This window comes from Lichenicoccus roseus, assembly GCF_005844085.1.
In the GTDB taxonomy this organism is placed as follows: domain Bacteria; phylum Pseudomonadota; class Alphaproteobacteria; order Acetobacterales; family Acetobacteraceae; genus Lichenicoccus; species Lichenicoccus roseus.
Window position 1 is genome coordinate 1 of sequence record NZ_VCDI01000010.1, and the last position, 56,160, is coordinate 56,160.

A 56,160-nucleotide genomic window follows, 5' to 3' on the forward strand; every position below is an offset into this window, starting at 1 on the left:
CTTTTCGCCAGACCGCCGCGGTGAGCGGGGATTTAGGCCCGTTACCCCACACGGTCAACACGGAAAATGAACCGGCGTGGTTTTCGCCGTGGTCGCGGCCGCCTCCGTGACCCCTCAGCCGGCGGTGGCGTAGCTCCGGAACCAGTCGACGAAACGCGGAATGCCGTCCTGCAGCCGGGTGCTGGGTCGCCATCCGGTCAACGTCTCGACGGCGTCCACCGAGGCCCAGGTTGCCTCGATATCGGTGGCCGGTCGCGGAATCCGGCGGACACGCGCGACGCGGCCGAGCGCCTGCTCCAGCAGGGACACCAGCAGCGCCACCGGCTCCGGCCGGTCGTTGCCGAGGTTGAAGGTCCGCCCCGGGGCGTCGCCCCCGGCCGGCGGATGGTCAAGTACGCGCAACACACCGTCCACCACGTCATCGACGTAGGTGAAGTCGCGCGCGAGCCCCTCCCCCTCGTAGAGGGTGATCTCGGTCCCATCGAGAATCGCCTTCGCGAAGGTGTAGTACGCCATGTCCGGGCGCCCCCACGGGCCATACACGGTGAAGAAGCGCAGACCTGTTTGCGGCAGGCCGAACAGATGCCCGTACGCGTGCGAGATCAGCTCGGCCGAACGCTTGGTTGCCGCATAGAGCGAGCCCGGGCGATCGACCCGCTCGCTCTCTCGAAACGGCAAGTGCTCGTTGAGCCCGTACACCGAGGATGAGGAGGCATAGACGAGGTGGTCGAGGCGACGCAGCCGCCGGGCCGCTTCCAGCAGCGTGACCTGTCCAAGCACGTTGGCCTGCACATAGGCATACGGATCGACCAGCGAGTGACGCACTCCGGCCTGGGCCGCCAGATGGACGATCCCGGCAATGTCGGCCTCGCGGTCCAGCAGGCCTGCAAGCGCCTCGCGATCGGTAAGGTCCAGCCGCTCGAAACGAAACCGGTCGTGCGCGCACAGCCGCTCGAGCCGCGCCTGCTTGAGGCGCACATCGTAATACGGGTCGAGATTATCCAGCCCGACGACACGCTCGCCACGGTCGATCAGGGCCTTGGTCACATGCGCGCCGACGAAGCCGGCACAGCCGGTTACCAGGATCGCCATCACGCTGCCGCCTTGATCGTTACGGCCGGCAGGCTACCCACTACGAGGCCAGGCCGGAAGCCGCGAACGCCACGCAACGACGCCCGTGCGATCGCGTTCTGCGACGGCAACCTCACAAGGACGCCGCTCATGGCCGCCGACGACAAGCCCAAGCTGGTAAAGCCCCGCCTGCATCCGACCCGCAACAACATCGAATCCAACGCCCGCAACGTCTCCATCTCGCTGCTGAACCATCGCCTTGCCGACGGTCTCGACCTGGCGCTGATCACCAAGCAGGCACACTGGAACCTGAAGGGACCGCAGTTCATCGGCGTCCACGAGATGCTGGATGGCTTCCGCACCGACCAGGATGACTGGAACGACAAGATGGCGGAGCGGATCACCGCACTCGGTGGCACGGCCTACGGCACCACGCAGGACATCACCCGGAACAGCAAGCTCGAGGCGTATCCGACGGATATCTACCGGATTGCCGATCACCTCGCGGCGTTGATCGACCGCTACGCCGCCTTCGGCAACACGATCCGCGAAAGCATCGACGAGACCGACGAGGCCGGCGACGCCGATACTGCCGACCTTTTCACCGAGGTCTCCCGCGGCATCGACAAGCAGCTCTGGTTCCTGGAAGCGCATGTCCAGGAGCCGACCGGCGAGATCCGTGACGGCGACGGCAAGGGCGCGCGGTAACAAGCCCTCTACGACGTTCGGTCAGCCTTTCGAGGCCTGGCCGAACGCCTTGTTCTCGATCCGGTCGCCGACCCGGATACCCAGTTTGGCGGTAATGCCGCCCTGTAGTTCGACCGTCGCGAGCACCGGACCGTTGCTCGAGATCTGTGCCAGGCTTTCCGGCACCGTGTTCTCGGCGATGGTCCGGATCGTGCCATCTGGATTGACGAACACCATGTCTTCCGGGACAGGGCAGTTCTCCATCCACATGGCACTCGGTTGCGGCGCCGGCCAGATGAACAGCATGCCGCCGTTCGGCGGGATCGAGGTCCGGTACATCAGCCCGACCTGCTGCTCGCGCGGCGTGCGCGCCAGCTCGACGGAGAAATCGTGGCGCGCGCCGCCGCGCGAGATGATGGTCAGCGGCTGCTTCTGCAGTTCCGGCTGCGCCTGGCGCGGTTCGCTGGTGTCGGCATCCTGCGCGTGTGCCCGAGCCTCGACAGCGGCAAGAATGCCAAGCAACAGAAAGGTCAACAAGCCAGCCCGTCGCATCGATCAGCGTCCCCCGGTCGTCATCACGGCAAGCCCCATTAGTTCCGCAGCTTGTATCTCTAATGCCTGGGCGGCGCAGTCCAGCACCGCCTCGCGCACAGGACCCTCGCGCGGTGCATCGCGCAAGGTGGTCAGCCAGTGCAGCGGCGGATTGCGCCCTGCCGCGCGCGGATAATGCAGCGCACCCAAGACCGACTCCGCGGCCGGCGTCGCCATCCCATGACTGTCTATCCGGTTCAGTGCCGCCCAGACGCAGGCCCAGCAGCGACCGACGCTGTAGGGATTATAGCCGCCGCCGCCGCTGACGATCAGCGGAATGCCGAGCCCCTCCGCGAGGTCGAGCAGCCGGGTGGCGATCCCGACATGCGCGTTGTTGGACAACGCCAGCCGTGAGAGCGGATCCTCCTCGAGGGCGTCGGCGCCGCATTGCAGGAAGATCGCCTGGGGCCGATGCGCCTGCACCAGGGGCAGGATTGCCCGATCGAACAGCGTCCGCATCTCGGTGTCGTTGAGCCCCGCCGGGACCGGGAAATTGCGCGCCGCACCTCCCGCCCGGTCGCCGGCAAGACCGCTGCCACGCAGCTCTCCACCATCAGCGATGCGTCGCAGCGGCCAGCGCATTGCCTCGTGAATGCTCAGGGTGAGCACATCGTCGTCATCGTCGAAGGCGTCCTGCACGCCGTCGCCATGATGGGCGTCGATGTCGACGTAGGCGATCCGGCGCAGGCCAAGTTCCTGCCAGACCATCAGCGCCAGGACCACGTCGTTCAGGTAGCAGAAGCCCGACGCGCGGTCCGGACGGCCATGATGGGTGCCGCCACCGAGGCAGTGCGCGACCCCGGTCTCGCCGGTCCCGGTCAGGCGCGCGGCAAGCATGAGGCCGCCGGCTCCGGTCATCGAACGGCGGTACATTTCCGGATAGACCGGATTGTCGCCGACGCCGATGCGGTAGCGGGCCTGCGTCTCCGGGCTGACCGCCTGGTCGCGCTCGGCCTGGAACAAGGCCTCGACATAGTCCGCCCGGTGATAACGCAGCACCTGACCGCGCTCGGCAATCGGGGCCGTACGGTAGTGCGCCTCGTCCAGCCAGCCCATCGCCCGGATCAGGTCGAGGGCGACACTCACCCGTGGCACCGCCAGCGGATGCCGGGGCCCGAACGAGGAGTGCCGGTAGATCTCGCTGCCGATCAGGATTGGCGGAACTGCATGAAGCATCGCCAGGCCGAAGCGCTCAGCGCAGGAACGGGTTGCTCCGTCGTTCATCACCGATGCGCGTCGCTGGACCATGGCCGGGGAATACCCTGACCTCGTCGCCCAGGGGGAACAGCGTGTCGCGGATCGACCGGACCAGCAGCGGGCCGTCGCCCTGCGGCAGGTCGGTGCGCCCGACCGAGCCAGCGAACAGGGTATCGCCGGCGATCAGCACCCCTCCGTCGCGGTCGAAGAAGGCGACGTGACCGGGCGTATGGCCGGGAACGAACAGCACCTCGAGCCTGCGGCCGGCAAGGTCGAGGGTATCGCCGCCCGTCAGCCAGCGGTCCGGGAACGCATCGTGCAGACCGTCTACACCGTAGGCCGCCGCCTGCCGGCTGATGTTGGAGAGCAGGAACTCGTCCCGGCGGTCCGGACCGACGACCTGAACCGGCTGGCCGTCTGGGGTCGGCGGCAGCGCGCGACGCAATGCCTCGACGCCGCCGGCATGGTCCAGGTGCCCATGCGTCAGCAGGATTGCCTCCACGGCGACGCCGAGCGCGCCGAGCCTGTCGACGATGCGCTCGACATCGCCGCCGGGATCGATCACCACGCCACGCCGGGTTGCGGGATCGAAAAGGATCGAGCAGTTCTGCTGGAACGGCGTCACCGGGAGGATATCGAGACCCTCCGGCAGCGTGTGGCCGGCGGGGTCGGGCGACGGGTTCGATGCCATGACAGGTCGATCTCTTTAAGAAGCCTGCATGCTAGCTTAGATCATCGGCCGCGGTGGTCGAGGCCCGGGGTATCGGCGTGCCCGGCCGCAGGGAGAAAATCGACCCATGCACATCACGGGAGAGCGGCAGGTGCCGGCGCCGCGCGAGCGGGTCTGGAAAGCGCTGCTGGACGCAGGCGTGCTGCAGGATTGCGTACCGGGTCTCGCCGTCGCGGCGGACGGCGACAACCTTGTTCTTTCAGGACGCGGTGCCGGGCTCGGCGACCGGGTATTGCGTGCGCAGCGCACCATCAATCAGCCATTCGATGCCCTGGGATGGCGCCTCGATCCGGGTGCCGCGGCCAGCCAGATGCTGCTGATCCGGCTCGCCGAGCAGGGCGTGTACACGCGCCTGAGCTACGAGATCTCGCTGGCCGAACCGGACGACGCCGATCCGTCGGCGACGGCGGGCATTCGCGAGCAGAACCTGCAGGCCCGGGTCCAGCAGGCCCTCGACCGCTTCGTGCAGCAGGCAGCCGGGCCTGCCGAGATCGGCGCCGGCGGGATTGCAAGCGCGGTGCAGGCGGCTACCGAGCCAGGCACGCAGCCGACCTCCCGCATGACCGCCGAGGCTACGGCGAGTACCGAGGCGGCGAGTGCGGCCTGGGCGGCGATCGCCAACCCTGCGGCCATCGGCGGCGTTCTGTTCGTCCTGGTGCTGCTCTTCATGGTGGGGGTGTTCTGATGTCTTCCGGGATAGAGCCTGCCTTCGCCGCCGGAACCAGGGCGGCTTCGGCCGCAGCCCCGGATGACGCGCTGGCCTATGCGATGCGCTGGCATGCCGGCGGCGATGCGGTGGCGCTTGCGACGGTGACCGAGACCTGGGGCAGCGCGCCCTGCCCGGTCGGCAGCATGATGGCGGTCTCCGGCAGCGGCCGGATCGAGGGATCGGTGAGCGGCGGCTGCGTCGAGGCGGCGGTGGTGCAGGCCGCGCAGGACGCCATCGCAGACGGCGCGCCGCGCCGGCTTTCGTTCGCGGTCAGCGACGGCAGCGCCTGGTCGGTCGGCCTGGCATGCGGCGGAACCATCAAGGTGTTCGTGGAAGCACTGCAGCTGGCATGACTCCGGCTCTGCTCGGTGCGCTGATCGAGGCCCGCGCGCATCGGCGCCCGGCGGTGCTGGCCACGCGGCTCGCCGATGGAAGCCAGCATCTGCTGGTCGAGCCGGTTGGCCGGGGCATGGTCGAGATGGATCCGCGGCTGCTGGACGCGGCGCGAACCGCGGTCCGCACCGATCGGAGCGGGACCGTCATGCTGGCTGACGAGGAGTGGTTCCTGCAGGTGCATCTGCCGGCGCCACGCCTGCTTCTGGTCGGTGCGGTGCATGTGGCGCAGGCGCTGGCGCCATTGGCCGGAGCGGTCGGCCTGGCGGTCTCGGTCATCGATCCGCGCCAGGGTTTCGCCACCGAGGAGCGCTTTCCCGGCATCCCGCTGCTGCGGTCATGGCCGGACGAGGCGCTGGCGACGCTCGGTATCGACAGCCGTACCGCGGTGGTGACGCTCAGCCACGAGGCGCGGCTCGACGACCCGGCGCTGGATGCGGCGCTGGCGAGCGAGGCCTTCTATGTCGGCGCGCTGGGCTCGCGAAAGACGCAGGCGGCGCGTCGGGAACGGCTGCGCGCGATGGGCCACGGGGAGGCTGCGATCGCTCGCCTGCATGGACCGGTAGGCCTCGCCATCGGCGCCGTCGGCCCGCAGGAGATCGCGCTGTCTATCGTGTCGGAGCTGGTCGCGGTGCGGCGCGGGGCGGCTCTCGGCACGCGGTTGCCGGCACCCTGACCGGCGATCTGCCGACAGCGGCTATCGTGCTCGCAGCCGGACATGGCCGCCGGGCATCCAACGACGGTGGCGTCAACAAGCTGCTCGCCCGCAACCGTGACGGCCGCCGGATGATCGACTGCAGCGTGCGGGCGGTGCTGGACAGCCGGGCGGACACGGTGGTCGTGGTGCTCGGCCACCAGGCCGCGGCCGTCGGCAGCGCGCTCGACGAGGCACGACTGCAGGCCGGCGACCGGCTTCGCATCGTCCTGTGCGAGGACCACGCCGAAGGCATGGCGGCCAGCCTGCGCACCGGCATCGCCACGATCAGAGAGACATCCGCGGCGGCGGTCGCGGTCTGCCTCGGCGACATGCCGCTGCTGCGTCCACAGACCCTGGACCGGATGATCACGGCGCTGGCCGATGCGCCGGCTGCGGTGGCGCTGGCGCCGCGCCATGAGGGCAGGCGCGGCAATCCGGTACTGTGGCGGCGGGTGCTGTTTGCGTCCCTGCTCGGCCTGACCGGCGACCAGGGCGCCCGGTCGCTGCTGCGGAAGCATGCCGCCCGGCTGATCGAACTGGACGTCGACGATGCCGGCGTGCTGGAGGATTTCGACACCGCCGGAAGGCTGGAGCTGTTCGCGTCACTGGTGTGATCCGCGTTGACCACGACCGGCCCCTCTGATCAGACAGCAGCGGGCACCTCCACGGGGCCGACAAGGGAGTTCACGACATGAGCAAGATCCTACGCACCGGGCCGAACGCCATCCTTTCGAAGGTGGTCGAGTATCACGGCTTCATCTTCACGCAGGGCGTGGTCGCACGCGACCTGTCCGGCGACGTCGCGGCGCAGACACGCGATATCCTGGCGCAGCTCGACGAGATGCTCGAGACGCATGGCACCGACAACACGCGACTGCTGCAGGCCTTGATCTGGCTCAAGGACATCGGCGACCGCGACGTGCTCAATGAGATCTGGTCGGCATGGCTGCCGCAGGATGGCGCTCCCGCCCGCGCCTGCGTGCAGGCAGTGCTCGCCGACCCGCGCATCCTGGTGGAGATCATGCTGACGACCACGAAATGAAGCCGGTCGGAACGTAGCCGACTTGTTGCAACAACCGTTGCAAACCTGCAACAGCCGCGCGCATCTTTTCGATGTCGGCGACGCCGCGGCTGGAATCGTCGCGGCGTCCTCGGCTATTCGTTGCAATTGCATGAGCACAACGGGCGAGACAGGAACATAGTCCTTGAATCCCGCCTGTTGAGACGAGTTTTCTGTTTATTTCGACCGAAGCCGGGACGGACAGGCTTCTTCGTCTTGTCAGGGTTGCATCGCCCTTGCTAGCTGCCCTTCACGGGACAGTGAGGCTAGGGTGGAAATGCGGCAGTCTGTGCGGCAGATCGGGTTCACGGGGATGCTTGGCTTGATGGTCGCCGTGACCGCCGCCTCCTGCTTCGGTACCTCGGCGTTGGCGCACGCGCGCCACCATCATGGCGGTGGCCGGCATTATGCCGGCGCAACGCCGCACGTGATCCAGTGTGTCGCCTTCGTGCAGGCAGCCTCCGATATCGCCCTGCACGGCAACGCGGTGAACTGGTGGGAGAAGGCCAAGGGCGTCTATGCCCGCGGCACCGCGCCGGAAGTCGGTAGCGTGCTGAACTTCCGCGCCATCAGCCGCATGAGGCTGGGCCATGTCGCGCTGGTCACCAGCATCGTCGACAGCCGGACGATCCAGATCGACCAGTCGCACTGGAACGCCAACGGCATCAGCCGGGACGTGTCGGTGATCGACGTGTCGCCGAGCAACGACTGGAGCGCGGTGCGCGTCGAGATCGGCCATCGCGGGACATTCGGCAGCATCTACCCGACCTTCGGCTTCATCTATCCGCGGCCCGACAGCAGCGGCGAGATCATCACCGCGCGCAGCGACACGCCGACGCGCGTGGCGTCCGCCTTCCGCCCCGTCACGCACGCCTCTGGCACCGAAGTGGCCGAAGCGCCCGCGCTCACGCCGGAATTCTCCACTACCAGCCTGCTCGGCGACGACGCTCCCAACCGCAGCCTGCGCTGAGCCTGGCCGGGCCTCACGGTCGCCCCGCCCGGTGGTAGGGATGGCCTGCGGCAATCGCGCGGGCACGGTAGAGCTGCTCCGCCAGCATGGCCCGGGCCAGCATGTGCGGCCAGGTCAGGGTGCCCAGCGACAGGGTGCGGTCGGCGCGCCTGATGACCTCTTCATCCAGCCCCTCGGCACCGCCGATGACGAAGCAGACCGGGCGTGACAGGCCGAGCCATGACTCCAGCAACGTCGCCAGCCTGAGGCTGTCCGGCTGCTCGCCGGCCTGGTCGAGCGCCACCACCCAGGCATCGGCCGGCAGGCTGCCCAGCAGGGCCTTCGCCTCGCGTCGCTTGATCTCGGCCGGGGCGCCATGGCCGTCGGCCAGCTCGGTCAGGTCCAGCGCCGGACGCAGCCGCTTCGCATAGCGCTCGAACAGCTCCTGCTCCGGCCCCTTGCGCGCCCGCCCGATCGCGATCAGCCGCATGCGGCAGCGAACCCGCGTCGGGCCGCGCGGTCAGACCTGGGTCACCTCGCCCGGATCGCCGTCGCGCTCGTCCAGGTCGGCGCCCCACATGCGCTCCAGCGCATACAATGCGCGGGCCTCGCGCTTGAACAGATGCACTATGATGTCGCCGGCATCGATCAGCACCCAGTCCGACCCGCCGGCGCCCTCGATCAGCACCCGCTTCAACCCGGCCTCGCCCAGCTTTTCCTCGAGATGCGTTGCCATCGCGCTGATCTGACGATCGGCGAGCCCGGTCGCGATCACCATGCGATCGGCGAAGGCGGCGCGGCCGGTCAGGTTGAGCACCACGATCTCCTCTGCCTTGTCGGCCTCGAGGCTCTCGGTGATGATCCCGGTCCAGCGATCAAGCAGCTCCGGCTCGGCCGGGGCGGTGCGCGCGACATGACGCTTCGGTCCGGCCGCGGCCGCCTTCTTGCGCGGCGTGCCGGGCGCGCGCGCCGCCTCCGCAAGCGCAGTCAGGGTCGGGGCGGCCGCTCTCGGACGCGGCTTGCTGTCGGCACCGGTGGCGCGGGACGGTTTGCCGGGATCGGCGGGGGGCTTCCTGGCGATGATGGACTCTCCTGTCGCCCGGCAAGTGCAGGCTGGGTCGGCGGTGTGGCCGAAGCATGATCGCACTCGACCATGTCCGGTGGTGAGAAGGCGGGCGCTCAGGCAGTCGCCCGGCTGCGACCGACGGCGGCGCGCAGGGCCGTTGCCGATATATCGTTCTGCGGTGCCGGCAGGAAGATCCAGCTTGGCGCCGAACACGCCGGCAGCATGACCGCTTCCCTCGCCGGCCGCCTCGCGTGTCGCCAGCGCAACGCCGCCTGTCCCGCCAACGCGCGCTGGTTGTACGATGGCCGCGGCAGCACGGCAAACGGCACCGAGCGTCCTAGGCGCGTCCAGCGCCGCCAGCGCGGCAGTTCTGCGAAGACGTCGGCACCCATCAGCCATACGAACTGCACCAGCGGGAACCGCCGGCGCAGCTTGCGCAGGGTGTCGACGGTGTAGCGCGTGCCCAGGTGCCGCTCGATGTCGGTGGCGACGATGCGCCGGTCCCGGGTGAGCGCCTGCGCGCCGGCCAGCCGGCGATCGAGCGGCGCCATGCCGGTCACCGGCTTGAGCGGATTGCCGGGCGAGACCAGCAGCCAGACCTGGTCCAGCCGCAGCTGCCGCAGGGCGCGCTGTGCCAGCTGCAGGTGCCCCGCATGGGCCGGGTTGAACGACCCGCCGAGCAGGCCGACGCGCATGCGCCGCTTGTCGCCGCCGGGCGGCAGCCGGACTGCTGGCGGCAGCGTGCGGGATGGCATCGGGAATGTGTGCCGGTCTGCCGGGATGGCCAGCGTGATCCGGTCAGTCCGGCCTGGTCTGGCCGGTGCCGATCACCTCGGTGCGGAAGCTGGTGAGCTGTTCCAGCCCAACCGGCCCGCGCGCATGCAGCCGGCCGGTGGCGACCCCGATCTCGGCGCCGAAGCCGAACTCGCCGCCGTCGCAGAACTGCGTCGATGCGTTCCACATCACCACGGCGCTGTCGGTACCGTCCAGGAACCGGCGCGCAACCGCCGCGTCCTCGGCGACGATCGCCTCGGTGTGGGAACTCGAGTGCCTGGCGATATGGGCGAGCGCTCCCTCCACGCCATCGACCACCGCGACCGATAGCACCGCATCCAGCCACTCGGTATCGAAGCTGTCCGCATCCGCCGGCGGCAGGTCTGGCACGATGACGCGCGCCGCCGCATCGGCCCGGAAGCCGCAACCGAGGGCACGCAGGCCGTCGATCAGGCCAGGCAACTGGGCGTCGGCGATGCTGCGGTCGATCAGCAGCGTCTCGGTGGCGCCGCAGATGCCGGTGCGGCGCATCTTGGCGTTGGCCAGGATGGCGAGCGCCATGGCGGGATCGGCGGAGCCGTCGACATAGGTGTGGCAAAGGCCTTCGGCGTGCGACAGCACCGGCACCCGCGCCTCGCGCTGCACCCGCTCGACCAGCGATCTGCCACCGCGCGGAATGATCAGGTCGATCAGCCCGGCGGCCGACAGCATGGCGGCGACGTGGCGGCGATCGGCGTCCGGCGCCATCTGCACCGCCGCCGCCGGCAGGCCCGCCGCGCGCAGCCCGTCCTGCATCGCATCCTGGATGGCGCGCGCGCTGTGCAGGCTCTCGGAGCCGCCACGCAGAAGAACCGCGTTGCCCGATTTCAGGCACAGGCCGGCGGCGTCGGCGCCGACATTCGGACGGCTCTCGTAGATCATGCCGATGACGCCGATCGGGGTGGCCACCCGCCGCAGGCGCAGGCCGTTGGGACGGTCCCATTCGGCCAGCACCCGTCCGACCGGGTCCGGCAGGTCGGCAACGGTCTCGAGGCCCGCGGCCATCGCCTCGATGCGCTGTGGCGTCAACGTCAGCCGGTCGCGGAATGCGCTTCCGGCGCTGGAGGCGTCGAGATCGCGGAGGTTGGCTGCAAGGATCGCCTCGGCGGACGCCCGCAGGCTGGCGGCGGCCGCCCGCAGCGCCGCATCACGCATCGTGCGGCCGGATTGCGCCAGCACACGGGCGGCCTGTCGCGCGCCACGCGCCAGCTCGTGCATCGGCTCCTGCTCGTCAGCCGCCTGTTGCAACGCTGCGCTCATCCGGTCCCTCTCGCCAATCCGGCTCAGCCATGCCCCTCAGCCTTGCAGCGCAAGGGTCTTGATCCTGACCAGTCCTGCGAGATCGCCTACATTGCGAAGCTTGTCCACCTCGCGCGAACGGAGGCGGATGCCGAACTGCTGCTCGGTGGCGAGAATGATGCTCACCATCCGGATCGAGTTCCACCCCGACACCGTCTCGGCGGAAGTCTCCGGGCGCAGCACCAGGCTGTCATCGCCGAACACCTCGTGGAACACCGCGGTCAGGCCGGCCTGGATGTCGGCGTCGGTCATGCTCATGCTCCTTCGACGATTGCGATGGCGGCGTCCGGCACCGCAAAGTCGCGCAGATCCAGCATCGCGCGGTGGCCGCCATCCGCCGCCGGCGTGCCGACGGTAAAGCCGAGCCGGCCATACAGGGTCGAGACCATGGCATTGCGTCCGCTCGGGATGTAGTCGCCCGCCAGCACCTGCGCACCGGACGCCTTCGCCTGCGCGACGATCACGGCGAGCGTCGCCTGCTCGACATTCCGGCCGAGCACCCGGCACGACATCAGCCAGTTCTCGACCACGGCCACACCGTCCCCCTGCAGCCGGCAGATCGCCACCGCGATGATGCCGCACTCGCCGTGCCGGTCGGCGAGCCGGAACTGCAGTCCGAATGCGTGCGGATCGTCGATCAGCGCCTGGATCCCGGAAGTCGTCGTGCGCCGGGTGGTCAGGTTGAACTGGTTGGTCTTGTTGACGAGTTGCACGATCCGCTGCAGCCCGACCGGCTCGAAGCGGCGCCAGGTCAGCGTCATGCCGAGCGAGGCCAGGTAGGCCGGCACGTCGGCGGCGGCGCCCGCCTCGGCGATGCGCGCGCGATCGGCCGAATACTGCGCAACGCGCGCGCGATCCTCCGCGGTCACCGAGACGGTCTCGAAATACCCCGCATCGGCCAGCACCCCCGGCATCAGGGCGGGCTCGTCGTCCGGCACCTCCGGCACTGCGACGTCGGGCAGCGCCGCCCGCACCAGGTCGCGCTCGAAGGCGCTGTCGTCGAGCAGCACCAGGCTGTCGACACCGATGTTCAACGTGGTCGCGATACGCTGCAGGTTGGTCGCCTTGTCGTCCCAGTTGGCGACGAAGGCGGCGATGTCCGAGCGCCGCAGCAGCATCTCGGGATGATGGTCGAAAACCGCACGCGCGACCGTCTCGTCGTTCTTCGAGCAGACTGCCAGGATCACGCCGCGCTCGGCCAGCGCCTTGGCGTAGCACTGCACGGCGAGATGCGCTTCGCCGGCGGCCGAACCATGGCCGAGCTCGATCCCCTCGATGCCGTCATCGCCGGCCACGCCGCCCCACAGCGTGTTGTCGAGATCGAGCACCAGGCACTTGGCGGAACGTCCCTGCAGGGCGGCCAGCAGGCGTCCGACCAGATCGCCGTAGACCGGCGTCGCCACCGGGGAGATTTCCTGCCTGGTGCGATGCCACAGCGCCGGGTCGTGCCACTCGCCGATCCCGTCGCGCGCCGCCGCCTCGTCGATCGCCAGCACCTGCACGCCGTCCGCATCGGCCGCCTCGCGCAGCGCCGCATTCAGCCGCACGATCATGGCTGCCTTCGATCCCGCCATGCGCTGCTCGTTGTTGCCGGCCACGCCGGGCAGCACCGGCAGGATCGCCTGCTGGATCACCTGCGCGCCGAGATCCGCCGCCAGGCGCCAGCACGACCGCATGGTCGCGACGATCGCCTGCAGGGCCTGGCGCGCCGAGGCGGCATCCGCGCCGGCGGCGAGGCCGGCGGTCACGTGCCGTGCATCGAGCGCCAGCAGGACCGTGTCGGGCCCGAATCGATGCAGGGCCGAGTTTACGTCGCCCAGTTCCTGCAGATACTGGCCATACTCGCCCTCATGGATGCTGACATGGATGTTGCGACGCAGTCCGGCGACACGGATCGATGCCGGCAGATGCGCGGTCGTCGAGGATCCGAGCAAGGCAAGCCGCACCTGACGGCTCGGAGAGGGTTGCGGCGGCGCCTGGAACGCGGCCTGCAGCACCACGTCGAGGCGGTCGGTGCGGAGGAAGTCGAGCCGCAGCCTGGCAAGCGCCACCAATGCCGTCCAGCATTCCGGTCCGGGGATGCCGGCCGCGGCGTCCTGCAGATGTTTCAGGCGCATGTTGAATTCGCCGGCTTGCGGAAGCCAGGCGAGGCTGGGCTTCGGCATGAAAGCCTCCGCGGCATCGGCCGCCACCGGTGAGGAACACCGTTTCGGCTCCGTTGCGCAACCTTGTCGGCGGCATCGCCTTCGTGCTGCTGGTCAGCGCCGCCGCCATCGCTGCCTACATGCTGCATGGCTGGTCGTTCAGCGACGCGCTCTATTTCACCATCCTGACGGTGTTCACGGTCGGCTACGGCGAGGTCCGGCCGATCGACACCGAGCAACTGCGCTTCGTCACCATGAGCCTTATCGTGCTCGGCTGCTCGGGCACCATCTTCGTCACCGGCGCGCTGGTGCAGTTCATTACCTTCAATCAGATCAACGAGATTCTCGGAGGGCGGCGGATGAAATCGCAGATCGACGAGCTGCGCGGCCATGTCATCGTCTGCGGTTTCGGACGGATCGGCAGCATGCTGGCGAACGAGCTCAAGGCAGGCGGTCAGCGCCTGGTGATCCTGGAGCGCAGCGAGGCCCGCCATGCGCAGGCACAGGCGCAGGGCCATCTCAGCCTGGTCGGCGACGCGACCGAGGAGGAGACGCTGCGGCTGGCGGGGATCGATCGCGCGCATGCGCTGGCGACCGTGCTGCCCGACGATGCGGCCAACGTGTTCATCACCCTCACCGCGCGCAGCCTGAACGCCAGCCTGGTGATCATCGCGCGCGGCGAGGCGCCGGCCACCGAGAGCAAGCTGCTGCAGGCCGGCGCCAACCGGGTGGTGCTGCCTACCGCGATCGGTGCCGAGCGCATCGCCGAGATCATCATGTTTCCGACCCTGAGCAAGTCGATCCGCAATTCGGAGCGCGAGGCGTCAGCCAGCCTGCGCAAGCTCGGGCTGGAACTGGAGATGGTGATCGCCGAGCCCGGCAGCGCGTTCGCGGGCCTCACGGTGGCGGAGATCGAGCAGCAGGCCGCGCACGGCTTCCTGGTGCTGGCGGTGCAGGCGCCAGGCTCGGAGCCGGTGGACGAGTTGCGACCCCAGGTGCGGGTGCGGCCCGGCAGCGGCGTGACCGTCGTCGTGCGCAGCGGCCACGAGGTGGTCCTCGGCGGCTTCCGCGCCTCGGCCGGGCAGCTGGCGCAGGCCGGGCAGGCGCTGCCGGAACCACGCTGAGAGCGCCGCCCCGAAACGGCCGCTGGCGGCGGCTCAACCTGGGCCGGTAGGTGATTTCTAGGCGGTCCAGTCCAGCAATGGCGGATCGAACACCATGCGGTCTCGGCCACGATGTTTTGCCTCGTACAGCGCGGCATCCGCCCGGCGGATCATCGAGGTGACGTCGTCTCCCTCGCGCAGCCAGGTCATGCCGATGCTGCAGGTGAGCGAGATGGCGCCGTTCTCGATCGGGCAAGGCTCCTTGAACACCTCCTTGCGCAGGACCTGCACGCGGCCGAAGGCGCCCACCCGCAGGCCGGGCAGCACCACCAGCAGTTCCTCGCCGCCGTAGCGGCCGGCGAAATCGGTCTCGCGTATGCCGACCGCCAGGCGGTGTCCGATCTCCTTGAGCACGGCATCGCCGGACAGGTGGCCGTAGCGGTCGTTGACCTGCTTAAAATGGTCCAGGTCGATCAGCGCGATGGCGAGCGGCGAGGCGGTGGTTGCCGCATGCGTCACCGCCTGCCGCAGCCGCTCCAGGCAGGCGACGCGATTGAGCAGCCCGGTGAGGCCGTCATAGGTCGCCTGGTTGAACAGGATCAGCCTCGCCTGCTCGATCTCGCGGGTGCGCTCGGCGACCACCGCCTCCAGGTGGCGCTGCCGGGCGAGCAGGTAGCTGACCCGCAGGCGCCACAGCACAGCCAGGGTCAGCAGGGCAAGCAGCATCGTCGACAGGTAGAACGGCCAGCTCCGCCACCATGGCGCGCGAACCCGGAAATGCAGGGCTACCGGTTCGGAACTCAGGCCATGCAGCGGATCGACGGCGGCGATCTCGAAGGTCAGCTCCCCAGGTGGCAGGTCCGGATAACGGGCCTCGTGCGTGCTGGTCTCGACCCAGCCGGCATCGACCCCTTCCAGCCGGTAGCGGAAGCGGAGCGAGCGCGAATAGCGGTAGTCCAGCGTCGAGAAGTTGATCACCAGCGGCGCGCGCGACCAGTTCAGCCGGATGGCCTGTGCCGTGTCCGACTGGTTTATGGCCACGGGCGGGCTGACCACGCGATTGCCGATGGTCGCCTGCGTGATCACCGGATGCAGCACCATCGGCCGGAACAGGTCCCTGCTGTCGATGAGGTGCGACAGGCCGGCCGCGGTGCCGAACCATTGCGAGCCGTCGCGATCGGTCATCGTCGCCATCTCGGCGATGTCGTTGGAGGCCAGCCCGTCATCGGTGTCGATGTGGCGCCAGTGCACACCGTCGGTGACGTCGAGCCCGTGATCGGTGCCGATCCAGATCCGTCCTGCGGCATCGCGGGCCAGCAGTTCGACATCAAGCCCGGCCACGTGCTGCCGCGGCAGTGTGTCGGTGCCGATGACGCTGTTGCCCGCGAGATGCAGGCGGGTCACGCCGGTGAGGAAGCTGCCAAGCCAGAGCAACCCGTCGGGGCCGAAGGCCATGCAGCGGACCTGGTAGCCGCCGTCCGACTGCGTCGTCATGACGACGTGCCAGGATCCGTCCGCGTCGCGATGCTGCAGCGCCTGGTCGGTCAGGGTCCACAGCGTTCCGGCGCTGTCGAACACCAGCGAGAATACCCGTCCGACCGGATGGGCGGCCTGGGAGAAGACCGGCGGTCCCGGCACGTCGGGCTGCGGGATCGACAGCACGCCCTCCGCGGTGCCGATCCAGAGCATGCCGTCCGGGCCCATCGCCATGGTGCGGATCTGCGGCAGCCTGGCATAGACCTCGCTCCGGCCGGTGGCGGTATCCCGGCGCAGCAGGGTGCCGGAGATGAAGCCCACGAACAGGTTGCCGCGTGCCGACCGGGCGAGCGCATAGGCACGGCCGGGGTAGCGCTGTTCCGGGACCGGGCCGGTGGGTGGGACGGCGGCGGCCGTGGCCGGAGCGGAGGTGGCAGGAACGCCTGCGACGGCGTCCGGGCTCGCTGCGGCGATCGCCTGCTGCTGGTTCCTTGCTTTCTCGACCAGGGTGCGCTCGTTCAGCGCGTCCACCGACAGGTCGTTGGCGACCCACAGCGTGCCGGCACCGTCACGCGCCATGTTCCAGACCAGGTCGTCCTCGAGGCCCTGCTCGCGGGTCCAGTTCTCGAACATGCCGAAGCCGAGCGCCTGCGCCAGGCCGCGGCCGTGACTGCCCGCCCACAGCGATCCCTCGCGGTCGATGAGCATGCTGATCGGGGCGCCGTACAGCATGCCCTCGTGGTGGCCATAGATCAGCCAGCGTCCATGCTCGTGCACCAGCAGGCCGGTGGCGCTCTGGGTGATCACGCGCTGCGCGGAGTCCTGCACGAGTTGCAACCTGCCGGCATCGGTCGTGAATCGGCCTGCCCCGCCGGGGACATCGGTGATCTCGAAGCGGCTGGAGCCCGGGCGCAGGCTGGCGATACGCAACGGGCTGCGCAGCCACAGGGTCCCCTGGCGGTCGCGCAGCAGACCGGTCCACTGGTCCGGCGGCAGGCCAAGCTGGTCGCCGGTCAGCGTCAGGGCGCCGTTCTGCAGCCGGCAGACGGTCACGCCGCATTGCAGCCAGACCGCGCCCTGGTCGACATAGACCGACTTGAACCCGGCCGCGATGGCGGCCTGCAGCACCGACTGGCTGGCTCCTGCCGGCTGGGTGGCCAGAAACGGCTGCACCGTGACGGTGTCGTCCGCATTGCCCCTGGCCCGCAGCAGCTTGCCGTTGCGGACCAGCAGCACGTCGTCGCCCAGCACCGCCAGATGGTGGTAGATGTCGTCGCTGGTCGAGAGGTCCAGCCCCGCCGACACGAACCTGCCGCCGTGCGACATGTAGAGCCGGTCCGCGAACAGCACCCAGATGCGGCCATCCGGCATCGCCTGGATGTCGGTGACGGTGCCGACATCCGGCAGTCCGACCTCGTGGCCAAGCTGGGTGAAGCGGCTGCCATCGTACTGGAACAGTCCGTTCTCGGTGCCGGCATAGATGAAGCCGGCCTGATCCTGGGCAAGGGCATTGATGCCGAGGTTCGACAGTCCGCTGTCCTCGTCGTACAGCCGGAAGCCGAGATGCTGGGCGGCCGCGGATTGCGACGAGAACAGGGCCATCAGCAACGCGAAACAGATCGCGACCCACCGTGCGCGGGTGGTGGTTCCAACTCGTTCCCGGTCGCTTACAAGACCCATCGGCGGTTACGGCTCATCCATCGCCCTCGGGTCCGTCTTGTAGCGTAAAATCGGCGGGATTTGGTAAATTACATGGCCACTTCGCGGCGGGATGGCCTTCATTGCGAAACTGCAACACTCTGGCCATGCAACGAAAATCGGTAGCCGGGCGGCCAGGCCGGGTCCTGCCGCGTCGGCCTGGAGGACGACGGGCTAGACGTTGAACCTGAATAGCAGCACGTCGCCATCCTGAACCAGGTACTCGCGGCCTTCGACGCGCATGCGGCCGGCTTCCTTGGAGCCATGCTCGCCGCGATATCGGATGTAGTCGTCGTAGGCGATCGTCTCGCAGGCAATGAAGCCGCGCTCGAAATCGTTATGGATCACCGCCGCCGCCTGGGGCGCGCGGGTGCCGACGGTGATGGTCCAGGCCCGGGTCTCCTTCGGTCCGCAGGTGAAATAGGTGGTCAGCCCGAGCAGCCGGTAGCCGGCGGCGATCACCCGGTCCAGGCCGCTGTCGGACAATCCCAGCCCCTCCAGGAACTCGCGCCGGTCGGCCTCCGGCAGCTGGCTGACCTCTGCCTCGATCGCCGCCGAGACGATCACGATCCCGGCCCCTTCCGCCTGCGCCTTCGCCGCGACTTGGGCAGCGAAGTGGTTTCCGGTGGCAGCGGATGCCTCCTCGACGTTGCACACGTAGAGCACCGGCTTCGACGTCATCAGCTGCAGCCGCCGGACGGCTTCCTCCTGACCCGCCGGAATTGCGGTCCGCGCCGGCCGTCCCTCGCGCAGCGCTGCCAGCAGCGGCTCCATCAGCACCACCTGCGCAGCCGCCTCGCGGTCGGTGCGCGCGCGCTTCTGCGCCGGCAGCAGGCGCTTCTCCAGGCTGTCCAGGTCGGCGAGCATCAGCTCGGTCTCGACCGTCTCGGCGTCGCGCACCGGGTCGATCGAACCCTCGACGTGCGTCACGTCGTCATCCTCGAAGCAGCGCAGCACGTGGACGATGGCGTCCACCTCGCGGATGTTGGCCAGGAACTGGTTGCCCAGCCCCTCCCCGCGCGAGGCGCCGCGCACCAGGCCGGCGATGTCGACGAATTCGAGGCTGGTCGGCACGATCTTCTGCGACTTCGCGATCGCGGCGAGGGCGGCCAGGCGCGGGTCGGGGACCGCGACCCGCCCGACATTCGGCTCGATGGTGCAGAACGGGTAGTTCGCCGCCTGCGCCGCGGCGGTCGCCGTGAGTGCATTGAACAGGGTGGACTTGCCGACGTTCGGCAGCCCGACGATGCCGCAATTGAAACCCATCAGCCGTTCCTCTCCGGGCTTGCGCCCTGCATCGCCATCCTGGTCATGAAGGCCTCCGGCTCGCCCGCCGCCAGCAGCCCGGCATTGGCCGCCAGATCGTCCAGCATCGGCTGCAGCCAGCCCTGGTCGACTTTCGCGAAGTCGCCGAGCACGTGACCCAGCACACGCTCCTTGCTGCCCGGATGACCGATCCCGAGACGTACCCGCCAATAGGCCTGGCTGCCCAGCATCCGGTCCATGCTGCGCAGCCCGTTATGCCCGGCAGCGCCGCCGCCGAGCTTCACCCGCAGTTTGCCCGGCACCAGGTCGAGCTCGTCATGGAAGGCGGTGATCGAGCCCGGCTCCAGCTTGTAGAACGAGGCCGCCGCCTGCACCGAGGCGCCACTCTCGTTCATGTAGGTCAGCGGCTTGAGCGCCAGGATCCTGGCGCCGCCGATGCTGCCTTCCGCGAACTCGCCCTTGAAGCGCCGTCGCCACGGCGAGAAGCCGTGCCGGCTGGCAATCCGGTCGAGCGCCATGAAGCCGACATTGTGGCGCTGGCGGAGCATGTCGGGCTCGGGGTTGCCGAGCCCGACCCAGAGCAGCACGGGGTCCTGCCCGATCCTGCCCTATCGCCGGCCTACTTCTTCGCGGCAGGCTTCGCCGGAGCCTTCGCCGCAGCAGCCACGCCGCCCTTGGCAGGCGCCGCGCCCTTTGCCGGAGCTGCCCCCTTGGCCGGCGCCGCACCCTTCGCCGGAGCCGCACCCTTGGCGGGCACCGCCACCGGAGCCGCCGCGGCGGCATCGGCCTCGGGCTCCTCGACCACCGTCGGCGCCGCCACCGTCGCGATCACGAAGTCACGGTCGGCGATCACCGGGATGACGTCGCCGGCGTTCTTGATGTCGGACCAGCGCACGTTGTCGTTGATGTCGAGCTCGGACAGGTCGACCTCGAACCGCTCCGGGATGTGGTCCGGATCGACGTTCACCTCGACCGTGTGGCGGACCACGTTGAGCACGCCGCCGCGCTTCAGGCCGACCGATGTCTCCTCGCCGGTGAACACCACCTGCACCGCCACCTTGATCTTCTCGCCGGGAGCCAGTCGCTGGAAGTCGACATGGATCGGGCGGTCGCTGACCGGGTGCAGCTGCACCTCGCGCATCAGCGCGCGCGTGGCGGCGCCGGCCTCGGCGCCCTCCGTCCGGATCTCGTAGAGGCGCGAGCGCCAGCCGGTCTTGATGAGCTCGCGCATCACGGTGCGGGGGTCGAGCGCGATCAGGCTTGCTTCCTGCTTGGCTCCATAGATGACGGCCGGGACCAGACCGTCACGCCTCGTCGCACGCGCTGCCCCCTTACCAGCCTTCGCGCGCGCCGATGCTTCGATCGTCGTGAAATTCGTCACAAAACTCTCCTGAGGATAGCCTGCGCCAGCCTCCAGGGGTGCCGGCGCGGTGCGGCGGTTTAGCGAAATCCGTCCACAGGGGCAAGGTTGTTGCCCGGCGGGGTTCAGGCGGCCTGGCTGAGATCCGTCAGCGACCACGGAGCATCCGGCGTCGCACCCGGCTCGAGCCAGAGCGGCACCGCGTTGGGCAGCCGCACGTTGGCCGGCAGGTTCATCGCCGCGCGCAGCGCCCGGAACAGCGCGCCATGCGCCACGATCATGACAACCCCCTCGCCTGCAGTCGCGCGGTTGACCGCGGCGGCGGCGCGGGCCTTGAGGTCGGCGAACGGCTCGGCGCCCTCGGGGGTGTACTCGCCGGCGATCCAGCTATCGTACCATTCCCCCATCGGCTGGCCTTCCTGGACGCCGAAGCAGACCTCCTGCAGCTCGGGATCGACGCGCAGCGTGACCTCCGGATGGCCGGTCTGCACCATGTCGCGCGCGGCGATCTCGGCGGTGCGCAGCGCCCGCTGCAGTGGCGAGGACACGATGCGCGCGATGCGGGCGTAGCGGTCGGCATGCTCGGCAAGGATGCGCCCGGCACGCTCGCCCTGCGCCAGCCCGGTCTCGTTCAGCGGTATGTCGGAACGGCCCTGCGACAGGCCGCGCGCGTTCCAGTCGGTCTCGCCGTGCCGGAGGTACCAGTATCTGCGGGGCTCGAGCAGCGCCATCGATTGAAGTCTTCCTAGTCGAACAGGGAGCTGACGGAGCTCTCGTCGGAGATCGCCCGCATGGCATTGGCCAGCAGCTGCGCGATGCTGATCTGGCGCACGTTGGCGGAAAGCCGCACGGCTTCCGTCCCGAGGATGCTGTCGGTGATGGTCATCATCTCGATCGGCGAGGCGGAGACGCGGGCGACGGCGCCGCCGGTCAGCACGCCGTGGGTGACATAGGCGCTGACCGAGCTGGCGCCGGATCCGATCAGCGCCGCCGCCGCGTTGCACAGCGAGCCGCCGCTATCGATGATGTCGTCGACCAGGATGCAGTGCCGCTTCGACACGTCGCCGATGACGTTCATCACCTCGGAAACGCCAGCACGCTCGCGGCGCTTGTCGATGATGGCGAGGTCGGTGTTGAGCCGCTTCGCCAGCTGCCGCGCCCGCACCACGCCGCCGACATCCGGCGACACCATCATCAGGTCGCGGGTCGGATAGCGCTCGCGTATGTCGCGGGTGAACAGCGGGGCCGCGAACAGGTTGTCGACCGGGATGTCGAAGAAGCCCTGGATCTGGCCGGCATGCAGGTCCAGCGTCAGCACCCGGTTGGCGCCGGCCTCGACGATCAGGTTGGCGACCAGCTTGGCGCTGATCGGCGTGCGCGGGCCGGACTTCCGGTCCTGCCTGGCATAGCCGAAATACGGCATCACCGCGGTGATCCGCCGCGCCGATCCGCGCCGCAGCGCGTCCAGCATGATCAGCAGTTCCATCAGGTTGTCATTGGTCGGGTAGCAGGTGCTCTGCACCACGAAGACGTCCTCGCCGCGGACGTTCTCCTGGATCTCGACGAAGATCTCCATGTCGGCGAAGCGCCTGACCAGCGCACGGCAGAGAGGAAGATTGAGCGAGGCGGCAACCGCTTCCGCCAGCGGCCGGTTGCTGTTGCAGGCAACGATCTTCATCTCGGCGGCTCCGGAACGCCGCGCCTTCTAGCAACCCGTCCCACAACTGTCACGCATCAGGGGGCGGGTTACGCCTTCGGCGCCACCTGCGGGCCGCCCGCTCCCTTCGGGGGCGGAACCGGTTTGTGGGTGCGGCCGGAATTGTTCGTGATCACCTGGCGCACCCCGCCCGCCGCCTCGCGCGCCACCACCACGGCGATGTCGCCCCAGTAGGTGTCGAGCGTGTGCGCCGGGATGTCGTTCAGCTGCGCCACCTTGCCAGCCTCCGCCCCCGCGGCGGACGTGACCGTCCAGACGATCTCGACATGGTCGGTCTTTGCGTCGAGATGCTTCACGCCTACCGTGCCGCGCAGGATGAAGTCGGCCTCGCGGGCGGTATTCTGGATGACGTTGCCGCCATCCGGCAGCAGAGCCGCCATCTGCCGCGCCAGCGAGATGTCGCCGTCGCCCGGCGCTCCGGTCACGCCGGGGAAATACACCCGCGCCGGCCGGTTCATCAGGCTGTGCGGATCCGATTGCATCTGCGCCGCCTGGATACCGGTCAGCAGGTCGGCGAGCTTCGGCCCGGCCTCGCCGGCCGCCGCCGCCAGCGCCTGATGGTCTCCCGCCGCCCAGGCGCTCTCCGCGACCGGCGCGCCCTGCACGGTGCCACGCAGATCGTTGCCGGGCCCGAACACGCTGTAGCTCGGCACCACCGCACCCGCTCCGCCGGGCTGCACGCTGGCCGCGATCTGCAGCCGCCAGTCGCCGGGCCGCGCCGGCTGCTGCACCGCCGGGACCTCCTGCGCCAGCAGGGACTGCGCGACATCCTTGGCGAACGCCGTGGCGTCGGCTGCAGGCAACAGCGCCCCACCGGGCGTCGGCACCGCCAGGCGGGACGGCGGCGGTGTCGCAAGCCTCGGGCCGATGCCGCCCGGATCGCCGGCGAACGGGTGCGGCAGGTCACCGCAGGCGGCGAGCAGCAGCAGGCCGGCCATCGTGGCCGCGCGCGCGATCGGCCTCATGCGGATGCTCCGGACACGATGACCGAGATCTGGTGGCCGATCGGGCCGCCGCCGGCGAGCGTGCGTCGCCGGTGGCTGAAGAAGCGTCCGGAATCCGGCAGGGTGTCGCAGCCGATCCAGCCGGCGGCCTCGATCCCACTGACAAGCAGCCGCGCCACGCAGTAGCCGGGCAGGTCGAACTGCAGGTGACCCGGGCGCCGACCGGGCAAGAAGAAGCGCGCCGCCTCGAATCCGGCCTGCAGGACAGCCTCATGGAGATCCTCGCCGACCTCGTACGAGGCGACGCCGATGCACGGTCCCACCGAGGCCGCGATCGACGCACGGCGGGCGCCGAGCTGAAGCATCGCCTGCACCGTCGCCTCCAGCACGCCGGCGGCGGCGCCGCGCCAGCCCGCATGCACCGCGGCCACCACGCCGCGGTCGCGGTCCGCCAGAAGCACCGGCGCGCAATCGGCGGTGATGATGCCGAGCGCCAGGCCGGGGGTGGCCGTCGCCATCGCATCGGCGCGCGGCCCGGCGCCGGGCTGCCACGGCTGCTCGACAGTCACGCACTCGGCGCCGTGCACCTGGGTGAGGCCAAGAAGGCGCTCCGGGGGCATCCCCATGGCCGCCGCCACGCGAGCGCGGTTCTCGGCCAGCGCCGCCGGGGTGTCACCCGAGTTCATGCTGCAGTTCAGGCTTTCGTATGGCCCCTGCGAGACGCCGCCGGCGCGGGTGAAGAAGCCGTGCCGGACCCGGTCGAGCTCACGGCCGGCAAGGAAAGGCGGCAGGCCGGAGCGGCGGACATCCACGGTCATGACGACACCTCCTCGAAACCCGGCGGCACCGGCAGCGCCGGATGACAGAACGCGATCGCCTTGAACAGGCTGCCCATGCGCGACGGATCCACCAGCCGGTGCGCCGCCTCGACCAGCGCGCCGCCCTGCCCCGGCGGTTGCGCGCGGACCAGCCGCTCGATGCGGGCGAACAGTCCGAGCGCGGTCAGGAAGCGTCCCTGCGGCACCGGACCATGCGCCTTCGCGTCGCCGGCCACCGTGCGCAACGCCGGGAAGTCGACATGGGCGGTGAGGTCGGCCTCGCCCGGCGCCTGCAGCGGATCGGCCGGCGCCCCGCCGCGCAGCGCCTGCAGCGTGTCGCCATGTCCGGCAACCCCGGGGCCGTAATCCAGCAAGAGGGCGGCGCCACCCTGCCGTGACAGCCTGCGGCAGAGCCCGCCGACCAGCGCCAGCGCCGGCTCGCACAGCTCGATCACGCCACCCTCCGGGACCGGATCGAGGCGGTCGGCGGGCAGGAGCGGCGCATCGCACGCCAGCAGCTCGAAGCCGCCGGGACCGACGTGACGCTCGCTCCAGCCGGTGCCGCCGCGTACGAACTGCCGGATCGGCAGGGCGTCCAGGAACTCGTTGGCGAGCAGGATGAGCGGTCCGTCCGGCAACGCCTCGACGCTGTCGTGCCAACGCGGCGCAGCGCTCCGCAGGTGCGGTCCGATGGCGGCCGCCTGCAGCGCCCGCAGCCTTGGCGATGTTTCGACCAGGTGTAGCGTCAGCGCGGCGGCGAAGTCGGGCGCAAGGCGGGTGGCAAGCCGCAGCGCATCGGCCATCAGGGTGCCGCGACCCGGACCGGCCTCGGCCAGGATGAACGGCTGCGGACGGCCCATGGACTGCCAGACCACGACCGCCCAGGCGCCGAGGATCTCGCCGAACGCCTGGCTGATCTCCGGCGCGGTGGTGAAGTCGGCGAACGGGTCGTGGCCTGCGTAGTATGCGGCGTTGGCCCGGCCCATGAAGCGGTCGAGCCGTTCGAGGCCTGCTCCGCTCAAGCGGTCACCGCCGGCCGAAGGCGGGCATTCAGCATCAGCGCCAGCCCGGCGATCAGCATCGGCACCGACAGCACCTGGCCCATGGTCACGCCGAACGGCAGGAAGCCGAGGAACGCATCCGGCTGCCGGAACAGCTCCGCCGTCATGCGCGCCACCGCGTAGCCGGCGAGGAAGGCGCCGGACAGGAAGCCGGGCCGGATGCGCACCGAGCGGCGGCTCGCCAGCGCCAGCAGGATGGCGAACAGCAGCACGCCCTCCAGCAGCGCCTCATACAGCTCGGAAGGATGGCGGGGGATGTTGTCGACATCCGGGAAGATCATCGCCCAGGGCAGCGAGGGGGGCGCCGGCCGGCCCCACAGCTCGCCGTTGATGAAGTTGGCGACGCGGCCGAAACCGAGGCCGATCGGCACCACGGTGCAGAGGCGGTCGGCGAACGGCAGCAGCGGGATGCGCTGCCGCCAGGTGAACAGCAGGAGTGCGATGATCACGCCGAGCGCGCCGCCATGGAAGCTCATTCCACCGTGCCAGAGCTCCAGCATCGAGGCCGGGTGGCTGAAATAAAGGCTGGGCTGGTAGAACAGCACGTAGCCGAGCCGGCCGCCGAGCACCACGCCCAGCGTTGCCCAGGTCAGGAAGTCGTCGACCTGCAGCGGGGTCGCCGCCACCGGCTCCCACGCCGCCAGCCGCCGCATCACCCGCCAGCCGATCACCAGGCTGACGATGTAGGCGAGTGCATACCACCGTATGGCGAACGGCCCGAGATGGACCAGCACCGGGTCGAACTGCGGAAAGATCAGTACAGGCAGCATCGCGCAGGATCCGGTCGGTGTCTGGTGAAGCGGTAGTCAGAGATACGGGTCGCCACGCAGCAGGTGATCCTGCACGTACTGCGCGACTCCGGCCTCCAGCGAGGTGAACTGTCGATCGTAGCCGGCCGCCCGCAGCCGGCCCATGTCGGCCTGGGTGAAGGACTGGTACTGGCCGCGCAAGGCCTGCGGCATGTCGACGAATTCGATCCGGGTCTGCTGCCCGGCGGCGGCGCAGACCGCGGCGGCAAGATCCAGATAGCTGCGCGCCACTCCGGTGCCACAGTTGAACAGGCCGCTGACCCCGGGATGCTCCAGCAGCCAGAGCATGATGTCCACGATGTCGCCGACCCAGATGAAGTCGCGGCTCTGCGCCCCATCGTCGAGGCCGTCCCGATCGGAGCGGAACAGCCTGGCCGGGCCGCCTGCCGCGACCTCGTCGTACTTGACCTTCACGACCGAGATCATGCTGCCCTTGTGCAGCTCGTTCGGGCCGTAGACGTTGAAGAACTTAAGCCCCGCCCATTGCGGCGGATGCGCCTCGCCGCGCGCCAGCCGGGCCATCACCTGCAGGTCGAAGGCGTGCTTGGTGAAGCCGTACAGGTTCAGCGGGCGCAGCCGGTCGAGCCGGGCCGGGTCGTCGTCGAAGGCATCCGCCCCGGACGCCGCACCGTAGGTCGCAGCCGACGAGGCATACAGGAACGGCACCTGCCGCTCGGTGCACCAGTCCCAGAGCCGGCGCGACAGCTCGACATTGGTCTGCCAGGCGAGATCGCCGTCGCGGGCGGTGGTCTCGCTGATGGCGCCCAGGTGGACGACAGCCTGCAGTTGCACGGCGCCGGCGAGGAAGCCACCCAGGGCCTCGGGCGGCACGATCCGCTCGGGCGGATGCCGTGCCAGGTTGCGCCACTTGTCGCCGTTGCCGAGCCAGTCCGACACGACGGTCGGTATACCGCGCGCAGCCAGCGCAGCCTGCAGGCAGGAGCCGATGAAGCCGGCGCCGCCGGTGATCAGGATCATGGCGCGACCTTATAGAGGGTGCCGCCGCCGCAGCAAAACCGCGCGAGAGCGATTGGCAGCGCGGCCGGTCGACACGATATGCAGGACTTCAAGGCAGGGAAGCCGTGTCATGGTCGAGCGCAGCAAATTCTTCGACGATCTCGCGGGAGTGGCCGGCGGCGCCTTTTCCGCCATCGCCGGCGTCGGCGAGGAGCTTGGCGCCCTGGTTCGCACCCGGGTCGACGAGGCGCTCGCCTCGCTTTCCCTGGTCCGGCGCGAGGAGTTCGAGGTTGTCAGCGAACTGGCGGCCCAGGCCCGCGCCGGCCAGGAGGCGGCCGATCTGCGAATCGCAGCGCTGGAGGCGCGGCTCGACACTCATCTCGAGTCAGTGCGTGCGACTCCCGAGGGTGGCCAGCCGGCACCGGCTCCGCACGGCTCCGGCGAGGACGGCAGCGAGGTCCCCCCGGCCTCGCACGACCCGCATTCCAACCTCGGCGCGCCCGGCGGGCCGCCGGCCTAGCTGGAGCCGGCCGACGGCCTGGAGGATTCCGGACTGCCACTTGCCGGCGCCCAAGCCTTGCCAATACCGGTAGAGCCTTGATGCGGCTTGCAGTGCGGGCGAGGCATCCATAGGCTGAACCCGGGGGTCATCCTCCCAGGCACGGTAGCGGCGCGAGCGTCGGAGTCGCTTCCTCACGCCTGATACGCAGACGTAGGGGCCCGGATCGCGCCGGGCCTTCCTCCACACTGGGGAGCCCCGCATGCCTGCTCTGACAATCGAGAGCCAGCCCACCGCCGCCAATCCGCTGGACCTGATGGAACAGATCGTCGGTGGCTACGACTGGAGCTTCGATCGCCGTACGGATACCGAAATGGCCGTGGAGGCACCCGGCAAATGGTGTGACTACGGGCTGTACTTCTCCTGGTCGCGCGAGATCAGCGCCATGCATTTCACCTGCGCCTTCGACCTGAAGGTGCCTGCCGCCCAGCGTCGTGCCCTGTTCGAACTGCTGGCGCTGGCCAACGAGCGGCTCTGGATCGGTCATTTCGGCATGGATCCGGATGACGGCATGCCGCTGTTCCGGCACTCGGTGCTGCTGCGCGGCGCCCCCGGCGCTTCCGCCGAAAGCCTCGAGGACATGGTGGATATCGCCATTACCGAGTGCGAGAGATTCTATCCCGCCTTCCAGTTCGTGCTCTGGGGTGGCAAGTCGCCGACCGAGGCGCTCGAGGCGGCCATGCTCGAATGCGCCGGCGAAGCCTGAGCCGGTAGCCGGCGATCGGGGCCTGAAATGACCGAGGCTGGGGCAATCCCGCCCGTGCTGCTAGTCGGCTGCGGCCGCATGGGGAGCGCCCTGTGGCGCGGCTGGCAGGCGCAGGGATTATCGCCTTCGGTGGTAGTCGACCCCACGCCGGCGGATCTCGCGCCGCCGCACGTCAAGGTCGGCGACGCCGGACAGGTTCCGGCCGGGTTCAGACCCGCGATCATCGTGCTCGCCGTGAAGCCGCAGATGGCGGAACGCGTCCTCCCCGCCATCCTGCCCTTCACCAACGACGCGGTGGTGCTGTCGATCATGGCAGGGCGCACCATCGATGGCCTGGCCGCGCTGCTCGGGAACACCGCCGTGGTGCGGGCGATGCCGAATACGCCGGCGGCGATCGGACGTGGCGTGACCGTCGCCTGTGCCGGTCCCGGCGTGCAGCTGGCGCAGCGCGAGCTCTGTGACCGGCTGCTGGCTGCCGCCGGAACGACCGCCTGGGTGGATGACGAGGCCCTGCTGGATGCCGTCACCGCGGTTTCCGGCAGCGGTCCGGCCTATGTCTTCCTGCTCGCCGAGTTGCTGGAGGCGGCGGCCATCGAGCAGGGCCTGCCGGCGCCGCTCGCCCGCACTCTGGCCCGGCTGACCGTCAGCGGTTCCGGAGCCTTGCTGGACGCCTCCCCCGACGAGGACGCGGGTTCGCTGCGCCGGGCCGTCACCAGCCCCGGCGGCACCACGGAGAGCGCACTGGGCGTCCTCATGGCGGACGTGGCCTGGCCGGCCTCGATCCGGGCGGCGATCGAGGCCGCCACGCAGCGTTCGCAGGCACTCGCGCGTTAACCGTTGTAACAAGGCGTCGCTTTCGCCCGGGGCCAGCATGAGGATGCATTCGTGACAGACGAGCAGTTCGATACCGCACTGATCCGCGCCGCGATGGCGCAGGCGGAACTGCATGGCTGGCGTCGCGTGTCGGTGGTCGAGGCGGCGCGGGAAGCCGGACTGCCGCTCGACCGCGCCCGGCTGCGCTACCGGTCGTCTGCCTGCATCCTGCTGCGGCTCGGCGTGCTTGCAGACCAGGCCGCGCTGATCGACGATGGCTCGGACGGCACGGCACGCGAGCGGCTGTTCGACATGCTGATGCGGCGCTTCGATGTGCTGCAGCAATATCGCGAGGGGGTCCGCGCGGTGCTGCGCGCGGCGCCATACGACCCGGCGCTCGCCCTCATGCTCGCTGCCGAGACAAGGGACAGCATGGCATGGATGGCGCAGGCTGCCGGGCTGCAGACGCAGGGCCTCAACGGTGCGATCAGCGTCGGCGGCCTGACCGGGATCTGGCTGCAGGCGGTGCGTGCCTGGGATCGCGACGACAGTCCCGACCTGGCAGGCACGATGGCGGCGCTTGACCGCGCCTTCGACCGCGCCGGGTGGGCGGCTCGCATGCTCGGTCACGGCGACCGGGCGCCGGAAATGGACGAGGGCGCCGGCATGGAAGCGGGACCGGATGCCGGCTTCAACACCGACGAACCGCCGGCCCTGCTCTGACAGCGCGTTTCCGCGTGCAGGGTTTACGAACGGCATGGCGCGGCCCTATCTAGGGCCGCGCCGGACGCGACAGACGGCATCGACCGGTGGGGCGTAGCCAAGCGGTAAGGCAGCGGATTTTGATTCCGCCACGCGGAGGTTCGAATCCTCCCGCCCCAGCCAGTCCGCGACGACGCCTTCCTGGAGAGTTGTCAGATCGCCTTCTTCAGGTTCGGACTTGCCTTGAAGCGGACGGTCTTGCCGGCCTTCACCTTGACCGGCTCGCCGGTGCGGGGGTTCAGCGCCTTGCGGGCCTTGGTCTTGCGCACGGTGAATGTCCCGAACGACGGCAGCGTGAAGCCACCCTCCTTCTTCAGCTCACGCACGATCGCGGCGATCAGGTCGCTGGCCGCCTGGTTGGCCGCGACACCGGTGCAATCGATGGAGTCCTGCAGGACGCCGGCAATGAAGGCCTTGCTCATGAAATCTGGTAACTCCCCTTCTGGCGATGGGAAAGGCAGCTTTGCGAGTCGCATGACACGGGCCGCCCATCGCAGGAAGCGGGTCTTACAGCCGCAAGCTCCCGCAAGCCAGATGTAAGTCGGCCGGCAGGGAAAAAGCTAGACATACACTGCAATGCCGCGGCGGATTGGCAACAGGTCCGGTGCCAGCATGATCCGATCGATCGCGGTCCCGGCACATTCGACACGCACGCCGATCGCGGCGAACAGGTCGGGCGAGTTTTCATCCTGCTCCACGCAGCAGGTTCTGGCAGGAGTTGAAACCCTTGGCCTCAGCCGTGTGCCTGTTCGCAATGCATGCGCCGGACGGTCGCCTGTCCGGAGCGGTCCTGCATTATCTCGGGCAACTTGCCGGATGCGGGCTCGCGGTGCATGTCGCCCTGTCAGGCATGGCAGCCATGCATTCCCAGGATCAAGCGGCACTGGGAGCAATCGGTGCGACCGGCCATTGCCGCGAGAATGCCGGTCTCGATTTCGGCGCCTGGCAGCATCTGGCGTCCCTTGGCTGCATCAACAACGCGGAGTTCGTCGTGCTGGCCAACGACAGCGTCTTCGGTCCGCTCCGGCCGCTCTCGCCGATTTTTTCCCGCATGCAGGAAATCGGCGCCGATGTCTGGGGAATGGTCGAATCGCACGAGGTCGCCTGGCACCTGCAGAGCTGGTTCCTCTGCTTTACCCGGGCCGCCTGGAACACACCGGCGATCGCGAGGGTCATGGCCCTGCCTTATCGCGACATGACAAAGCGCGAGATCGTCCTGCACGGCGAGGTGGGCCTGGGTGCCGCGATCCGCGCCGCCGGCCTGGACTGGGCCGCCTGCCAGCCGGATCACCGGCGCGGCCTGCGCAAGCTGATCGCGACCAACCCGATGCATCTCGACTGGCTGTCGTTTGTCCGGGAAGGCGACGTTCCGTTCATTAAGATGGAACTTCTGCGCGACAACCCGATGCTAATCCCCTGGCTGCATCGCTGGCCGGCCATGGTCGGGCGCTCCGCGATCTTCCGGCCGGACTGGATACGCGAACGCATCGTCCCGCAGGAGGCAGGCCAGCGCCCCAGCCTGGCGATGCACCTGCTTTACATGATGCTGACCCGGGATCGGCCGGCGGCGCTGCGTGCCCTATGGCCGTACCGCTGAAATGGCAGCCTGCAGCAGCACCGCATGAAGCTCCCCGGTCTGGGTGGCGTAGTCGGCAAGGGTATCGCGAAAGGGATTGATGTGACCGGCGAGGCGATCCGGAGCGACGAGGATCTCCTCGATAGCGGCGATCAGCCGGTGTGGCTGGCCATCGAGCGGGATGTGACGGCCATTGACGCCATCGATCACCTCCTCGGACTGGCCGCCGGGCGCAGTCGTGATCACCCAGACATCGCGGGCCAGCGCCTCCCGTACCGTCAGCCCGTAGCTCTCCTTCCATTGCGACGGGAACAGCAGGACGTCGATGCCGTCGAAGAAGTCGTCCAGGCCATCCTGGCGGTAGGCCGGTACGATGGTGATGCGGCCATGCACCTTCCAGTCGGCAACATCGATTGAACTGAAACCGAGGTTGAGCGTGTTGTCGACCAGGACCAGTTCCCAGTCGGTGCCGCGCAGGCTCTCGAATGCCTGCCGCACCAGATGGAAGCCCTTGATACGCTCGTTGCCGCCGACGAAGCCGAAGCGTACCGGGCCGCCCGCGGGGCGCCGTCGCGGCCGCAGCGGAGCATGCAGCCCGTTGCGGTTGACGCTGATGCGGCCGGGCTGGATGCCATTCGCCAGAAAGAGGGCGCGATGCGAGGCGCTCGGGCTGAGCAGGTGGGCGGCATCGCGCAGCACCTGCTCCATGATGGTGCGGCGCGGCTCGAGATGCCGCGCATGCGGAACGCAGGCCTGGCAGACCCTGAGGTCGATCCGCGTCTGGAAGCAATAGCGCCCGTCGCCGCGCACCATGAACTGGCGGTCGCACAGGAACCAGGCATCGTGCAGCGACACGACGTAGGGTATCCCGCGCTCCCGGCACAGCCGGAGGATGGTCGCGCCGAAACCCTGGATGGAATGCGCATGCACGACATCGGGACGAACCGCATCCAGCACCGCGCCGAAGTGTGCCACCGCACGCGGATTGTCGAAACTCGCCACGTGGTCGTCCGGTGGCGGCAGGGCGGTGGCGAACACCGGAATGCCGTCCCAGTCATAGCGCAGCAGCGCATCGCCGCGGTCGGAGTCCGAGCCGTGCGATGTGAACACCGATACCTGGACGTCGTCGCGCGCGTGCAGGCGGCGCGCCAGCTCCTCCGCGACGATGGTGGCGCCGCCGAAGCTGCGCGGCCACAGGAACACGTTGGCCATCAGGACGCGCAACGGGCGGCTGCCGATGGCCGGCAGATCAGCGTCCGGCTCGCCGAAAAGCGGCAGCACCTGCGTACGGGCGATGGGACCCGGTGCGTAACGCGACAGCACTTCGTCCAGCGCCACGCCACCCATGCGCCGGCGCAACCCGGCATCGCGGATCAGCGTCTCCAGCGCCTGCTCCCACTGCGCGTCGGTATCCGCGAGCATGCCGTTGCTGCCATGCTCGATCACCTCGGCGAATGCCGCGCGCGGTGAGCAGACGCAGGGAATGCCGAGGATCGAAGCCTCCTGGAACTTGATGTTGCTCTTGGCATCGTTGAACAGGGTGGCTTCGAGTGGCGCCAGCGCGATGTCGCCCTCGGCGAGCAGGGCGAGATAGGCGCGATAATCGGTGCCGGGAATTTCCTCGATGCGGCCGGCGTGACCTCGCAGGCTGGCGGGCAGCGTAAGTTCGCCGACGATGCGCAGCCGGAGTTGCGGGTGGCGCTCCAGCAACCGGCGGAGCGCCGGCTCGACCAGCCTGAAATCCGCATCGTGCGTCCGGGTCCCGGATCCATAGACGATCGTCACCGGGGCGGTCCCGGAGGCAGGAGCCGGGCCTGCGAGCCTTGCCTCACGCAGACCCTGCGCGATGGCGAGCGTTTCCTCGTCGAGCGCATTCTCGACGCAGCCCGCCTCCGCCACGCCGGCATCGCGCATCGCCTGCGCCAGTACCGGCGTCGACGCGATGGCGCGGTTGCAATCGAGCATCGCGCGCCGGTACAGCCGCACGCCGCGGAGCAGTTCCTCGCGCAACGCGGGCTCGAGGTCGGCGAGGTTGCTGTTGCGGCGGTAGAGCGCCTCGTCGAAGATGAGGTCGTCGACTTCCCAGTAGGGTCGCAAGCCGAGGCGCCGGGCTTCCGCGAACAGCAGCCGCGCCTCGAGGGTGGCGGGTACTCGGTAGAAGATCACCTCGGTGGCGCAGGTCATCGCCGAGAGCGCGTCGGCGAGCCGGTGCCAATCGATGACCCTGCAAGGCCAGCCCAGCCGCAGCAGATGTTCGCGCTTCTGCCAGACGCGGTACTTGGCGCATTGCGGAATGCTCAGCTCCGCCACGATCAGCACCGAGCGTCGCATGATCGCGGGAACCGCCGCCTCCGCATACAGGACCGGCTCTGCCCCGGCGCCGGGCCGGGCCTGGCCGCGACGGGAACCCAGCCGGCGCCGCACCGCCGCAACGCCGTCCTGCCGCAGGATCTCCCGGACGCGCCGCGCCGCGACAGCGATCGGCATGCCGTTCGGCAGACGCCCGGTGGAAAGCGCGCTGGCCAGCCGCAGCGGCGCGGTCAGGCGCCACGACATCGACCGCTCCAGGCCAACTACCCGGGCCCGGCGCTCGTCGAGCGAGCCCTGCAGGGCCGCGATCCGCATCTGCTGCAAGCGCACGCTGTCTCGATAGCTCTCGAGCAGGACATCCTCGTCCCGACCCGGTTGACGCTGCCCGACATCTGTCATGCCAAGGGTCATACAGGCTGGCCCCGACGTCTGACCAGCCGGCGCATCCAACCCGCCGGGCGCGCCGCCCGGCCGGCCGGTGGGCCTTAGACTGAGAAGATCTGGCTCGCGTGTGTCTGCAGCTGGGCAGCGGTCAGGTTGTTGAAGGTGATGACCGTGTTGTCCGACAGCGTGATGCTCGAGCCGCCGTTGCCGTTATCGATCGCCGCCGCCAGCGCGCTCTTCGCCTGGGCCGCGCCGTAGTTGTACAGGCCCAGCAGGTTGCCGGCCGAGCTGCCGAAGTCGCTGATCACGCTGCTGCCGCCGGCGGCGCCGTCGGAGAACACGAACAGGTTGTTGCCCTGGCCGCCGGTGAGGGTGTTGTTGCCGGTGCCGGCGACCAGCGTGTCGTTGCCGAAGCCGCCTTCGAGCTGGCTTGCGGCGCCGTTGCCGAACATCACCAGGACGTTGGAGGCCTGCGAGCCGTCCAGCGTCTCGTTGCCGGTGCCGGCGATCAGGAAGGCGCCCCCCGTCGTGCCGTCATAGGTGACGACGGCGTTGCTGGCGCCGAAGATCGCGGCGGTGCCGCCGCCATTGATGGTCGACGCGCTGCCGGGGGTGGCGATGAATGTGAGCGTCGCGCTGCCGTTCTCGTCGAACACCGTATTGGTGCCGGCGAAAACGGTGGCGTTGCCGGATGCGCTGATGGTGTCGCTGACGCCGCCGACCACCATGCTTGGCCCGTCGAGATAGTATTGTCCGCTGGTGCCGCCGAAGACCGTGCTGGGGCCGGTGCCCCCGGCAAGCAGGTTGCCGGTGCCGGTATCGACCAGCGTCAGGCCGCCGGTGCTGCCGAACAGGGTACTGGCAGTTCCGGCCAGTACGACGGCATTGTCGCCCGTACCGGAAATGATGCTGTCGGTGCCGCCGGAATAGATCGTGTCGTTTCCGGTGCCGGTGAAGATAAGGTTATGGCCGGGCGCCGTGAAGACCACGTCGTTGCCGCTGTTCGAGAAGACGCTGTCATTGCCGTCGCTCATGGCGATCGTGTAGTTGCCGCCACCAGTGCTCAGGCCCTCAAAGACATTGGTGCCGCCGCCGGCGATGAAGAGGCCGCCGCCGGAGCCGCCGATCAGCGTGGTGCCACCGGTGCCGGCCAGCACGCTCATCGGATTGGTGACCGCCTGGCCTTCGATCACCACGCCGCCGACCGCGTTGCTGGTCACGTAGCTGTAGCCGCCGGGGAAGGTATAAGTACCGGTCGAGGTGATGACGCCCTCGCCGGTCTGCCCGCCGGGCACCGAGGCCGGAGCCACGCCGGGTCGCAGGTTCTGCGCAAACAGGCTGCCGGCGAGCTTGGTGACGGCGTCCTGGTAGTGCTGCGCCAGAGCAAAGGCTACGCTACCGGTGACCGTCACCGGGACCTGCTGCTGGGCCGCGCCCATTACCGTTACCACGTTGGCCATGATGCAACCTCACCTGTTAGGCAATAGTCATGCGGAAGACTACTACCGAACTCCGATCAGACCGGAGCCAGAACGACAACTATCAGGGACCCTTCTCGTCAAGCAATGAAAAACCATCCCCTTACAATGGTTGCATATGCTGAGACTATTATTGGTTTATATATATACGGACGTAAAGCACGACGGAAGTTAAGGCGATGATCGCTCGGATATATCGAATTCAAGGCTGCTTACTTATCCACCGTCCCGGCGGCGATCCTGGCGCCCGCGACGGGGAGCCTGCATGACGTCGCCTGATCCCGGCCGGCTGCCGGACCTTCTCTCTCCCGGTCTGGAGCCCTGGTTCCGGCGGCCGAGCCGGCTCGGGGTCGACAGTGCATGGTATGGTCATCTGCCGTTCGCCCAGTGGATCGTGCGGGCAGCGCAGCCGGGGCTGCTGGTCGAACTCGGCACCCACGCCGGCGTCTCCTATGCGGGTTTCTGCGATGCGGTGCTTGCGGAGGGCCTGCCGACGCGCTGCTTCGCCATCGACAGCTGGACCGGCGACGAGCATGCCGGCTTCTACGGCGAGGACATCTATGCCGACCTCGCCCGCTACCACGCCCGGCATTACGGAGGCTTCTCGCGCCTGCTGCGTTGCCGGTTCGACGAGGCGCGCGACGATTTCCCGGACGGCAGCATCGATCTGCTGCATATCGACGGCCGGCACCGGCTGGAGGATGTCGGCCACGACTTCACGCACTGGCTGCCGAAGCTGTCGGAGCGCGCGATCGTGCTGCTGCACGACACCAATGTCCGGGAAGGCGATTTCGGCGTCTGGCGCTTCTGGGAACAGCAGCGCCGCAGCTATCCGTCCTTCGAGTTCCTGCATGCGCATGGCCTGGGCGTACTGGCGGTGGGACCGCAGGCGCCGGCGTCGGTCCTGCAGCTCTGCGCCACTTCAGGCAGCCGGGACGCGGCGCTGTTGCGAGAGCGCTTCGCGCTGCTCGGCGAGCGCTGGGAGGTCGACGCCGCCCTGTCATCAGGCCAACAGCATGCAAAGGTAATCGCTCTCGGCGAGCAAGTGCAGCAGGCCGACCAGTACATCAGGTATCAGGCGATCGAGTTCGGGTTGCTGCGGAGCGCGCTGGCCAACGAGAAGGTTGCCCGGCACCAGGCGGAGCTGGACCGGGACCGGCAGCTCGAGACGGCGGCGAAGCAGATCGAAGCGGTGCGCCAGTCGCTGACGACGCAGTGCAACGATGCGCAGGAGCAGGCCCGCCTGGCGGAGGCGGAACGCGATGCGCTGCGCGACGCGCTGCACGACGTGCACGAACTCGTGGAGGCTGGCCGGCTGCGGGCGCAGGCCGATCTTGCGGCGGCGCGCGCCAGTTACAATAGGGCGCTGGCCGCCGTCGAGCAGCATCGCCTGGAGGCCGGGATCATCCGCAGCTCGCTCTCCTGGAGATTGACCGGCCCGCTGCGGCGGATCGTCGACACGCTGCGGCCGCGCCCGGCACCGCTGGCGATCTCCCCGGTCGCGCCGGCCATGGCGCACGACGCGGATGCCGGCGCGGCGTGGGAACAAGCCGACGCCGGGCCCCTGGAGGAGGTCGGGGCGATGCCGGCGGAAGCGGCATTCGCGGAGCCGCCTTCGACGGAGCCCCGTTCAGACGAGACCGTGCCCGGCGAACCCGAACTGGTGGAAGCGGAGTGTGGCGAAACGCCGGATGCGTCGGTCGTCGTGCGGCCACGCCGGGCCATCGCGCACATCCTGTTCGTCATCGGTGAACCCGGCACGCCGGGCGCCACCTATCGCTGCCGGCGCAACGCCGCCGCATGCCGCGCGGCTGGCTACACCACCGAGACGGTCGATCTGTACGACGTCAATCCGGAGAACCTCGCCCGCGCCGACCTGCTGGTGGTGTGGCGCGCGGCCATGAGCCCGCACATCGAGACAATGTTCCGGCTGGCACGCGAGGCCGGCACGCGGATCGCCTTCGATATCGACGACCTGATGACGCGTCCGGATCTGGCGCGCATCGAGATCATCGACGGGATACGCACCATCGGCACCACCGAGAGTGCCACCCGCGGCTATTTCGAGGGCATGCTGCGCACCCTGCACGGGGCGGATTTCTGCGTCACCACGACGGCAGAGCTCGCCACCGAGCTGCGCCTGCAATGCGACGTCGCGCACGTGTTGCCGAACGTGTTCGAGGAGGAGACGCTGCGTCGCGCGCGCTACGCGTTGCGCCGCCGTCAGGAGACAGGCGACGATGGCGTGCTGCGGCTCGGCTATGCCGGCGGCACGCGCACCCACCAGCGCGACTTCGCGGCTGCGGCTCCGGCGCTGGCGCGCGTGTTGCGCTCTCGCCCGCAGGCCATGCTGGTGCTGTTCCGGGAGGCCGGCAACAAGAACGGCCTGCTGCAGATGGACGAGTTTCTCGAGTTCGAGGGCCTGGAGGAGCGGATCGAGTGGCGCGACATGGTGCCGCTCGACACGCTTCCGGAGGAGCTGGCGCGCTTTGATATCTCGCTCTGCCCGCTCGAGGTCGGCAACGTATTCTGCGAGGCGAAAAGCGAGCTGAAGTATTTCGAGGCAGCGCTGGCGGGCGTCTGCACGGTGGCCAGCCCGACCGGGTCGTATCGCCGCGCCATCCGCGACGGCATCACCGGCTTCCTCGCCGCCGACGACGCGACGTGGGAGGCGGCGCTGCTGCGCCTGATCGACGAACCTGGACTGCGGCGCACGATCGCCACCAGTGCCTACCACGACGTGTTGTGGCGTTTCGGCCCGTGGCGGCAGGCGGAACTGGCAGCAATCCTGGTCGGTGGCCTCGCGCCATCGCGGGCGGGCGATGCCCAGGTTGCCCGCTGCATCGAGCTCGGTTTGCGCCGCGGCGACTATCTGGCCCGTGGCGTTCCGGAAATTCCGCCCAGCGAGCTCCTGTTCTCGCATGACGCGCTGGGCGAGGCGGACGTCACGGTGGTGATGACCTCGTACAACTATGCGGCGCACATCCTGGAGGCGCTGGATTCCGTGCGCGCGCAGACCCTCGAGACGATCGACCTGGCCATCGTCGACGACGGATCGTCCGACGAATCCGTGCCGCTGGTGCTGGAGTGGGCGAAGCTGCATCGCAACCGGTTCAACCGCATCCGTATCCTGCGCACGCTCGGCAATGCCGGGCTCGGCGGCGCTCGCAACGTGGTGTTCGATGCCGCGGAAACTCAGTGGCTGATGGCGCTCGATTCCGACAACCGGCTGCTGCCGGAGGCCTGCGAGACGTTGCTGCGGGCGGTGCGGGAGCAGCCGCGTGCCGCCTTCGCATACCCGCGCCTGCGCCAGTTCGGCGACAGCGACGCCATCATGGGGGAACACCCGTTCGAGCCATGGCGGCTGCAGGTCGGCAACTACATCGACGCCATGGCGATGATCGCGAAATGGGCATGGGCGGCGGCGGGCGGCTACTATGTCCGGCGCAACGCCATGGGCTGGGAGGATTTCGATCTCTGGCTCAACCTGGTCGAACTCGGGCAATTCGGCGTCGCGGTCCCGGAGGTACTCGCCGAATACCGGGTGCATGCGAGCTCGATGGTCAACGCGATCACCGAGCAGGCGGCCAACAAGCAGGAGATGGTGGCGTTCGTCGAGGAGCGGCATTCCTGGTTGCGGCTACGTACCCGCACGGCGCGCCAGCGGGTCACTTGAGCGCCTACGCCGACTTCCCGACGTCGGATCGCTGCCTCGTCCTGGGTGCCGGCGGCTTCATCGGCACCAACCTCTGCCTCGCCCTGCGGGCGCGTGGCGTGCCGGTGACCGGCTTTGGACGCAGCGCCAGGCCAGCCGTGCTCGATGATATCGACTGGGTTCGTGGCTCGCTCGATGCGACGCCCTGGGACCGGCGGCTCGAGCGGCTGGTCGGTGGCCATGCCCATGTCTTCGACCTGATCGGCGCCGGGCTGCCGAACAGCTCGAACGACAACCCGGCGCAGATCGTCGCCGATGCGGTGCCCGCGAAGGTGAGGCTGCTGGAAGCGTGCCGCGTCGCCGGCGTCCGTCGCTACCTCTTCGCCTCTTCCGGCGGAACCGTCTACGGCGTCACCGGCACGCAGCCGGTGGCCGAGGACACCCCCACCGAGCCGATCTCCGCCTATGGCATCGGCAAGCTGGTGGTGGAGAAGTATCTCTCGCTGTACCGGCACCTGTATGGCCTGGAATCCCGCACCCTGCGGATCGCCAATGCATACGGGCCGTTCCAGGAATCGCGTAACGGGCAGGGACTGGTGGCGGCGCTGCTGCGTCGCCTGCTGGCCGACCAGCCGGTCGAGATCTGGGGCGACGGCCGGATCGTCCGCGACTACATCCACATAGACGACGTGGTGGACGCCATGCTCGCCTGCCTCGTGCATGAGGGGCCCGGCAGGGTGTTCAATGTCGGCAGCGGCACAGGACGCAGCGTCGCCGAGGTGATCGCCGATGCCGCCCGCGTCACCGGACGTAGCCCCCGCCTGATCCGGCGCGAACCCCGCGGCGCCGACGTGCCGGTCAACATCCTCGACAGCTCTCGCCTGATGCGCGAGGCGCAATGGGCGCCGAGGACATCCTGGGAAGCCGGACTTGCCTCGACAGCCGAGTGGATCGCGCGCTCAGGCTGACCAGACGACGCGCCGCGATCAACAGGGTGCGGGCTGGCCGCAAGCGCTGCAGAAGGTCGCGACCACGAGCATTCAAAAGAAAGTCAGTATTCCAGCTTTCACGACTATGATATTATTATGAACATAGTTGAGAACTTGCGAGTTAATAGGTCGTGAGACGGGATTGAGCAGTTGAACCGCATCCCGGAGAAGGTCATTGACGGGTCTGCGAACCCTCCGACCTCGGCAAGAACCCATGCTGCTGAAATTCTTTCGATGCCCCCGTCTGCACTTCGACGGCATGGCCTGGACGATCCGGGTCGGCTTCCGGATCGTTTCTGGCCCGTTCCGCTACGGCGTCGATGCCGAGCGCATGCTGATGGTCCATGAGCGGCTGATCGCGGTTCGTGCCGCGAGGCGTGCCACCCGCCTCGTGGCCGCCTGACAGCGCAGCATCCCCGGGGAGAGCCGGCCCGGACTTCGTCTAGGCTGACAGCACCTCGGCGACCTCTTCCAGCGACTTGCCTTCCGCATCGATTCCGAGGGTAAACTCAGCCAGCGCGCCGCAGCCCATCAGGAAGGCCGCGATCAGGTAGCCTATGCTGACCGACCAGGCTTCGCCGGTTCCGATCAGTCGGCCCAGCACGTAGGGCGCACCAAGACCGCCCATCCCCGTGCCGATCGCATAGAATACTGCGATCGCCATCGCCCTGGTCTCCAGGGGAAATATCTCGCTCGCGGTGAGATAGGCGCCACAGGCTGCCGACGACGAGACGAAGAAGATCGCCATCCAGAGCAAGGTCTGGGTCAGGGCGTCCAGCATCCCGAGGCCGAACAGCACCGCCGTCACCACCAGCAGGACGGAAGAGGCGGCAAACGTGCCACCGATCATCCGCCGGCGGCCGACGCTGTCGAACAGCGGCCCGAGGATGAACGGACCGAACAGGTTGCCCGCCGCCAGCGGCAGGATATGCAGGCCGATCCGGTCCACCGGCACGGCATAGAATTTGGTCAGCACCAGCCCGTAGGTGAAGAAGATCGCATTGAACAGGAAGGCCTGCGACAGCATCAGCACCATCACCAGGAAGCTGCGCTTGCGGTGGGTGACCAGCATCGCATGCAGCACGACGCCGAGGCCGAAGCTCCGGCGCGGTCGGATCGACAGCGTGCCGCGCGGTGGTGGCAGCGTGTGGCCGAGACTGCGCACCGCGTGCTCGATCCTCGCCGTCGCAACCTCGGCCTCCGGCAGATAACCATGCGTGACCAGCCAGCGCGGGCTCTCCGGCACGAACCGGCGCAGCCAGATCACCGGCAGGCCGAGGATGCCGCCGACCGCAAAGCCCAGCCGCCAGCCGAGATTGGGCGGAATGAAGTCATGGTTGGTGACCAGCAAAGAGGCTACCGCGCCGAGTGCCGCCCCGGCCCAGTAGCTGGCATTGACCGCAAGGTTGACGCGGCCGCGCATGTGGGCCGGGGTCATTTCGTCCACGGCGGAGTTGATCGCGGCGTATTCGCCACCGATGCCGATCCCGGTCAACATGCGCGACAGGTCGAAGCTGATCACGTCGAACGAGCAGGCCGAGCCAAGCACGCCCAGCACATAGACGCCAAGGGTGACGGCGAAGACCGACCGTCGCCCGACCCGGTCGGTCAGCCAGCCGAACAGCAGGGCGCCGCCGACCGCTCCCGCGATGTAGGCGGAAGCCGCGCCACCGACTTCGCCCGAGCTCAGGTTGAGGGCGCCATGTCCCTGCAGAGCCGGCCCGATCGAGCCGACGATGGTGACCTCGAGCCCGTCCAGGATCCATGTCACGCCAAGCGCGATGATCACCATCAGGTGGAAGCGGCTCCAGGGCAGCCGGTCGAGCCTGGCCGGAATATCGGTCTCGATGCGCTGCGTTGGCATTGACGCCATGGGCCGTTCCTCTCCGACGCGTGCCTTATGCGGCACCTGACCGGCTGGAACGTCGCAAGCCCGGCTTTGTTCGGTGCAGTACGGAACCACGGCCGGCCTGTGCTAAGTCAGGCGCACGGGCGTCCCTTCTGCCTGAGAGGATTTCACCATGACCCGGATTTCGATCGGTGACCGTGTCTCCGACCTTGCCGGCTCGCATGCCGGGAAGCTCGTCGATATCGACGGCACGACCGGCTACGTCATGCAGGAGAATGGCGTCGAGCTGGAATTTCCACTTGACCGCCTGAAACCCTACGAAGCGCCCAAGGCAACGGAGCACCGCACCCTGTCCGGCCCGCTGCGGGACCGGACCCTGAGCCCGGCGCAGAAAACGCTGCTGGCCTCCGTTCCGGCCGAGCTGGTTGCAGCCATCGCGAAAAGCTACGAGTCCGATCCGGAGACCGCCGGCTCGCGACCGAAATTCGCCGAGCTTCCCGATCAGAAGAAGCTCGAGGTCATCCGCATCCATCTGCCATCGTTGCCGCAGCGGGTGCTGGCGCCGCATGTGAAGCTGGTGGTGGCAATGCGCGACCTGGCCAAGGCTGGGCGGTCGTGAAACTCGTTCCGGATGCGGACATGGCCTGCGCGGGTCTTCAAGATCCGGGGAGCTTGCTTACGCTTCACGATCGGTTGTCGCGAATTTTCTGATCAAATCTGAAACCCGCTTCATCTGTTGCGTCGGCTGCGGGCGCCCGACGATCGTCGCCCAACCGGGAGACCGACCATGAAGCGCCTTGCTTTTGCCCTGTCATCGCTGCTGGGCGTCGCGCCGTTCGCAACGGCACTCGCGCAATCCGCAGCACCGCCGACCCAGCAGCAGGCCCAGGCCGCGGACACCCGCCAGGGTGGTACGTTCAACGCCTACGGGTCGCAGATCTTCTATCAGGTCAGCGGGAGCGGCACGCCGCTGGTGCTGATCCATGGCTATCCGCTGAACGGCGGGTTGTTCGCCTACCAGCAGGCCGGACTGGCCTCGCGGTTCCAGGTGATCACCCTCGATTTGCCGGGCTTCGGCAAGTCGTCGCCGATTGTCGGCGGTGTCGGCTCGACCGCGATCTATGCCCGATACGTGATCGCCCTGCTCGACCATCTCGGCATCCAGAAGGCCGTCATCGGCGGCCACTCGATGGGGGGCATCATCACGCAGGAAGTCTATCGGGAGGCCTCCAACCGCTTTGCCGGCATGATCCTGATCGACACCATCTCGCAGCCGGCCTCGATCATCGAGCAGTCCGAATGGGCGGGCTTCGGGGTCCAGGCGACCCGCCAGGGCGTGCCGTCCGTGCTCCCCAACCTGGTGCCGATGCTGCTCACCGGCAACACGCTGCTCAACATCCCGGCGGTCGGCACGGCGATCGAAAACATCATCGACGAGGCCTCGGTCTCCGGCATGCAGACCGGCGCGGAGACCCTGGCCCTGCGTCCGGACTACCGCCCGGTGCTGCCGACGATCAGCGTGCCCACCCTGGTGCTGGAGGGCGTGGATGACGGTGTCTATGCATTTCCCATCGCACAGTCGATCCAGGCCGCCATCCCGGGCGCCACGCTGTCGCTGATCCCGGACGCCGGCCATGTCAGCATCTTCGAACAGCCCGCCGCAGCCAACCAGGCCATCACCGCCTGGGCCGACGCCGCGAAGCTTTAGCCGGGGCTCTGGGGGCGCCGCTCAGGCGCTCCCGTTGGCGCTGTCCCCTGCCGTGACCGAATAGGTCGCGCCGCTCGCCATCCGTGCCGCGTCGGATGCGAGGAACACCACCATCGGCGCCACATCCTCGGCCGAGATCCAAGGCACGCCGAGCGGCGACTTAGCCGTGAGCGCCTCGCGGGCCGCCGCCTCGTCCTTCGCCACATCGCCGCTGGGCTGCTTGCCGGCGGTCTGCAGCGCCTGCGCATACCGATCCTCGTGGCGCGTCAGCACGGTATCGATCAACCCGGGGATCAGGGCGTTGACGGTGATCCCATGTTCGCCGAGTTCCATAGCGGCGGACTTCATCAAGCCGATGATCCCCCATTTGGACGCCGAGTAGGCAGAGCCGTTCTTGGTGCCGTGCTGCCCCTGGGTGGAGGAAGTGACGATGATCCGCCCACCGCCACGCTCGACCAGCAGCGGCGCAAAGGCGCGCACCGCATTCATGGTGCCGGTCAGGTTGATGTCGATCTGGTCGTCCCAGTCCGGATCCTCCATCTCCAGGATCGGCTTGAAAGCCTGGATGCCGCCGTTGGCAAACAGGATATCGACCCCACCCAGCTCCGCCTTGACCGCCGCGGCGGCGGCACGCAACGCCGGGCGATCGCGCTGGTCCAGGGTGATCGCCTTCCAGCGCCGACCTGCTGCCTCAACCTGACGACCGGTTTCTGCGAGATCCTCGACGCTGGCGGAGGCAAAGTCGACATGCACGCTGGCGGACCCGGCGATGTCGATCCCCACCACGTCGGCGCCGGCGCGCGCCATCGCCACCGCGGCGGCCCGGCCGATCCCGCGCGCGGCGCCGGTGACGACGGCGATCTTGTCGGCAAGGCTGAACAGGTTGCTCTCGGTCATGCTGGATCTCCGGAAACCAACGATCGTGAACGACAAGGTCCGGCTGCGTTTGCGCGCATCCCGGGAATGTGTCCGTCGCCCACCAGGCGATCAGTGCCTGGACTGCAGCATGGCGATGGTGTGCTGCGCGATCATCGCCTCCTCGTCGGTCGGGATCACCCAGACCGCAACCCGGCTCCCGGCGGCGCTGATCCGCCCGTTGCCTGCGTGGTTCAGGCGCTGGTCGAGAGCGATGCCAAGCCAGTCGAGCTTCGCACAGGCCGCCGCGCGGATCGCCGGCGCGTGCTCGCCGATGCCGGCGGTGAACACCAGCCCGTCCAGGCCGCCGAGCGTTGCGACCAGGCCACCCGCGAGCTGCACGAAGCGATAGATGAACAGCGCCACCGCCTCGGCGGCGGCCGGCTCGGAGCTCTCCAGCAGGGCGCGCATATCGCTGTCGAGGCCCGACACGCCGAGCAGGCCGGACCGCCGGTAGAGCAGGTCCTCGAGCTGGCTTGCCGACAGGCCGCCAGATTGCTGCAGGTAGAGCAACGCACCGGGATCGATGCTGCCGCAGCGTGTGCCCATCACCAGCCCGTCCAGCGCGGTGAAGCCCATGGTGGTGTCCTGGCTGGCGCCGCCGTGCATGGCGCACAGGCTGGCGCCGTTGCCGAGATGCGCCACGATGACGCGGCCCTCCGCCAGCGCCGGTGCCACCGTCGCCAGCCGCCCGGCGATATATTCGTAGCTCAGGCCGTGGAAGCCGTAGCGGCGCACGCCGTCGCTCTCGTAGCGGCGCGGCAGCGCCAGGCGGGTGGCGACGGCGGGCATGGTGCGGTGGAAGGCGGTGTCGAAGCAGGCCACCTGCGCCAGGTCCGGCCGCGCCCGGGCGATGGCGCGGATCGGCGACAGGCTATGCGGCTGGTGCAGCGGCGCCAGCGGAGTGAGACGGTCGAGATCGTCCAGCAGCGCGTCCGTGACCCGCTCCGGCGCCCCGTGCGCGGCGCCGCCATGCACGACGCGATGGCCGACGCCGACCAGCCGGTCGGACCCGAGATGGTGGTCGACCCAGTCGAGCAGGGTGCCGAGCAGCGCTTCATGGTCCGGCGCCTCGCCATGCGTCCAGCGCTGCTCCGACAGCATCGCCCCGGACGGATCGCGCGCGGTGAAATGCGGCTTCCCGCCAAGTCCCTCGATCTGCCCGTGCAAGAGCGGTTTCGCCGCGTGGCCGGCCGCGATCTCGTAGAGCGCGAACTTGATCGAGGAGGATCCGGCATTCAGCGCCAGGACGGCATCGTTCATCGTTCAGCCGGTGAGCATGCTGCCGAGATAGGCCTCGGCGGCGTAGCGACGCATCATGCGATGGCTGGTGAATACCGCCCCGGACTTCGAGATCGCGCCCATCATCAGGCGCGCCCAGGCCTCGCGGTCGCGGAACAACGGCAGCACCGTGTGTTCCAGCTTGTCGAGCAGGATGCCGGCATGGGTGTCGGGCGCCGCCGGATCGCCGATCGCCCAGCCGGTGACCCCCTCGATGCAGGCCTCCAGCCACCAGCCATCGAGCACGCTCAGGCTCGGCACCCCGTTCAGCGCCGCCTTCATGCCGCTGGTGCCGGATGCTTCCAGCGGCGGCAGCGGGGTGTTCAGCCAGACGTCGGCGCCGGCCACCAGCAGCTTGGCCAACGCGAAGTCGTAGCCGGGCACGAACACGATCGGCAGGTCGTGCGACAGCCGTCGCGAGGCTTCCTGGATGCGGCCGATCAGTGAGCGGCCCTCGCCGTCCTGCGGATGCGCCTTGCCAGCATACAGCACCTGGAACGGCGCGTCCCTGGCGATGCGCGCGAGGCGCTCCGGATCGGCGAGCAGCAGGTCGGCGCGCTTGTAGCCGGTCATCCGGCGCGCGAATACGATGGTCGGCAAGTCGGGCGACAAGGTCCGGCCGGTGGCGCGATACACCGCATCCAGCAGCGCGCCTTTCGCCTCCGCATGCGCCGCCAATACCGCCTGGGCGGGCAGCGTATCGGCGCGCACCAGGATCTCCGGCTCGGTGGTCCATTGCGGATCGAGCGTTGCATACAGCCGGGCGAGCGCCGGCTGCACCCAGGTCTCGGGATGCACGCCGTTGGTGATGGAGCGGATAAGGTGGCCGGGGAACATCGCCGCCGCGGTCTGCTGGTGCCGCTTGGCAACGCCGTTGACGCTGCCGCTCAGACTGATCGCCAGCCTGGTCATGTTCAGCGCGTCGTCACCCGCCAGCCGGCGCAGCGCGGAGAGATCGAAGAAGTCGCCCAGCAGCCGCACCACGAGGTCGTAGCCGAAGCGGTCGTGGCCGGCGGCGATCGGCGTGTGGGTGGTGAACACGCAACGCTCGACCACGCGATCGACATCGTATGGCACCGCATCCTCGACATGCCCGGTGCGCAGCGGATGGCGCCGCAACAAGGCGAGCGGCAGCAGGGCAGCGTGGCCCTCGTTGAGATGGAAGGTGGCGATCTCGAAGCCCAGCGCCGACAGCACCATCTCGCCGCCGATGCCGAGCACGATCTCCTGGCGCAGCCGCATCGCCACGTCGCCGCCGTAGAGCCGGCCGCTGATGCCGCGGTCGGCCGGATCGTTCTCGCGGCAGTCGGTGTCGAGCAGCAGCACCGGCACCGAGCGGCCGGCGGGACGGTTGAGTATGTACAGCCAGGGCCGCACCCAGACCTGGCGGTGCTCGATCTCGACCGCCACCATCGCCGGCAGGGCGGTCGCATGATCGGCAGGATCCCAATGGTCCGGCGTGTCCAGCTGGCCGCCCTGGGCGTCGAGTTCCTGGCGCAGGTAGCCATCGCGGCTGGCCAGCGTCACGAACACCATCGGCAGTCCGAGATCGGCGGCGCTGCGGGCGGCGTCGCCGGCGAGGATGCCGAGGCCGCCGCTGTAGGTCGGGATGTCCGGCTCGAGCGCGATCTCCATGCTGAGATAGGCGATGCGCGTATGCGGCAGGTAGCGCTCAAGCTCGTTCCCGGCGGCGACCGGCGCGCGGGCGTCGTTCATGACGATGGCTCGCCGGCCGAAACTTCATCCGCAGGCCAGCGCCAGTCCAGGATCTCCGGCATGTCGATGCCGTGCCGGGTGATGTACTGCTCGTGCTGCACCAGCTTGTCGCGTATCGCCTGCTTGGCGTACGCGGCACGGGCGCCGAGGCCCGGCACGAAGCTGATCACGTCGCCAACCAGATGGAACCGGTCGAGCCGGTTGCGCACCACCATGTCGAACGGTGTGGTGGTGGAGCCTTCCTCCTGGTAGCCGCGCACATGGAAATTGTCGTGGTTGGCACGGCGATAGACCAGGCGATGGATCAGCCACGGATAGCCGTGATAGGCGAAGATCACCGGCTTGTCGGTGGTGAACATGGTGTCGAAATCGGCGTCGCTCAGCCCGTGCGGATGCGCCGATTTCGGTTGCAGCGTCATCAGGTCCACGACGTTCACCACGCGCACCTTGAGTTCCGGCATCTGCCGCCGCAGCAGATCGACCGCCGCGAGCGTCTCCAGTGTCGGCACGTCGCCTGCGCAGGCCATCACCACGTCCGGCTCGCCGTCGCGATCGTTGCTGGCCCAGCCCCAGATCCCGACGCCCTGGCTGCAATGCGCGATCGCCGCATCCATGTCGAGCCACTGCGCCTCCGGCTGCTTGCCGGCGACGATGACGTTGATGCGGTCCCAGCTGCGCAGGCAATGATCCGCCACCCACAGCAGCGTGTTGGCGTCCGGCGGCAGATACACCCGCACGGTGTCGGCCTTCTTGTTGGCGACGTGGTCGATGAAACCGGGATCCTGGTGGCTGAAGCCGTTATGGTCCTGGCGCCAGACATGCGAGGTCAGCAGGTAGTTCAGCGACGCGATCGGCTGCCGCCACGGCACCGCGCGCGACGTCTTCAACCATTTCGCATGCTGGTTGAACATCGAATCGATGATGTGGATGAACGCCTCGTAGCAGGAAAACAGGCCGTGCCGGCCGGTAAGCAGGTAGCCTTCGAGCCAGCCCTGGCAGGTATGCTCGCTCAGCATCTCCATCACCCGCCCGTCCGGCGCCAGATGGTCGTCGCCGTCGCGCGTCTCCGCATCCCAGGCGCGGTCGGTGGCTTCCAGCACCGCCCCCAGCCGGTTCGAGGCGGTCTCGTCCGGGCCGACGATGCGGAAATTGCGGGTGCTCTCGTTGGCCCTGAGGATATCGCGCAGGAAGCCGCCGAGCACACGCGTCGCCTCCGCCTCGACCTGACCGGGGGCCGGCACCGCGACCGCGTACTCACGAAAATCCGGCATGCGCAGCGGCCGGCGTATCACGCCGCCGTTGGCGTGCGGATTGGCGCTCATGCGGGCGCGGCCGGCCGGGGCCAGCGAGGCGAACTGTGGCCGCAGCCTGCCGTCGGCGTCGAACAGTTCCTCCGGCCGGTAGCTGCGCATCCATTGCTCGAGCAGCGCCACGTGCGCCGGTGTCGTGGTCTCCGGGATCGGCACCTGGTGCGACCGCCAGGTGCCCTCGGTGCGCAGCCCGTCGACGAATTCCGGGCAGGTCCAGCCCTTCGGCGAGCGCAGCACGATCATCGGCCAAGCCGCCGCCGTGGAGGTGGGGCCACCCTCGCCGCGGGCTGCGTGACGAATTGCCTCGATGGCGGCGATGGCGGCATCCATGGCGGCTGCCATCGCCTGGTGCATCTTCATCGGATCGTCACCTTCGACGAAGATCGGCGCGTAGCCGTAGCCGCGCAGCAGGTCGTCGAGCGCCTCGTGCGGGATGCGCGCAAGGACCGTCGGGTTGGCGATCTTCCAGCCGTTCAGGTGCAGGATCGGCAGCACCGCGCCGTCGGTCACCGGGTTGAGGAACTTGTTGCAGTGCCAGGAAGTCGCCAGCGCACCGGTCTCGGCCTCGCCGTCGCCAACCACGCAGGCGACGATCAGCTCCGGGTTGTCGAGGGCCGCGCCATAGGCGTGCGACAGCGAATAGCCGAGTTCGCCACCCTCGTGTATCGAGCCCGGGGTTTCCGGCGCCGCGTGGCTGGGAATGCCGCCCGGAAACGAGAACTGCCGGAACAGCCGGCGCATGCCTTCCTCGTCGCGCGAGATGTCCGGGTAGAGCTCGCTGTAGGTGCCCTCCAGCCAGGTGCAGGCGACCACCCCGGGCGCGCCGTGGCCGGGACCGGCGATGAACAGGATGTCGAGGCCATACGCCTTGATGACGCGGTTCAGGTGCAGGTAGATGAAATTCAACCCGGGCGTGGTGCCGAAATGGCCGAGCAGCCGCGGCTTGACATGCGCGCGTGTCAGGGGTTCGCGCAGCAGCGGATTGTCGAGCAGGTAGATCTGGCCGACGGCGAGATAATTGGCTGCCCGCCACCAGCCCTGCATGAGGTCGAGTTGCTCGGCGGTAAGCGGTGCGTCCGTGTCGGACGGGCTGATGATGTCCATGCTGGGCTCCCTCGGTGCATCCCCGGCATGGCGCGACGGCCCTCGACGCACGGGCGGGCTGTCGGCAGGCACGGGCCGTCGATAGTGCAGACAGCGTCGTTTCGGCAGCGAGGCTGGCGGGACGGCGAGATCGACGTCCCGACATGGATCAAGGTCCGTGACGGCACGATAGACCCTCCCGTTGCAAAGACGAAATGCTCTCGCGGCCGGGACCAGGGCAGCACGGCGGACTTTAAGTTCCGGCCTGGGCGTGTAACGTTCCGCCGGATCGACCCGACCGAAAGGCCTGCCGTGACGTCACTCTCCTCGCCTCCCCGCCGCCCCCTGGCCCGGCTGCTCAAGGAAGCCCTTCTGGCGACTGCAATTGTCCTCGGCACGCTGCTGCCGGCCTGTGCGGAGGCGCCGGCGCCCCGGATGGCGGCCCTCGCGCGTGGCCTGAACGTGGCGCACTGGCTGCGCTTCCCGCCCAGCAGCGACGATACCGCGCTCGCTGGTTATCTCAGCGACGCAGATATCGCCGCAATCAGGCGCGCCGGCTTCACCTACGTGCGGCTCTCGGTCGGCGTCGAAGTGGTGATGCAGGGTCGTCACATCGCGCCCGACAAGCTGGCGGTGATCGTGCGCGTGATCCGCCGCCTGCAGAAGGCTGGCCTCGCGGTGATGACCGAGCCTTACACGCAGAACGCGCAGAACTGGCAGTACGACAAGAACCCGGAGGCGCAGCAGATCCTGCTAGGATATTGGCACGACCTGGCGCCGGCTCTACGCGGCCTGCCGGTCGGGTTGACCTTTCCGGAAGTCGTCAACGAGCCGTCCTCGGATCCGGCGCACTGGACCGACCTGCAGGGCCGCATCCTGAACGTGATCCGGGGCGCGTTACCCGACAACACGATCGTGCTGACCGGCACCGACTGGAGCAGCCTGGACGGGCTGCTGAAGATCCAGCCGGTGCAGGACCGCAACGTCATCTACAGCTTCCACACCTACGAGCCCACGCTGCTGACGCTGCTTGGCTTCTGGGACCAGGGCATCGACAAGAACGCGCTCGCCGCGCACATCCCGTTCCCTACGACGCCGTCGGCATGCAAGGCCGCGCAGGCCGCCACCGGACAGGATCATACGCGCGCGGTGATCCAGTACTGGTGCTCCAACCCGCAGAACGAGGGCAGCATCGAGGCCGGGCTGCGTCGCGCCACCGACTGGGGCCATGCGCACGATGTCAGCGTCATGATGACCGAGTTCGGGGCGATGGGCATCCTCAACCGGCCGGCGCGGGACGCCTATTTCAGCGCCATGCATCAGGCCGCTACCGATCTGCGATTGCCCTGGGCACTCTGGGCGCTGGACGACCAGATGGGCTTCGACCGTCCGGTCGGCGGTTCTGCCCGTGGCTTCGGCTATCCGCCCGACGTCGTTTCCGCTCTGCATCTGCACCCCTGAGCAGCGTCGCGCCGGTGTCCGCACTGATGAACCCGATCACCTCCACCGAAACCCTGGATGCGGCGCTGCACCGGCTGGACGCGTGGCTGCTGTCCAGCCCGGTCCTGCGCTCGGGCGTCGTGAACTATCTCTCGCCGGACGGCGAATGGAACGGCCTCTATCCGGAGATCTGCGGCTACTACCTGCAGTTCCTGGTCGATGCGGCGCCGCCGGGTGCGGACGACCAACGCTACCGGAATGCGGCCCTCCAGGTCGCGGCCTGGCTTGGATCCGCCGGCGGCCCCGACGCCGAACCGCTGACGCTGTATTTCCGCGACCCCGCGGACAGCGACTGGCGCAACGACTGCCTGTTCGCGTTCGACCTCGCCATCATCCTTCGCGGTCTGCGCTGCGTGCAGCGGCGCTGGCCCGGCCTGGTTCCGGACGCGCTGGTGGATAGCTACGCCGCATCGATCGCGCGCATCGCGAGCGGCGGTCGCCTTGCCTCGCACCTGCTGCGTCCGGGCGCCGACGCGCACGCCATCCCGGTGAAATGGTCCACCACCCAGGGCGTGCATCACGTCAAGGCGGTGGCGGCGCTCGGCGATCTGGAGGCGCGGACGCTCGACCCCAGCGGGCTCGGCGACATCGTCGAGGCGACGCTTCGCGACGAGGAGCGGCTGCTCGCGCAACAGGGCGAGACGCGCATGCGGGATATGCATCCGTTCCTGTACTCGATCGAGGGCTGGCTGACGGTCTGGGCACGCGCGCAGGACACGCGGGCGCTCGGAAACGCCGCGCGCTCGTTCGCGATGGCAATCTGCCAGTGCGATCCGCTGACCGGAGCGGTACCGCCGATCGCGGGCCAGCCGGACGCGACGGTGCGGGCCGACGTGCTGGGCCAGCTGCTGCGCGCCGGGCTGGTGCTCGACGCGGCAGGAGGTCTCGATGCCGGCACGCGCGCGCTCTGGCGGGAAAGGCGGCCGGCCCTGGAGGCCAACCTGCTCGCCCGGCTCAGCCCGGAGGGCGGCATCATGTTCGATGCCGTCGGACTGCATCGCAACTCCTGGGCCAGCATGTTCGGCTGGCAGGCGCTGCGCTTCGCGCGTGACGATCAGGCCGGGACGATGGACCCGGTCAAGGCCGCCGCTTCGATCATCTGAGCGGCTCGGCCGGGCACCTGGCGTCCCCCGCCGGGGGCGCGGGCATCCTTCCAGCGCGCCGCGATCGCCGCGGCGATCCGTTCCGCAGCAAAGCCGTCGCCGTACTGCGTGCAGGGAATACGCATTGCGGCGAGTGTCGCGGGATGGTCGAGCAGCGCCTGCACGGACGCCACGATGACCTCCTCGTCGGTGCCGATCAGCCGCGCGGTGCCGGCCTCCACTCCCTCCGGACGCTCGGTGGTGTCGCGCAGGATGAGCAGCGGCGTACCGAGGGCGGCCGCCTCCTCCTGCACGCCACCGGAATCTGTGAGCACCAGCGTGGCTCGCCGGACCATGTGCATGAAGTCGGGATAGCCGAGCGGTGGCACCAGCCGCACGCGCGGGCAATCCGACAACAGGTCGCGGGCGACCTGCGCCAGTTCCGGGTTCGGGTGCACCACGAAGACGATCTCGCAATCGTTGCGAGATGCCAGCCGCCGTGCCGCCGCGCAGACGGCGCGATAGGGCGCGCCCCAGCTTTCGCGGCGATGACAGGTGAGCAGGATCAGCGGACAGCCGAGCTCGGAGACCGGATCGTTCGCCGGCGTCAGCGGCGCGATCAGCCTCAGCGCATCGATGACGGTATTGCCGCTCTCCAGGATCTCGCCGGGAGCAAAGCCTTCCGCAAGCAACGCGTCCGCCGCCTTGAGGGTGGGCGCGCAATGCAGGGCGGTGAACTGCGCGATCGCGCGCCGGTGCGCCTCTTCCGGGAACGGCATTCGGCGGTCGCTGCTGCGCAGGCCGGCCTCGACATGCACGACCGGAACACCCGCGTAGGCGGCCGCCAGCGCGCCGGCGAACGCGGTGGCGGTATCGCCCTGCACCACCACCACGTCCGGCCGGAGATCCTCGATCGCCGCCTGCATCCCTGACAGCATCAGGCTGGCGAGTTGCGCGAGGCCGGTCGAGCGTGGCGGAAGGTCCAGCAACAGGTCCGGCTGCAGGTCGAAATAGGCCAGCATCTCGCTGGCCCAGGCGGGGTGCTGCCCGCTGCACCAGATCCAGGCCTCGACGCCGGGACGGGCCCGCAGGGCAAGCGCCACCGGCGCCAGCTTGATTGCCTCGGGCCGGGTGCCGACGATGATGGCGACGGCGAGCGCCGTCTTGCCGGAAGGCTTCGGCGTCTCAGGCGGCGACATCGTGCACCGACTCCTTCCGGTCCGCGAGAAGGGCGTCGACGATCATGGCGCCGACGCCGTGCTGCCAGAGCCAGATCCCGTTGGTCTGGCCGCGGAAGCTGGGCTCGCCGCCGAGCGGGCCATGCGGCACGAAGCCCGCACCCAGCCCGATCGCATGGACGTTGGGCACCGGCTCGCCCGCCACGTCGAGCACGCGGCAGGCGCGATCGACCATCGGCGCCGCCCCTGCCTCGATTTCGCCGCCGACGCCGGTGCCGCCGAGCAGGATGCGGCCGCCTTCGCGGTCGAATAGTGCGAGGGCGTTCGGCTGGTAGCCGAGTGCTGCGATCACGAGGTCGGCGCGGTCCAGGATGTCGCGTGCCCCCGCTTCCGCCGCTGCGGGTTGCAGCCGGTGCAGTCGCAGCCGTGGCTCCGGGGCGAGGCCGCCGATGCCGAGTGCGCGCATGACCAGGGTGCGCGCCTCCAGGCGGAAGCCGGCGAGGCGAAACAGCCGTTGCGAGACCGGGCAGATATCGTCATCACAGAAATCGTCGTAGCCGGCTTCTCGAGCCGCTGCGGCGGTCGGATAGAACACCCGCAGCTTCCGGCGGTGCAGCACCGTCAACGCGTCCGGTGCGAGGTCCAGCCGCGGGCAGTTCAGCAGCAGGTTCGCGGCGGCCAGCGCACTGTGCGAGCCGCCGACGATGGCGATGCGCGGCGAGGCCCGTCCGGCGAGACGCCCGCAGGCCGCTTCGAGACCGCCGGCCGCGAGCAGGTCGCCGGACAGCATGACGGAGTGTTCGAGACGCGGCAGCAGCGGCGCCCCGGCGACGACCACGCTCCGCAGCGAGCGGATGTCCTGCCGTGCGCCGGTCGCCAGCACCAGCTCGCGCGAGACGATGGTTTCGGTGCCGGCGGCGGATCGCAGGACGGTCTGCCAGCCCCGATCGGCCAGGCGGCGGCTCGATACCGCTTCCCGCCCGGTGCGGACCTCGCCCCCCGCTGCGAGGATGGCGGCATGCATCGCCGCACCGAGGGTGTCGAGGAACGCCGCCGCCAGCCGCAGCGGCACCGATCCACCGGCACAGGCCCGGACCGCGAGGCTCGCCGGATGATCCCGCAGGGCGCCGATGCGCGGGTCCGCGCTGCCCTCGAGGCACTCCAGGAAGGTCTCGGCCAGCGTGTCCGATCCGATCGCATAGCCGCCCAGCGCACCGGCCCCGATGGACGAACCACGCTCGACCACGACCAGTCCCTGCGCGGCAAGCTGCGGCAGCAGGCCCTGGCGGGCCGCCCAGACGAGGGGCGCCAGGCCGGCCGGGCCGCCACCGACGAACAGGCTGCCGATCCTTGCGTGGGATGTCATCGAACGCCTCCGGACGCTTGCCGTGCTTGACGGCTCATTAGCAGTCCGGAACGCTGCCGAAAGCTTCTTGACCTTCGAATCAGGCGTTTAACGGATTACTTTCATGTCGGGACTCCTCTCCGCCTACCCCACCGTCAGGTTGCTCGGCCTCGCCCTCGCCGCGGCGCAGACCGGCAACGTCGCCGCGGCTCTCGCCGCGCGCGATCCGCGGGCACAGTTCGACTACGTGGTCACGCCCAACGCGGATCATTTCGTGCGCCTGCAGCATGGTGGTCCGGCCTTGCGGACGCTCTACGACGCCGCCGGCGCGTTGCTGCTCGACAGCCGCGTGATGCGCATGGCGGGCCGGCTGCTGGGTCTCGCGATGCCGCCGGTCGTTACCGGCAGCGACCTCACCTTCGACCTGTTCGAGCGCCACATCTCGGGCTCGGACGCGCTGACGATCGTCGGCACCACCCCCGAGGCGGTCGCCGCGCTGCGCGCGCGTTACGGCCTCTCGGGAATTGCGCATCACTGTCCCCCGTTCGGCTTCGAGCGCGACCCGGCGCTGGTCGAGCAATGTGCGGAGTTCGTCGAGCGTCATCCGGCGCGCTTCGTGTTCCTGGCCTGTGGCGCCCCCAGGCAGGAAATTCTCGCGCATCGCATCGTCGAGCGCGGCCGCGCCACCGGCATCGGGTTGTGCATCGGCGCCGCCATCGACCAGATCGGCGGCCACGAGCGCCGCGCTCCGGCCTTGATCAGGAACGGCGGGCTGGAATGGTGCTGGCGTATCGTACGCGAGCCGCGGCGGCTGGGAAGCCGCTACCTGACCGATACGAGGATCTTCGCGCTGCTGCTCGCGGAAGCGTTCCGCCCACGGTAGCCAGCCCTGAACTTGCCTGCCGGTGGCGCGGCCATTGCATACCTCAAATCAACCGGATTGAGGAACTCCAGCAATGACCCGTGACAGTTCAGGCCTGACCCGTCGTGCCTTCGGCCATCTCGGGCTGGCCGCCGGCTCCACCGCCCTGATGGCGCCGATGATTTCCGGCGGGCGCGCGGCCGCCGCTCCGTCCGGCGAGCCGATCAAGGTCGGCATCCTGCACTCGCTGTCGGGCACCATGGCGATCAGCGAGACCACGCTGAAGGACGTCATGCTGATGCTGATCGCAGAGCAGAACGCCAAGGGTGGCCTGCTCGGACGCCCGCTGGTGCCGGTGGTGGTCGATCCGGCCTCGAACTGGCCGTTGTTCGCGGAAAAGGCGCGCCAGCTGCTCAGCGTCGACAAGGTGTCCGCGGTGTTCGGCTGCTGGACCAGCGTGTCGCGGAAATCGGTGCTGCCGGTG

At 68.9% G+C, this 56,160-nt stretch carries 54 protein-coding genes and 1 tRNA gene (1 of these 55 only partly in view); 23 read left to right on the plus strand and 32 right to left on the minus strand.

Annotated elements, in window-relative coordinates; all coding sequences use genetic code 11:
• Positions 1-114 precede the first annotated feature (114 nt).
• A complete protein-coding gene (locus FE263_RS19550) occupies positions 115-1,092 on the minus strand; it encodes an NAD-dependent epimerase/dehydratase family protein (RefSeq protein WP_138327730.1) in 978 nt (325 codons plus the stop codon).
• Between the two features lie 129 nt (positions 1,093-1,221).
• Between FE263_RS19550 and dps the strand changes: the two genes are divergently transcribed.
• On the plus strand, positions 1,222-1,779 hold the full coding sequence (gene dps / locus FE263_RS19555; RefSeq protein WP_138327731.1) for a DNA starvation/stationary phase protection protein Dps: 558 nt from the start codon (positions 1,222-1,224) through the stop codon (positions 1,777-1,779).
• 21 nt (positions 1,780-1,800) lie between these two features.
• On the opposite strand, the gene FE263_RS19560 is transcribed toward dps, so the two are convergent.
• Genes FE263_RS19560 through FE263_RS19570 form a run of 3 tightly spaced genes read right to left on the minus strand, consistent with a single transcriptional unit; the run spans position 1,801 to position 4,237 of the window.
• Entirely contained in the window at positions 1,801-2,310 is a 510-nt protein-coding gene (locus tag FE263_RS19560) for a DUF192 domain-containing protein (RefSeq protein WP_138327732.1), read from the minus strand.
• A 3-nt stretch (positions 2,311-2,313) separates the two neighbouring features.
• Positions 2,314-3,525 (minus strand): acetoin utilization protein AcuC, encoded by a 1,212-nt coding sequence (locus FE263_RS19565; RefSeq protein WP_138327733.1) that lies wholly within the window; start codon positions 3,523-3,525, stop codon positions 2,314-2,316.
• Positions 3,526-3,541: 16 nt separating this feature from the next.
• Complete coding sequence (locus FE263_RS19570) at positions 3,542-4,237, minus strand: MBL fold metallo-hydrolase (RefSeq protein WP_138327734.1); 696 nt, start codon at positions 4,235-4,237, stop codon at positions 3,542-3,544.
• Positions 4,238-4,343: 106 nt separating this feature from the next.
• On the opposite strand from FE263_RS19570, the gene FE263_RS19575 reads away from it, so the two are divergent.
• From FE263_RS19575 to FE263_RS19600, 6 genes are all read left to right on the plus strand, one after another.
• Positions 4,344-4,961: an SRPBCC family protein gene (locus tag FE263_RS19575; RefSeq protein ID WP_138327735.1), complete on the plus strand. Its 618-nt coding sequence runs from the start codon at positions 4,344-4,346 to the stop codon at positions 4,959-4,961.
• Entirely contained in the window at positions 4,961-5,338 is a 378-nt protein-coding gene (locus FE263_RS19580) for an XdhC family protein (protein WP_338086746.1), read from the plus strand. The genes FE263_RS19575 and FE263_RS19580 overlap by 1 nt, the downstream gene beginning before the upstream one ends.
• The gene (locus FE263_RS19585) at positions 5,335-6,054 is read left to right on the plus strand and encodes an XdhC family protein (protein WP_138327736.1); all 720 of its coding nucleotides are present in this window, start codon (positions 5,335-5,337) and stop codon (positions 6,052-6,054) included. Before FE263_RS19580 ends, FE263_RS19585 begins: the two co-directional genes overlap by 4 nt.
• A gap of 26 nt (positions 6,055-6,080) precedes the next feature.
• Entirely contained in the window at positions 6,081-6,689 is a 609-nt protein-coding gene (locus FE263_RS22255; protein ID WP_171034230.1) for a nucleotidyltransferase family protein, read from the plus strand.
• A gap of 77 nt (positions 6,690-6,766) precedes the next feature.
• The gene (locus tag FE263_RS19595; RefSeq protein WP_138327738.1) at positions 6,767-7,117 is read left to right on the plus strand and encodes a RidA family protein; all 351 of its coding nucleotides are present in this window, start codon (positions 6,767-6,769) and stop codon (positions 7,115-7,117) included.
• Between the two features lie 343 nt (positions 7,118-7,460).
• Entirely contained in the window at positions 7,461-8,105 is a 645-nt protein-coding gene (locus FE263_RS19600; RefSeq protein ID WP_240759983.1) for a CHAP domain-containing protein, read from the plus strand.
• Between the two features lie 13 nt (positions 8,106-8,118).
• Here the strand turns inward: FE263_RS19600 and FE263_RS19605 are convergent, their stop codons facing one another.
• The 6 genes from FE263_RS19605 to FE263_RS19630 all read right to left on the minus strand — a co-directional run bounded on the left by FE263_RS19605 (position 8,119) and on the right by FE263_RS19630 (position 13,427).
• A complete protein-coding gene (locus FE263_RS19605) occupies positions 8,119-8,574 on the minus strand; it encodes a 23S rRNA (pseudouridine(1915)-N(3))-methyltransferase RlmH (protein WP_138327740.1) in 456 nt (151 codons plus the stop codon).
• A gap of 30 nt (positions 8,575-8,604) precedes the next feature.
• The gene (gene rsfS, locus FE263_RS19610) at positions 8,605-9,075 is read right to left on the minus strand and encodes a ribosome silencing factor (RefSeq protein ID WP_138327837.1); all 471 of its coding nucleotides are present in this window, start codon (positions 9,073-9,075) and stop codon (positions 8,605-8,607) included.
• Between the two features lie 188 nt (positions 9,076-9,263).
• A complete protein-coding gene (locus FE263_RS19615; RefSeq protein WP_240759958.1) occupies positions 9,264-9,905 on the minus strand; it encodes a nicotinate-nucleotide adenylyltransferase in 642 nt (213 codons plus the stop codon).
• A gap of 43 nt (positions 9,906-9,948) precedes the next feature.
• Positions 9,949-11,223, minus strand: a complete 1,275-nt coding sequence (locus FE263_RS19620; protein WP_138327741.1) for a glutamate-5-semialdehyde dehydrogenase — start codon at positions 11,221-11,223, stop codon at positions 9,949-9,951.
• Positions 11,224-11,259: 36 nt separating this feature from the next.
• Positions 11,260-11,514: an acyl carrier protein gene (locus FE263_RS19625; RefSeq protein ID WP_138327742.1), complete on the minus strand. Its 255-nt coding sequence runs from the start codon at positions 11,512-11,514 to the stop codon at positions 11,260-11,262.
• Positions 11,515-11,516: 2 nt separating this feature from the next.
• Positions 11,517-13,427 carry an HAD-IIIC family phosphatase gene (locus tag FE263_RS19630; protein ID WP_138327743.1) on the minus strand — a complete coding sequence of 637 codons (1,911 nt, stop codon included), beginning with the start codon at positions 13,425-13,427 and terminating at the stop codon, positions 11,517-11,519.
• 29 nt (positions 13,428-13,456) lie between these two features.
• Between FE263_RS19630 and FE263_RS19635 the strand changes: the two genes are divergently transcribed.
• Positions 13,457-14,530: a potassium channel family protein gene (locus tag FE263_RS19635; RefSeq protein ID WP_138327744.1), complete on the plus strand. Its 1,074-nt coding sequence runs from the start codon at positions 13,457-13,459 to the stop codon at positions 14,528-14,530.
• 57 nt (positions 14,531-14,587) lie between these two features.
• Here the strand turns inward: FE263_RS19635 and FE263_RS19640 are convergent, their stop codons facing one another.
• The 11 genes from FE263_RS19640 to rfaD form a co-directional block, all read right to left on the minus strand.
• A complete protein-coding gene (locus FE263_RS19640) occupies positions 14,588-17,665 on the minus strand; it encodes a ligand-binding sensor domain-containing diguanylate cyclase (protein ID WP_138327745.1) in 3,078 nt (1,025 codons plus the stop codon).
• A gap of 192 nt (positions 17,666-17,857) precedes the next feature.
• A complete protein-coding gene (gene ychF / locus FE263_RS19645; RefSeq protein ID WP_138327746.1) occupies positions 17,858-18,949 on the minus strand; it encodes a redox-regulated ATPase YchF in 1,092 nt (363 codons plus the stop codon).
• Positions 18,949-19,536 (minus strand): aminoacyl-tRNA hydrolase, encoded by a 588-nt coding sequence (gene pth, locus FE263_RS19650; RefSeq protein WP_138327747.1) that lies wholly within the window; start codon positions 19,534-19,536, stop codon positions 18,949-18,951. Before pth ends, ychF begins: the two co-directional genes overlap by 1 nt.
• A gap of 32 nt (positions 19,537-19,568) precedes the next feature.
• Entirely contained in the window at positions 19,569-20,330 is a 762-nt protein-coding gene (locus tag FE263_RS19655; protein ID WP_138327748.1) for a 50S ribosomal protein L25/general stress protein Ctc, read from the minus strand.
• Positions 20,331-20,434: 104 nt separating this feature from the next.
• Complete coding sequence (locus FE263_RS19660) at positions 20,435-21,040, minus strand: histidine phosphatase family protein (protein ID WP_138327749.1); 606 nt, start codon at positions 21,038-21,040, stop codon at positions 20,435-20,437.
• A 14-nt stretch (positions 21,041-21,054) separates the two neighbouring features.
• Positions 21,055-21,987 (minus strand): ribose-phosphate pyrophosphokinase, encoded by a 933-nt coding sequence (locus FE263_RS19665; protein ID WP_138327750.1) that lies wholly within the window; start codon positions 21,985-21,987, stop codon positions 21,055-21,057.
• Between the two features lie 68 nt (positions 21,988-22,055).
• Positions 22,056-22,991: a hypothetical protein gene (locus tag FE263_RS19670; protein WP_138327751.1), complete on the minus strand. Its 936-nt coding sequence runs from the start codon at positions 22,989-22,991 to the stop codon at positions 22,056-22,058.
• Entirely contained in the window at positions 22,988-23,788 is an 801-nt protein-coding gene (pgeF, locus tag FE263_RS19675; RefSeq protein WP_138327752.1) for a peptidoglycan editing factor PgeF, read from the minus strand. The genes FE263_RS19670 and pgeF overlap by 4 nt, the downstream gene beginning before the upstream one ends.
• Positions 23,785-24,774, minus strand: coding sequence for a class I SAM-dependent methyltransferase (locus FE263_RS19680; protein ID WP_171034249.1), 990 nt, complete (start codon positions 24,772-24,774; stop codon positions 23,785-23,787). Before FE263_RS19680 ends, pgeF begins: the two co-directional genes overlap by 4 nt.
• Positions 24,775-24,806: 32 nt before the next feature.
• Positions 24,807-25,619 carry a prolipoprotein diacylglyceryl transferase gene (lgt, locus tag FE263_RS19685; RefSeq protein WP_138327754.1) on the minus strand — a complete coding sequence of 271 codons (813 nt, stop codon included), beginning with the start codon at positions 25,617-25,619 and terminating at the stop codon, positions 24,807-24,809.
• Positions 25,620-25,655: 36 nt separating this feature from the next.
• On the minus strand, positions 25,656-26,636 hold the full coding sequence (rfaD, locus tag FE263_RS19690) for an ADP-glyceromanno-heptose 6-epimerase (RefSeq protein WP_138327755.1): 981 nt from the start codon (positions 26,634-26,636) through the stop codon (positions 25,656-25,658).
• Positions 26,637-26,745: 109 nt separating this feature from the next.
• Here rfaD and FE263_RS19695 point away from each other — a divergent pair, with 109 nt between their 5' ends.
• From FE263_RS19695 to FE263_RS19715, 5 genes are all read left to right on the plus strand, one after another.
• Positions 26,746-27,135 (plus strand): accessory factor UbiK family protein, encoded by a 390-nt coding sequence (locus FE263_RS19695; protein WP_138327756.1) that lies wholly within the window; start codon positions 26,746-26,748, stop codon positions 27,133-27,135.
• Between the two features lie 241 nt (positions 27,136-27,376).
• Positions 27,377-27,880, plus strand: a complete 504-nt coding sequence (locus FE263_RS19700; protein WP_138327757.1) for a type III secretion system chaperone family protein — start codon at positions 27,377-27,379, stop codon at positions 27,878-27,880.
• A gap of 27 nt (positions 27,881-27,907) precedes the next feature.
• Positions 27,908-28,714, plus strand: a complete 807-nt coding sequence (proC, locus tag FE263_RS19705; protein ID WP_138327758.1) for a pyrroline-5-carboxylate reductase — start codon at positions 27,908-27,910, stop codon at positions 28,712-28,714.
• 51 nt (positions 28,715-28,765) lie between these two features.
• Complete coding sequence (locus tag FE263_RS19710) at positions 28,766-29,416, plus strand: TetR family transcriptional regulator (RefSeq protein WP_138327759.1); 651 nt, start codon at positions 28,766-28,768, stop codon at positions 29,414-29,416.
• An 87-nt stretch (positions 29,417-29,503) separates the two neighbouring features.
• A tRNA-Gln gene (locus FE263_RS19715) sits at positions 29,504-29,578 on the plus strand.
• A gap of 29 nt (positions 29,579-29,607) precedes the next feature.
• Here the strand turns inward: FE263_RS19715 and FE263_RS19720 are convergent.
• A complete protein-coding gene (locus FE263_RS19720; RefSeq protein ID WP_138327760.1) occupies positions 29,608-29,877 on the minus strand; it encodes an HU family DNA-binding protein in 270 nt (89 codons plus the stop codon).
• A gap of 138 nt (positions 29,878-30,015) precedes the next feature.
• On the minus strand, positions 30,016-30,153 hold the full coding sequence (locus FE263_RS22260; protein ID WP_171034231.1) for a hypothetical protein: 138 nt from the start codon (positions 30,151-30,153) through the stop codon (positions 30,016-30,018).
• A 29-nt stretch (positions 30,154-30,182) separates the two neighbouring features.
• Between FE263_RS22260 and FE263_RS19725 the strand changes: the two genes are divergently transcribed.
• A complete protein-coding gene (locus FE263_RS19725; protein ID WP_138327761.1) occupies positions 30,183-31,052 on the plus strand; it encodes a rhamnan synthesis F family protein in 870 nt (289 codons plus the stop codon).
• Here the strand turns inward: FE263_RS19725 and FE263_RS19730 are convergent.
• Together FE263_RS19730 and FE263_RS22265 are read right to left on the minus strand one after the other, a co-directional pair.
• A complete protein-coding gene (locus FE263_RS19730; protein ID WP_171034232.1) occupies positions 31,035-33,740 on the minus strand; it encodes a glycosyltransferase in 2,706 nt (901 codons plus the stop codon). The two genes, FE263_RS19725 and FE263_RS19730, sit on opposite strands and share 18 nt — an antisense overlap.
• 86 nt (positions 33,741-33,826) lie before the next feature.
• A complete protein-coding gene (locus FE263_RS22265) occupies positions 33,827-35,185 on the minus strand; it encodes a calcium-binding protein (RefSeq protein WP_171034233.1) in 1,359 nt (452 codons plus the stop codon).
• 283 nt (positions 35,186-35,468) lie between these two features.
• Here FE263_RS22265 and FE263_RS19740 point away from each other — a divergent pair, with 283 nt between their 5' ends.
• The 3 genes from FE263_RS19740 to FE263_RS22270 all read left to right on the plus strand — a co-directional run bounded on the left by FE263_RS19740 (position 35,469) and on the right by FE263_RS22270 (position 40,250).
• A complete protein-coding gene (locus FE263_RS19740) occupies positions 35,469-38,879 on the plus strand; it encodes a glycosyltransferase (RefSeq protein WP_138327762.1) in 3,411 nt (1,136 codons plus the stop codon).
• Positions 38,876-39,826 carry an NAD-dependent epimerase/dehydratase family protein gene (locus FE263_RS19745; RefSeq protein ID WP_171034234.1) on the plus strand — a complete coding sequence of 317 codons (951 nt, stop codon included), beginning with the start codon at positions 38,876-38,878 and terminating at the stop codon, positions 39,824-39,826. Before FE263_RS19740 ends, FE263_RS19745 begins: the two co-directional genes overlap by 4 nt.
• Positions 39,827-40,106: 280 nt before the next feature.
• On the plus strand, positions 40,107-40,250 hold the full coding sequence (locus FE263_RS22270; protein WP_171034235.1) for a hypothetical protein: 144 nt from the start codon (positions 40,107-40,109) through the stop codon (positions 40,248-40,250).
• 39 nt (positions 40,251-40,289) lie between these two features.
• On the opposite strand, the gene FE263_RS19750 is transcribed toward FE263_RS22270, so the two are convergent.
• Positions 40,290-41,720, minus strand: coding sequence for an MFS transporter (locus FE263_RS19750; protein WP_138327764.1), 1,431 nt, complete (start codon positions 41,718-41,720; stop codon positions 40,290-40,292).
• Positions 41,721-41,868: 148 nt separating this feature from the next.
• On the opposite strand from FE263_RS19750, the gene FE263_RS19755 reads away from it, so the two are divergent.
• On the plus strand, positions 41,869-42,315 hold the full coding sequence (locus tag FE263_RS19755; protein ID WP_138327765.1) for a hypothetical protein: 447 nt from the start codon (positions 41,869-41,871) through the stop codon (positions 42,313-42,315).
• 168 nt (positions 42,316-42,483) lie between these two features.
• Positions 42,484-43,404 carry an alpha/beta fold hydrolase gene (locus FE263_RS19760; RefSeq protein ID WP_138327766.1) on the plus strand — a complete coding sequence of 307 codons (921 nt, stop codon included), beginning with the start codon at positions 42,484-42,486 and terminating at the stop codon, positions 43,402-43,404.
• Between the two features lie 21 nt (positions 43,405-43,425).
• Here the strand turns inward: FE263_RS19760 and FE263_RS19765 are convergent, their stop codons facing one another.
• The 4 genes from FE263_RS19765 to FE263_RS19780 all read right to left on the minus strand — a co-directional run bounded on the left by FE263_RS19765 (position 43,426) and on the right by FE263_RS19780 (position 49,730).
• Positions 43,426-44,301 (minus strand): SDR family NAD(P)-dependent oxidoreductase, encoded by an 876-nt coding sequence (locus FE263_RS19765; RefSeq protein ID WP_138327767.1) that lies wholly within the window; start codon positions 44,299-44,301, stop codon positions 43,426-43,428.
• Positions 44,302-44,391: 90 nt separating this feature from the next.
• Positions 44,392-45,582, minus strand: coding sequence for an acetate/propionate family kinase (locus tag FE263_RS19770; protein ID WP_138327768.1), 1,191 nt, complete (start codon positions 45,580-45,582; stop codon positions 44,392-44,394).
• Between the two features lie 3 nt (positions 45,583-45,585).
• Positions 45,586-47,316 carry an alpha-glucan family phosphorylase gene (glgP, locus tag FE263_RS19775; RefSeq protein ID WP_138327769.1) on the minus strand — a complete coding sequence of 577 codons (1,731 nt, stop codon included), beginning with the start codon at positions 47,314-47,316 and terminating at the stop codon, positions 45,586-45,588.
• Entirely contained in the window at positions 47,313-49,730 is a 2,418-nt protein-coding gene (locus FE263_RS19780) for a phosphoketolase family protein (RefSeq protein ID WP_138327770.1), read from the minus strand. The genes glgP and FE263_RS19780 overlap by 4 nt, the downstream gene beginning before the upstream one ends.
• A 291-nt stretch (positions 49,731-50,021) precedes the next feature.
• On the opposite strand from FE263_RS19780, the gene FE263_RS19785 reads away from it, so the two are divergent.
• Both FE263_RS19785 and FE263_RS19790 read left to right on the plus strand, forming a co-directional pair.
• Positions 50,022-51,170 carry a glycoside hydrolase family 5 protein gene (locus FE263_RS19785; RefSeq protein ID WP_171034236.1) on the plus strand — a complete coding sequence of 383 codons (1,149 nt, stop codon included), beginning with the start codon at positions 50,022-50,024 and terminating at the stop codon, positions 51,168-51,170.
• Positions 51,171-51,184: 14 nt separating this feature from the next.
• Complete coding sequence (locus FE263_RS19790) at positions 51,185-52,312, plus strand: hypothetical protein (protein WP_138327772.1); 1,128 nt, start codon at positions 51,185-51,187, stop codon at positions 52,310-52,312.
• Here FE263_RS19790 and wecB read toward each other — a convergent pair.
• Positions 52,264-53,490 (minus strand): non-hydrolyzing UDP-N-acetylglucosamine 2-epimerase, encoded by a 1,227-nt coding sequence (gene wecB, locus FE263_RS19795; RefSeq protein ID WP_138327773.1) that lies wholly within the window; start codon positions 53,488-53,490, stop codon positions 52,264-52,266. The two genes, FE263_RS19790 and wecB, sit on opposite strands and share 49 nt — an antisense overlap.
• Positions 53,477-54,835 (minus strand): hypothetical protein, encoded by a 1,359-nt coding sequence (locus FE263_RS19800; RefSeq protein ID WP_138327774.1) that lies wholly within the window; start codon positions 54,833-54,835, stop codon positions 53,477-53,479. The genes wecB and FE263_RS19800 overlap by 14 nt, the downstream gene beginning before the upstream one ends.
• A 103-nt stretch (positions 54,836-54,938) precedes the next feature.
• Between FE263_RS19800 and FE263_RS19805 the strand changes: the two genes are divergently transcribed.
• Complete coding sequence (locus FE263_RS19805) at positions 54,939-55,697, plus strand: WecB/TagA/CpsF family glycosyltransferase (RefSeq protein WP_138327775.1); 759 nt, start codon at positions 54,939-54,941, stop codon at positions 55,695-55,697.
• 73 nt (positions 55,698-55,770) lie between these two features.
• Positions 55,771-56,160: the 5' portion of an urea ABC transporter substrate-binding protein gene (urtA, locus tag FE263_RS19810; RefSeq protein WP_138327776.1), read on the plus strand. 945 nt of this gene lie beyond the right edge of the window; the window shows 390 of its 1,335 coding nt (coding positions 1-390); its start codon is at positions 55,771-55,773; the stop codon falls past the right edge of the window.

Bases quoted from the DNA above. Each gene is read 5' to 3' on its own strand.
- FE263_RS19550 (WP_138327730.1), bottom strand. From the start codon at position 1,092: ATGGCGATCCTGGTAACCGGCTGTGCCGGCTTCGTCGGCGCGCATGTG.
- dps (WP_138327731.1), top strand. From the start codon at position 1,222: ATGGCCGCCGACGACAAGCCCAAGCTGGTAAAGCCCCGCCTGCATCCG.
- FE263_RS19560 (WP_138327732.1), bottom strand. From the start codon at position 2,310: ATGCGACGGGCTGGCTTGTTGACCTTTCTGTTGCTTGGCATTCTTGCC.
- FE263_RS19565 (WP_138327733.1), bottom strand. From the start codon at position 3,525: ATGCTTCATGCAGTTCCGCCAATCCTGATCGGCAGCGAGATCTACCGG.
- FE263_RS19570 (WP_138327734.1), bottom strand. From the start codon at position 4,237: ATGGCATCGAACCCGTCGCCCGACCCCGCCGGCCACACGCTGCCGGAG.
- FE263_RS19575 (WP_138327735.1), top strand. From the start codon at position 4,344: ATGCACATCACGGGAGAGCGGCAGGTGCCGGCGCCGCGCGAGCGGGTC.
- FE263_RS19580 (WP_338086746.1), top strand. From the start codon at position 4,961: ATGTCTTCCGGGATAGAGCCTGCCTTCGCCGCCGGAACCAGGGCGGCT.
- FE263_RS19585 (WP_138327736.1), top strand. From the start codon at position 5,335: ATGACTCCGGCTCTGCTCGGTGCGCTGATCGAGGCCCGCGCGCATCGG.
- FE263_RS19595 (WP_138327738.1), top strand. From the start codon at position 6,767: ATGAGCAAGATCCTACGCACCGGGCCGAACGCCATCCTTTCGAAGGTG.
- FE263_RS19600 (WP_240759983.1), top strand. From the start codon at position 7,461: ATGGTCGCCGTGACCGCCGCCTCCTGCTTCGGTACCTCGGCGTTGGCG.
- FE263_RS19605 (WP_138327740.1), bottom strand. From the start codon at position 8,574: ATGCGGCTGATCGCGATCGGGCGGGCGCGCAAGGGGCCGGAGCAGGAG.
- FE263_RS19615 (WP_240759958.1), bottom strand. From the start codon at position 9,905: ATGCCATCCCGCACGCTGCCGCCAGCAGTCCGGCTGCCGCCCGGCGGC.
- FE263_RS19620 (WP_138327741.1), bottom strand. From the start codon at position 11,223: ATGAGCGCAGCGTTGCAACAGGCGGCTGACGAGCAGGAGCCGATGCAC.
- FE263_RS19625 (WP_138327742.1), bottom strand. From the start codon at position 11,514: ATGACCGACGCCGACATCCAGGCCGGCCTGACCGCGGTGTTCCACGAG.
- FE263_RS19630 (WP_138327743.1), bottom strand. From the start codon at position 13,427: ATGCCGAAGCCCAGCCTCGCCTGGCTTCCGCAAGCCGGCGAATTCAAC.
- FE263_RS19640 (WP_138327745.1), bottom strand. From the start codon at position 17,665: ATGGGTCTTGTAAGCGACCGGGAACGAGTTGGAACCACCACCCGCGCA.
- ychF (WP_138327746.1), bottom strand. From the start codon at position 18,949: ATGGGTTTCAATTGCGGCATCGTCGGGCTGCCGAACGTCGGCAAGTCC.
- FE263_RS19660 (WP_138327749.1), bottom strand. From the start codon at position 21,040: ATGGCGCTGCTCGAGCCCCGCAGATACTGGTACCTCCGGCACGGCGAG.
- FE263_RS19665 (WP_138327750.1), bottom strand. From the start codon at position 21,987: ATGAAGATCGTTGCCTGCAACAGCAACCGGCCGCTGGCGGAAGCGGTT.
- FE263_RS19670 (WP_138327751.1), bottom strand. From the start codon at position 22,991: ATGAGGCCGATCGCGCGCGCGGCCACGATGGCCGGCCTGCTGCTGCTC.
- pgeF (WP_138327752.1), bottom strand. From the start codon at position 23,788: ATGACCGTGGATGTCCGCCGCTCCGGCCTGCCGCCTTTCCTTGCCGGC.
- FE263_RS19680 (WP_171034249.1), bottom strand. From the start codon at position 24,774: ATGGGCCGGGCCAACGCCGCATACTACGCAGGCCACGACCCGTTCGCC.
- lgt (WP_138327754.1), bottom strand. From the start codon at position 25,619: ATGCTGCCTGTACTGATCTTTCCGCAGTTCGACCCGGTGCTGGTCCAT.
- rfaD (WP_138327755.1), bottom strand. From the start codon at position 26,636: ATGATCCTGATCACCGGCGGCGCCGGCTTCATCGGCTCCTGCCTGCAG.
- FE263_RS19695 (WP_138327756.1), top strand. From the start codon at position 26,746: ATGGTCGAGCGCAGCAAATTCTTCGACGATCTCGCGGGAGTGGCCGGC.
- FE263_RS19700 (WP_138327757.1), top strand. From the start codon at position 27,377: ATGCCTGCTCTGACAATCGAGAGCCAGCCCACCGCCGCCAATCCGCTG.
- proC (WP_138327758.1), top strand. From the start codon at position 27,908: ATGACCGAGGCTGGGGCAATCCCGCCCGTGCTGCTAGTCGGCTGCGGC.
- FE263_RS19720 (WP_138327760.1), bottom strand. From the start codon at position 29,877: ATGAGCAAGGCCTTCATTGCCGGCGTCCTGCAGGACTCCATCGATTGC.
- FE263_RS19730 (WP_171034232.1), bottom strand. From the start codon at position 33,740: ATGACAGATGTCGGGCAGCGTCAACCGGGTCGGGACGAGGATGTCCTG.
- FE263_RS22265 (WP_171034233.1), bottom strand. From the start codon at position 35,185: ATGGCCAACGTGGTAACGGTAATGGGCGCGGCCCAGCAGCAGGTCCCG.
- FE263_RS19740 (WP_138327762.1), top strand. From the start codon at position 35,469: ATGACGTCGCCTGATCCCGGCCGGCTGCCGGACCTTCTCTCTCCCGGT.
- FE263_RS22270 (WP_171034235.1), top strand. From the start codon at position 40,107: ATGGCCTGGACGATCCGGGTCGGCTTCCGGATCGTTTCTGGCCCGTTC.
- FE263_RS19750 (WP_138327764.1), bottom strand. From the start codon at position 41,720: ATGGCGTCAATGCCAACGCAGCGCATCGAGACCGATATTCCGGCCAGG.
- FE263_RS19755 (WP_138327765.1), top strand. From the start codon at position 41,869: ATGACCCGGATTTCGATCGGTGACCGTGTCTCCGACCTTGCCGGCTCG.
- FE263_RS19760 (WP_138327766.1), top strand. From the start codon at position 42,484: ATGAAGCGCCTTGCTTTTGCCCTGTCATCGCTGCTGGGCGTCGCGCCG.
- FE263_RS19765 (WP_138327767.1), bottom strand. From the start codon at position 44,301: ATGACCGAGAGCAACCTGTTCAGCCTTGCCGACAAGATCGCCGTCGTC.
- FE263_RS19770 (WP_138327768.1), bottom strand. From the start codon at position 45,582: ATGAACGATGCCGTCCTGGCGCTGAATGCCGGATCCTCCTCGATCAAG.
- glgP (WP_138327769.1), bottom strand. From the start codon at position 47,316: ATGAACGACGCCCGCGCGCCGGTCGCCGCCGGGAACGAGCTTGAGCGC.
- FE263_RS19780 (WP_138327770.1), bottom strand. From the start codon at position 49,730: ATGGACATCATCAGCCCGTCCGACACGGACGCACCGCTTACCGCCGAG.
- wecB (WP_138327773.1), bottom strand. From the start codon at position 53,490: ATGTCGCCGCCTGAGACGCCGAAGCCTTCCGGCAAGACGGCGCTCGCC.
- FE263_RS19800 (WP_138327774.1), bottom strand. From the start codon at position 54,835: ATGACATCCCACGCAAGGATCGGCAGCCTGTTCGTCGGTGGCGGCCCG.
- FE263_RS19805 (WP_138327775.1), top strand. From the start codon at position 54,939: ATGTCGGGACTCCTCTCCGCCTACCCCACCGTCAGGTTGCTCGGCCTC.